Genomic DNA, 57,671 nt, shown 5'->3' with positions numbered 1-57,671 from the left:
CCACGACTGTCACAAATGCTTTCTGTTCTTCAAGGGTGCTTTTCATAAATTGCTTTTCATAGCGCTGCCGTTTGCCTTAGTGAGTGTTTAACATTGTTGATTTAAAATCAAAAGAGTCTTGCTGGTACGTCGCTTCTTTTTCCGCGCTGTTACTCCCACAATACGCGCCATTAACGTCAAATCTACTCGGTTAGCTTTGATGATGAAACTCTTTGGGAGAAAGCGTTAGATGAAGATTCTACTGATTAACGGGGGCAAGGCGTTTGCCCACTCTGGTGGTAAGCTCAATAATACCCTGCACGGCGTGGCAGTGAGTACGTTGCAGGAAATGGGGTATGAGGTGCGCGAGACGGTGGTTGATCAAGGCTACAATCTTGAGACCGAAGTGCAGAACTACCTATGGGCGGACACCATTGTGTATCAGATGCCGGGTTGGTGGATGGGAACGCCCTGGATCGTTAAGCGCTACATCGATGAGGTATTCACAGAAGGCCACGGTTCGCTCTACGCCAGCGATGGCCGCAGCCGCCAAGACCCGACCAAGCAGTACGGCAGTGGTGGCCTGCTACAGGGCCGTCGCTATATGCTATCGCTGACCTGGAACGCGCCTTTGGAAGCGTTCGATGAGCCTGACAACTTCTTCGAAGGGCGCGGTGTGGATGGTGTCTACTTCCCGTTCCACAAATCTCAGGAATTTATCGGCTTAGAAGCGCTGCCGACCTTTATCGCCAACGATGTAATGAAGATGCCGGATGTCGATCGCGATAAAGCGGCTTATCGTGCCCATCTTCGCAAAGTGCTTGGCTAAAGTACTTGGCTAAAGGATTTGGCTTAACGTAGTTAATTCGGACAAGCCCACCTCGCGAAGTGGGCTTTGCTTGGCTGATTTATCTGACCTAGCGATCCCGATCCAAGCTTTGCACCGTCAGATCCAGCGCCTTGTACATATCCAGGCGGGCGGACAGACCGATATCCGGGTGGTTCAGCTCGTTGGCCCGCTCCGATGGCAGTATCGGTGCGGTCAGATCATCCGCGTCTGTCGGCTCGAAATCGTACTCCTCCCCGATCGTCATGGCACTGCGGCGAAGTAGCATGCGTAACTGTGTCGGGGTAAGTTCGGGGTCAATTGACATCATTGCCGCTAATAGGCCAGCCACCAGCGGGGTCGCGTAGGACGTTCCGCAATGGGCTTCGCCTTGCTCACCCTCTACCAGGGAGGAGCCTCGTACACAGGCCGCTGCGGTTATATCCACCCGCATATCGATATTGGATGCATTCCGTTTGATCACATAGCGGGGATCTTCAACCTGCACATCCTCATCGCTGCGTTCATGCCCACCCACGACAAACAGTTGGTCGGTAATAAAAGAAGAGGGCAGGCGATAATCGTCACTTCCTGAAAATGACGACGCGTTGCCTGCTGAGTTCACGACGACTACGTCGGGGTGTTCGCGGCGCAGCCATAAGAAGAACTCTTCGAGCAGTTCTTCGTAACCGCTCATGGCGATGCCGGAACGCACCAGCGAATCGACCTCCTTCCCGTTAATGTCGATTGCCCCTACTCGGTGAATGCCCCAACTCCAGTTGAGTACGCGTACTCCGTCCTCTACCAGATTGACGGAAGCAGCAACATTAGCCGTTATGCCGGCATCTGAGTTGCGATCCACAATTACATCGAAGCCAGAGCCCACATCGTCCAGCCCGCGTAAAAAACCACTGTTGCCACCTTCGTTCCAGGCCGCGGAAAATACGCCAGCGACCGTTGTGCCATGCCCGTCGGGCTTAGCCGCATCGCGGGCGTACACGCAGGTTCTAGTGGAATCAGTGCGGCAGTCACCCAGGTAATCGGCAAAATCCGGGGCGTCAAAGTCCACCTCCCGCTCGATGACGCCAATACGGATGGGCTGCGTCTCGATATCCCCGCCGTGCCCCTGACGTGATAAGCGTCGCTGGTAATAGTTCACGGCATCCAGAAAACGATTCGACGCCCACTCCTGATTATCCGCAGCGGGCGGCTTTTCCGTTTCGCTCTCAATGCTCTCTTCTGCCCCCGACTCTTCGACCACCACCGCATCCACGCTCACTTCGCTGCCTAGCCTAAGTACCAGCGCGTCGCGCTCTTCCAGGTTGCGGGCGGGCAAGCGCAACTGATAGGTATTGAGCGGTGGGATCATACCGACGACTTCGGCGTCGTACTTCTCTGCCAAACGCTGGGCTTCCTCGGCACCGTCGTGGCTCTCTTCAATAATCAGGCTGATCAGATCCACGTAGGTGGTGATGCCATCCATGTTCTTCGCCACCTCTTGGTCGGTGGCGGCTACTACGTGGCTGCCGTTAAGGCTGAGCCAAACCGGGTTGCTGGACTGCTCACGCTGCTCAAACCACAGTGGGCCGCTTTGCGCATCAGCGCTGCTGATGCTTACACGCACCCGGTCGTTGTCGCGGGTGATCTCCTTTGGCTGAAGTGCTGTACCGTTCAGCTTTATCTGAAAGTCGTTGTTCTCAAGCCCACTGACGCTAAGACAGAACTCTTGTATATCCAGCGTCAGTAGATTGCCACAGCGCTGCAGTTGTTCGACTCGCAACGGCTGTTCAGCTTGCGCAGATTGCTCTGCAACCGCGACAGTTCCAATCAACATTAATGCCAGCGCTGAAACCAGCCGACCAGCGCCCAAATACGTTGCTGCCATATGACTACTCCAAACGCTATCCGATTGACTGCACGCAGCATAAACGCATTAACTGAACAGAACATGAACCCGTTTGGTACGAAAGGGGATCTATTGAGGCTTTAACGGCTAAAACGATAACGCAGTTTAGGCAGGGAGCGGGCAACAGGCGGCAGGCGGGTGGCCATAATCAGCGCAGCCATAGCGGCATACATTGCCCACTCCTGCATATCCGCGCGCACCACCCAGAAGAAGTGCAGCAGCACCAGCCCCAAAATGGCGTAAGAGAATTTGTGCAGCGACTTCCAGCGTTTGCCTAGGCGCTTCATCGACCACTTGTTAGACGTCGCCCCCAGCACGGAAAGGCCGATTAGCGCGATCATACCGACAATAATATACGGGCGCTTGACGATCTCACTACCCAGCAGTGCCCAGTTAAGCCCCAGAATAAACAACGCGTAACTGAGCATATGTAGGGTGGCGTAAGCCAGCGACCAAAGCCCTAACTGGCGCCGGATCAGCGCAAAGCCTTTCCAGCGGGTAAGCTTGGTCAGTGGGGTAAGGCTAAGGGTGAATAGCAGCAACCACAGCGCACCAATGCCGATATTCAATAGCAGGTAGCGCCCCGGTTCGGGGCCTGCGGCGTTATTCGCCACCTGCCAGCTCCAAAACAGTAGCGGTGCTAGCGCCGCCAGAAATACCGCGACGCGCCAGGCTAGCCATTTGTGCTGCGTTGCCATCAGTAGTTCTTCCTCAAATCTAACCCCGCATACATCTCGGCAACTTCGTCGGCGTAGCCGTTAAACATCAAGGTATCGATAGTGTTGGGGTTGAACAGGCTGTTGGGTAAACGCCGCTCGGTGGCTTGGCTCCAGCGGGGGTGGTCTACCTCTGGGTTAACGTTGGCATAAAAGCCGTACTCATCGGCGGCAATCTGCTGCCAGGAGTTGACCGGCTGCTCTTCTACCAGCGAGATGCGCACAATCGATTTGATACTCTTGAAGCCGTACTTCCAGGGCACTACCAGCCGTAGGGGCGCGCCATTTTGGTTAGGCAGTTCGCGGCCATACATGCCCATGGCCAGCAGCGTTAGCGGGTGCATGGCTTCGTCCAGGCGCAAGCCTTCCACGTAGGGCCAGTCGATGATTGAGAACGAGGAGCGCTGGCCACGCATCTGATCCGGGTCTACCAGGGTTTCAAAGCGTACGTACTTGGCTTTGCTGGTGGGGTCGGCGCGCTTGATGATTTCCGCCAGCGGAATGCCCAGCCAGGGGATGACCATCGACCACGCCTCGACGCAGCGCAGGCGGTAAATACGCTCTTCAAACTGCGAAGGCTTGGCGAAGTCCTCCAGGGCAAAACGCCCGCCGTTATTGACTTCGCCATCAACTACCACACTCCATGGCTCTGTTTGCAGGCTGCCCGCATGGCGGGCGGGGTCGCCCTTGTCAGTGCCGAACTCGAAAAAGTTGTTGTAGCCACTGGCGTCATCAAAGGGGGCAATTTTATCTTTGTCAGGATCGCTAGGGGTGACGGCTCGCCACTGGGTTTCGCTGATTTTCTCCTTTAACCACGCTGGTGAATCGCCTTCGGGTACATCGGAGTAGTTGTCGTTAGCGCGGACGTGTCCGGATAGGGCAAGCCCTGCACCTAGGCCTGCCACACCGCCCATAAAGCGCCGCCTGGAGAGGTAGATAGATTCCGGCGTGACATCGGATTCGTGTAAATCACTCGGTTTGGCAATCTTTATTAGCATTGGGTGTCTCCACTAAGGCCTTTGTGGGTAGCATACGAGGTGAGTGCAGCATTCGATATTAATGGGTGTAGTAAGTTCGCCAAAACTTACACAAAACCCTTACGATTTAAATTGAGCCTGTCGGGGTAGCTGGTCGCCCCTGTGGTGAACTGTTGATAAGGAGTTCGTGTTCAGATGATCGAAGCCCGGGGATTGACCCGTATTCCTCTGCGTAATGCCGTCTTTGTTGCCTGCCTGATTCTGCTGTTGGTTTCGCTGGTGGGGGTGGTGTTTTCTTTAGCATGGCTTTGGGGCGTGGCGATTTTTGGCATGCTCGCTGGGCTGGGGCTTTATGATCTACGCCAAACGCGGCGAACGGTGAGCCGTAACTATCCTGTTCTGGCCCATTTTCGCTATGTTCTAGAGTCTATTGGGCCGGAAATACGTCAGTATTTTATCCAGTCCGATCTTGACGAACGACCATTTTCCCGCGAGCAGCGCGCTGTGGTCTATCAGCGTTCTAAAAATGAGAGTGATAAAAAGCCTTTTGGCTCCCTGCTGGATATGTATCAGCCGGGGCATGAGTGGATCAACCACTCGCTACTTCCCCAGGCTATCGAAAACAGTGACTTCAGGATTCGGGTGGGCGGTAGCCGCTGCAGCCAACCCTACCTGGCGAGTGTTTTCAATATTTCGGCAATGAGTTTCGGTTCGCTTTCGGGCAACGCTATCGAGGCGCTGAATGCGGGCGCTGGTAAAGGTGGTTTCTATCACGATACTGGTGAAGGCTCTATTTCCGGCTATCACCGCAAGCATGGAGGTGATCTCGTCTGGGAAATAGGCTCTGGTTACTTTGGTTGCCGCAACGACGATGGCTCGTTTAATGCGGAGCGCTTTGCTGCCAATGCGGGTGACGATCAGGTGAAAATGATCGAAATCAAACTTTCCCAGGGCGCCAAACCGGGCCATGGCGGTATATTGCCAGCGGCTAAGGTAACTGCCGAAATTGCCGAAGCGCGAGAAGTCCCCATGGGCCAGGACGTGGTTTCACCCGCTGCCCATTCAGCTTTCTCGACGCCGCTGGAACTGATGGCATTCATTGCCCGCCTGCGTTCGCTTTCTGGGGGTAAACCGATCGGCTTCAAGTTGGCGATTGGCCACCCCTGGGAGTGGTTTGCGATCGTTAAGGCGATGCTAGAAACCGGCGAGCGGCCTGATTTTATAGTGGTGGACGGAGGCGAAGGAGGAACCGGTGCGGCACCGCTGGAGTTTATCAATCGCATAGGTGTGCCTTTAACGGAAGCCGTTACGCTGGTGCATAACACCCTGGTGGGGGCCGGGCTGCGCGAGGAGATTCGTATCGGCGCGGCGGGTAAGATTATGTCCGGTTTTCACATTGCACGAACCATGGCACTAGGGGCTGATTGGTGCAATTCGGCCAGGGGCTTTATGTTTTCATTGGGGTGTATTCAGGCGCTTAACTGCCACTCCGACAAGTGCCCCAGCGGCGTAGCTACTCAAGACCCCAACCGCAGCCGCCATTTGGGCATTGCCGATAAAACAGCGCGGGTCTACCACTTCCACCGCAATACCTTAAAAGCGCTGGCGGAAATGCTAGGTGCCGCAGGGCTTAGCCACCCTAGTGAGCTGGGGCCCGAGCACATTATCCGGCGTGTCTCGGAAAACGAGATTCAGTCCTACGATCAGATATTCACTTTCTTAAAACCCAATGAACTGCTCAATGCAAAGTGCGAGCACACGGTATTCAAGCACTATTGGGAAAATGCCCGAGCCGACTCCTTCCAGCCGCCTGCGCAGGTTGCTCGGTTGCGCTTTACTAAGCTGGAGTAATCGTGGCGCTTAGCCTAGATTGCTTTGTTTCCACTGCGCCGTTTAGAAGGGAGCCCCCATGGCATCTACCCGCCGTGAACTGATACCACTGATTGAGCAGGGCGTGATACCGCCTGAACAGGTGACGCGCGCAGTGCAAGCTTCTGGACTGCACCCTTCGCCTCGTGCTTGGGCGCTGTTTATTGATCGCTTACTGCTGTGGCTAGGTGGATTGGCGTTGGCCTTCGCGGTGCTGTTTTTCATCGCTTATAACTGGGCTGAGATGGGCCGTTGGCTGCGCTTTGGCGTGGTGCAGGCAGCGATGGTGCTGGCGGTAGGCATCGCCGTTTGGCCCAAGGCCAGCCCGATGGTTCAACGTGTGGCGCTAACCTCGGCCACTTTATTGGTGGGCGTGCTGTTGGCGTTGTTCGGGCAGGTGTACCAAACCGGTGCCGACCCCTGGCAGCTGTTTTTTACCTGGGCGCTGCTTGCTCTGCCCTGGGTCTGGGTGGCGCGCTTTGAGCTGCTCTGGGTGTTGTGGCTGGGGTTACTTAATTTGGTCGTCGGGCTCTATTTTCGTACCTGGGGCGGGCCGTTTGGCGTTTTGGTCAGTAGCGATGCCTCGCTTTGGGGGCTGTTTGGGCTCAATACCCTTGCCTTGGCGACATGGGAATGGGGTGCCCGTTGCCGGAACTGGTCACGGCAGTGGGCACTACGCTTGCTAGCGGTAGGCAGTGGGGTGCCTATGACGCTGTTAACGATGCGGTTGATAGTCGATGCAGGCCTCGTATGGTCGCCAGTGCTGGCGATTTATCCACTCTGGCTGGCGGTGCTGTATGGCGTTTATCGCTATTGGCGGCCTGACCTGTTTATGATCGCGGGCGGCTGTGTCTCGGCGTTAACGGTGACCACACTGCTGCTTGCCAGGCTGTTGCTCTGGGAAGGTGATTGGCAGGAGGGAAGTCTGCTGCTGATCACCATCGCGGTACTGGCGATGGGCGCTGGGGCCGTGGTATGGCTAAAGCGGCTACATCGGGAGATTTCCCAGTGATGAACAACGTTAATGATTTAAGCGTTAGGCTGAGCCAAGCGGGTATTCCGTTAAACGAGTCTACCTCCCCAGCGCAGTTGCAAACGCCTTGGTTTGTACGTGCGCTGCAGGCCTTTTCAGGCTGGTTAGCGGCGCTATTTCTGCTCGGCTTTATCGCCATGGGCGTGGTGTTCGTGGTGGAGAGCCCCGCCGCGTCGTTGGGCTTGGGGCTTGTGATGATCGGCGCGGCTTATGGGCTGTTTTGCAAAGCTCGCGGTGATGTGCTCGAACACTTGGCGCTTGCGGTTAGCTTAGCCGGGCAACTGCTAATAGCGTGGGCGCTGGTCGAGTTCTGGAATGCGTCCACTTATTTGTGGTGGTCGCTGCTGGCCTTACAGTGCGCACTGGCGCTGGTAATGCCAAGCCAGGTACATCGCACCTTTTCAGCCTTTGCCGCCAGCTTGGCGCTCTATATGGCTTTGGCAGTGAACGCTATGGCGCCAGCAGCGGGTGGATTGGTGCTGTTGGCACTGGCGCTGCTCTGGCTGAATGAGTTTCGCTGTCCTGGCCGTATTCGGGATGTGCAAGCATGGGGCTACGGCCTGTTGATAGGCCTCTTGGTGATGCAGGGATTAGCGCATAGCGGCCACTCCTTTGCCTTCTGGTTTGACGCACAGAGCACTAACGCTTTTGCATGGTCAGCACCCTGGTTGAACGCCGTGTTAGTGGCACTCTCTCTGGCGCTGCTGCTCTATACCATCCCTCATTCCAAAACCCATTGGGGGTTGTATCTCAGTCCTTTAGCGCTGCTGTTGGTCTCATTTTATGCACCGAGTGTGGGCCAAGGTTTGGTCGTCGTACTGTTAGGGTTCGCGATCGGGCATCGCCTAGTGCTGGGGCTTGGAGTGCTTTCTCTGCTGATGGGCATTGGCAGCTATTACTACTGGCTGGACGCAACACTGTTAACCAAGGCTCTAACGTTGCTGGTGTTGGGGGGAGGGCTGCTGGCGCTACGTTGGACGCTGCTCAAGTGGTTGAGCGTAGCGGAAAATAGTCCGTCGACCTCTGTGGAAGGACATGGGAAATGATGCTGAAAGCCAAGCGAAATCGCTGGATCATAGTGTTAACCACCGTCGTTGTGTTGGTGGCGGTGAACTGGGCAATTTGGCAGAAAGAGCGTCACTTAGCCGAAGGTGAAATTGTTTACTTGGAACTGGCGCCTGTCGACCCGCGCTCATTGATGCAGGGCGACTATATGGCGCTAAACTTTGCGCTGGGTAACCAAATTCAAAGCGCGCTTCATCAGAGTGAGCGTGATGAAGACTCGCTGAAAGCTCTTAACGGCTATGTAGTGGTGCGTTTGGATGAACAGCGTATCGCTCACTTTCAGCGCTTGGATGAAGGTACTTCTTTACGCGACGACGAACGGCGCCTTCGCTACCGGCTGCGCAATGGTCAGGTACGCTTTGCCACCGATGCGTTCTTCTTTCAGGAGGGGCACGGCGAGCGCTATGAGCCAGCGCGTTATGGTCAGTTGAAGGTGAATACCAATGGCGAGCCCTTGCTGGTGGCTTTATACAATGCGGAATTAACTAAGCTAGGCGAAAGCGTTAAGTAAGATTTACTTTATCTGGCGAACTGTTCTCACCCCACTTTTCACTATTGCATTCTGTCTTGCTTCATTCAGTAAGGTAGGCTGTACTTTGTTCCTCCACTGACATGGATAGTCCAGTAATGACGCTGGGCTGGCTCGGCAGGGCCGGTCGGTGGGTAGACAAACTGACCCACTTCAATGAATAAGGCATTTATGAAAGCAAACAGCTCGTGGCTCGCATGGGGTTTGTTGGTGATGGCGCTGACCTTTTCCAACCTATGCGCGGCACAAACTCAGGGAGGAGAGAGCGAAAGTGAGCGGTGGTTTACCATTGATGCGTTAAATACGGGACTTGGTGATCCTCCCGAAGAGGCAAACCGAGTAACGCCAAGAGAATCAATAAGGAGTTTTTTGCACCTCACGGGCCAGGAAGAGTATGAAGCCGCTGCCCATATGCTCAACCTTTCCGAGTTCTCAGAGGATGAGCAACGCGAGCAAGGGAGTGAACTCGCCCGGCAACTGGCAGAGATTTTTCAACGCGGCGAGTGGTTGAGCGTTTCCGATCTGCCCGGTCGCGAAGACGCGGTGATTGAAGATCCCGCAGGCCAAAACCCCCGCGTTGGCGAGACCCGTCGCAACGTTGAGGTCTCCTCTTTAAAAGCCGATGGCGAAACCTACGATATCCGCTTGGGTCGATACCGCGTGGGTGACCAGGAGCCAGTCTGGCTAATCATGCCTATCAGTGTGTCTTATATTCCGGCGCTGTATGAACAGTACGGCCCCTCAGCTCTGGAAAGCTATATTCCCGAACGCTTCCAGGCCTCGTTTGGCGTCCTGAGAATTTGGGAATGGATCGCGATTCCCTTGTTTGTGCTATTTATCGGGCTCGTAGGGTGGGGAGTTCACCGTCTGATCAGCTTGATGTCGAAATGGTTACCTTCAGGAGTGTCGAGCATTTTTGCCAGCCAAATCGGTATGCCTGGGGCGCTGATTGCAATGTCGCTGGTTACCCAGATGGTGCTGGATTATGTGGTGTCGTTTTCTGCGGTTGCCACCACAACCTTTCGGGTGCTGTTAATCAGTATTATGGCCTGGGGAGTCGGCACGATTGCGTTGCGCTTAGTGGATACCATTATGCTGCGTTTAACGCGGCGTATTGTGGGTGAAATCGATGATACCAAGCCCAGAGACGAGCGCAGACTACTGACGTCACTCTACGCGTTGCGCCGAGTCATTATTCTGATCACCGTTACCGGCGTATCCATCTACATACTGGGCCAGGTTCAGCTCTTCGAAACCCTTGGCTTATCGATTCTGGCGTCTGCCAGTGTATTGGCCGTATTAGTGGGCGTGGCGGGCCAAACGGTACTTGGCAATATCCTCGCTTCATTTCAGTTATCGTTTGCTAAACCCATTCGCATTGGCGATTTGGTGATCTTTGAAGACGAGTGGTGCTATGTCGAAGGTATCTTTTATACCTTTATCCGGTTGAGGTCATGGGATGAGCGGCGTTTGATTGTGCCCGTTACCTATTTTACTTCTAAGCCATTCGACAATTTGTCGGTAAAAAGTACCAAGATGTACCGGTCATTGACGCTGACGCTTCACTTAAGCGCCGATATAGGACTGTTAAGAGAGAAATTTATCGAGGTCGCCAAAGAAGAAGACAGCGTTATCGAACACCATAAGCTGCTCTGCTACGTAACGGCACAAACAGGAACGGCGCAAACCGTCACTTGTTACCTCATGACCTCAGACCCTTTGGCGGGTTGGACAGCGGAAATGAATGTGCGCGAGAAGCTGCTGGCGTTTATCCGCGATAACCATCCAGAGTGGTGGCCACGTGAAATTGTGGTTATCAGCCACAACGATATCGCCCGAGGGGCGCAAGGAAAAAGCTCGGAGGGAGTGGGTAGTGTTGAGGTCAAACCATTTGAATAAAGGGTGTTTGTGCAGCGGCAGATAACGCTTTCGCGTATTTTACCCATAAAGTAGTCTTGTTATGACAAGGGTAAGTGGAAAAAGGAGTGACTATGCACGCACTCGTTGAGCAAGCGACGGAACACTGGGTTTATCTTGCCCCTCTTCTTAGCGATCCACATTCCGAAGCTGAATACGATGCCCGGGTCGAGGCGCTTGATGAAATTCTTGATCTTGTCGGTGACGATGAGACACACCCACTTGTCGGCCTGGCGAATCGCTTGGGTGATATCATTGAGTCCTATGATGAAGCACATCGCCCGATGCCTGAGGTGTCTGGAAGTGAGGTACTTCGCTACCTTATGCAAGAGCATGGGATAGCGCAGAGCGAGCTACCTGAAGTTGGCGCTCAATCAGTGGTGTCTGAAGTTCTCAGTGGGCGCCGCAAGCTGAACTGGCGCCAAATCTGCGAGCTTTCGGAACGGTTTGGCATCGCTACCGACTCGTTTAAAGAACCCAGGGAAAAACTACGCGTTTTGACCTGATAAAGCCTTATGGCGCTTAGACTACCTCTAGCGGTATATCGACGCCGAACTGCTGCAACATACGTCGGAATGTCTCAACATCATAGGCCTCGCTTTCTGTCACCAGACCTTGAATTTGGCCTGTGCCCGGCGTGCCATCGCCTAATCCAGCGACAATCGATTCGGCGGGGTCGAGGAATCGGCAACTGGGTCTCGCCGCTTCGAAGAAGGAGCGAAGCCATGGTAAATGCGTGCTGGAAAGTGTCAGCGTGTCGATATCGGGGTGCTGCCGGAAGACGCCGTCGATAAAAGCAGTGACCGCTTTCTGCGTCGCTTTTGGGTCGAATAGAAAGGCGCCATTCTCGACAAGCTCCACCATGGACGAAGCATTGATCAGGCTGACATTCTCCGGGTGGGGTGCATGGCGAGCTATGAACTGCTTGAGCGGCGAGCTTTCGATGAGTGAATGCACCCCCATGATGCCGATCTTGCCGCTCGCCGACATAGCGAGTGCTTCTTCGATGGGCGGGTAGACGCCGAACAATGGCACCAAGGTGCTTTGGCGAACATCATCCAGCACCATGATAGACGGTGCGTTCGATGCGATGACGATGGCAGAGGGTGCATAGCCCTCAAGAAAACGCAGTGTGCGATGCATGACAGCGAGTAGCTCTTCACGCCCTTTGCTCCCATAAGGAAAGCTCGCCCGATCAGCGAAATAAACAATATCCTGTTTGGGAAGGCGTTTATGTATCTCGGCAACAATGGCATAGCTGCCAATGCCAGCGTCGAAAACAGCGATTGGCTGGTGCATAGTAATATCCTGGGTGTCGGCTAAAGTCTAATGATCCATAATATTCTAATGCGATGGAAGCGTCATTTTTAGCTACTATGCTAGTTAAACTTTATACGATGCTGGGGCACGGCACTAAATGAAACCATTCGCCTGGCCACCTAGATAAATAGGAAAATTGTGCTCAGTGTGTGAATAAAGAACTTTTTTGCTATCATTGATGAAAATCCATCTCTCTGAGGTGCGCCATGCCAGCTCTTACTCAAACAAAGCCCACCCCCGAAATGGTGCTAGCTAAAGCAGTTTTGCGTGCTGCTGAGCAATTGGGTTTATCGCAGTCTGATTTGGCAGAGGTGCTAGGCGTACACCGCACGACTATTACCCAACTTAAAAAAAGCCTGAAGCTTGACCCGAACTCTAAGCAGGGTGAACTAGCTCTGCTGCTTATCCGCTTGGCTCGAGCATTATTCGCTCTTACCGGAGGCGACCAAACATGGATTCAGCATTTTATGCGAACATCCAATCGTGTTACTGGTGGCATCCCGGCCGAGCAGGTAACACGTTTGGAGGGGCTGTTTGCGGTACTGAGATTCGTGGATGGTATGCGGGGTAAAGTGTGAGTGTGTGGGAAGCCTGTGGCGGCGCGCGAAATATTAAACCTATTTCCGGAACCCTTTATCGACTGGTGGAAAGTCAGGAGCAAGTCGCAACGCTTAGCTATGTCGACACGTTAGAAGAGCAGGAGATGCTTGAAGCACTGCTTGAAACTGCTAAACCGCCTTACCCTGAACAGGAGCGAGACCTGCACTATCTTCTAAAAACCCCTTTTCGGTATCCCCCTCTCAAATGGGGGTCACGTTTTGGCCGTGTGTTTGAGCCAAGCATTTTCTACGGTGGTAAGGGCATTGCTACCACTCTCGCTGAATCTGCCTACTACCGACTGGTTTTCTGGTACTCCATGGAAGGTGATCCCGTTACTGCCTCGCTGCGCTCAGAGCACACACTCTTTTCTGTAGACTATGCCGCTAAACGGGGAGTGAGGCTATACACAGGCTTCTTTGTCGACCACCTTGCGGTACTGAAACATCCAGTTGATTACGCCCCGTGTCAGCAATTGGGTAGCGCAATGCGTGGGGCAGGCGTTGAGGCGTTTGAGTATGCCTCCGCAAGAGATATTCAGGGTGGTGCGTGCGTGGGCTTGTTTACCCCTGATGCGCTTGCCCAGCATGAGCCAGCCGATATGCGCCCTTGGCTTTGCGTTACAAGTGCCGCTCAAGTGTCATTTAAACGCAAAGACGCATCAGGCGTTTATACCTACCACCTGGATGATTTTCTTCACCAAGGCGTGTTGCCTTTCCCTGCTTAGTGAACGGCTTTCCGAGCAGGGTTTGACAAAAAGTTAGTTTGGATGAATCAGAAAACAAGGAAGGAATGGTTGTCTAAATGCCTTTAAATATCGTGCAGCGTTTGCTACCCGGCTGGGGCGTTACTTATGGCCCGCCGGGCGATGGCTCTTTTCCAGCCGTCATGTTGTTGCATGGTTCTGAAGGCGCGTGGGCAGGGTGGAGCCATCGTGATGCGATGCTATTCGCCGCCCATGGCTTCTTGGCGTTCCCTTATGGCTATTCAAGCGGCGGTAATGCATGGAATGCGGGGCATATTATCGACCACCCACTGGATCGCAGCGTGGAGGCATTTAAAGCCCTACGAGAATTCCAGTTCGCTGATGAGCGAGTAGGGCTTTATGGTATTTCACGCGGCGCCGAGCATGCATTATTGCTCGGCTCACTGATGGCAAGAGATAAGATCGAAGGTATGCCTGATGCCATTGCCGCGCATAGCCCTCCAGATGTTGTATGCGGGGCCTTTGATGCACGTAGTTTTCGCGATGGAGGGGATCCAGGCTGGCAAGCCTGGGATGTCAGCAAACGCGCCTGGACATGGCGCGATAGTCACGAAGGCTTGCTACCGACCACGTCGATCGAAATCGAACGCTACCCAGGGCCGCTACTGCTTTCCCATGGCACCAAAGACCGAATGTGGTCGGTGGAAATGACCAAACGCCTGGAACAACGCCTGCGCGAGCATGGCCGCGCCCCGGAAGTGCACTACTACGAAGGTGAAGATCATATACCCAGTAGCTCTGGGCAGAATGCACACTGCCAACTACTGCTAGATTTTTTCTCAAAGCATTTGATAAAACCTTAAAAATAGAAGCGCGAACAGCCCCATAGTTGCTAGCGGTGCCATCACAAAACAGCCAACTACATTAATGTAGTCGGCTGTTTTGCTGTCCTGCTGTTTAAATTATGGCCTAACGGCGGTAACTTCGATCTCTACCAGCCAGCCGGGGTTGACCAGCGCATCGACGACCATGGCGGAGCGCACAGGGAGGTTAGGCTGCTCTTCGGTGCCAAAGAATTGTGTATATCCCGCCATGAAGCCTTTGAAATCGACGGTCTCACCCTCAGGGGCTACAAGAAACGCCTGCATTTTGACGATATCGCCGACACCTAAACCGAGACCTTCCAGGTTCGACTTAATGCGGTTCATAACCGTGACCGTTTGTTCTTCGGTTGTTCCAAACGCCTCCATACTATTTGGATCAGCATCTTCATTAATGATGCTAGGAACAGTGCCACTGAGATAAACCGTTGTACTATCGGAAGGGATTTCAACCGCCTGCAGTATAGGGAAATCTGAATTGGGAATGGGGTGGCGAATAATGTCTTCAGCAAGAGCCGAGCCCGCATAAGCAGAAAGAAGTGTTAGGCCAATAATCGTGCTTTTAAAACTCATCATATATTTCCTTTTGGGAGTAAGAACGCGTTTTGCGTTGCTTAAGGCTTAGCGAAAAGCCTTAGCGCATGTTCTTAACCAGTTCTGTACTGGCTTCGTTATCAGTGTAGTTATTACCAAAGTTGGTGCGGATAAAGTTCACCACCGAAGCAACTTGCTCGTCATCCAGTAAGCCGCCTAGCGGGGGCATGGCTTTATGTCCGTGAATAACAAGGCTGATAGGGTAAGCGGTCGCCATTAAGCTGGGATTGTTAGCAAGCGCTGGATATTCTCCTGCCCCTTTGGCGCCTTGCCCATTGGGCATGTGACAACCGGCGCAAACGCCCGCATAGATGGAAGCCCCGTCGGTTTGAGTTAACGTAGAAGGGTCATCGAACCAAGTGGTGATATCAATAGAGGTCTCCTGGGCGATGGCCGGCATTGAGAGAAAGAGTGCTGCCATTGATGTGAATAGCATTTTCATAATCACAGACTCCTCAAATCTCAGTAATGGTGGTATGTAGGCGTTCGACTGTATCCAGAGCGGAGAGTACGGCCCCTTCCATCCACGCAGGTAGATACGAAATATGCTCACCTGCCATTAGCGTTCGTCCATCCATTGCAGTGGCATCCTGGTAGTCCGCTTCACGGTCTTGCCACAGGCCATAGCAGCCTAAGGTCCATGGAACACGATGCCATGCGACTGAAGCGCCGGTTTTGAACTCATCGTAATATTGAGGGTGAATCTGCGAACCGTATTCCATCACTTTGTCGATACGTTCTTCGGGGGAGAGGGCGTTAAATTGATAGGCGTAGGCGCCCCAGGGGTAAGCCGCTAAAAGGACTCCTGGGCCATCGCTAAACATGTTGTAGGGGGGGTAAGAAATTAAAGTAATGGGAAGATTGGTATAGCTAATGCCGCCATAGATATGTTCGTCCTCTTCCCAGAAGCGCCGCTTAAACTCAATTCCAGCCTTGAAGGCTGATGCATAGGGCATTGAATCAATGATCTTGCTCATGCGAGGTGAAAAGTCATGGTCAATCTGGCTAAGCACGGAAAACGGAATGGTGCAGATACAGTAATCGGCCGTTTCTGTCTGCTCATTGCTACCACTATCGGCAGATATCCAAGAGGCGGTTACTTGGTCGCCTTCGTGGCGTATGCGAGTCACTTTCGCGTTGTAGGTAATCAGCTCGCCAACCTGTTCTTCAAACCCTTTTGCAATCATGTCCATTCCACCCACCGGCTGGAAAATGGTGGACTGCATGTGCAAATTATCGCCAGTGGTAAGGTTACGCCATAACGTTGAGTTTAGTATTTCTGAGAGTGAGTTGACCTGAGATGGCTCAGGCTTTCCATCAACACCGCCGCCTTCAGGGTGACTCCAACCTCGGAAAGTGGAGGACTCGCTGCCCGTTATATAATCTAGGTTGTCATTTAATGCGCCATAGCGTTTAAGTGCGGCAACGAGCTTTTCTGCATCTTCAACACTAACTGCCTCATCTAGCCCCTGTTGATTAACGACTTTGGCAAGTAGCTCTGCAACGTGACCTCTGAAATCGGTGGCCACTTCCTTGAAGCGTTGAGGCTGAGCATCAAAGGCTTCTGAGTCGTGTAAGTAAGCGTTGTAATTGACCTGAATAAAGGGTTCTAGTTTCACTCCAAAGCGTTTGCAGTAATCCAATACGGCGAAGTGATCCGAAGGGATTCGCCATGGGCCAGGATTTAAGTAGTTGCCTTCAGCAAAATCGATATGCTGGGTAAAACCGCCTAACTCGGTGTAGCTATCTCCACCGCGTAACGTCCAGCAGCGGCCACCTGCTTTATCGCGATACTCCAGCACTTTGACATTATAACCAGCGTTGCGCAGTTCAAAGGCTGCCGTCATACCGGCTAAGCCAGCCCCTAAGATTAATATATTGGTATTGTCAGGGGCTCCCTGTAGGTTTAAGCGCCCTCGCCAATTAGACTGAGATGCAAAGCCCATTGTGCTCATTGCGGAATACATGGCCGCAGCTCCCGCCACCGCGCCCACCATGCCTAAAAAAGATCGACGCGTTACACCTTCTGGATTGAATGACATTGCTACCTCACTATGAAGTCATAGGCAGGCAAGTAGAGTCCTTTCAGTAACGTGATGTCGTCCTACTGCAGCAGGCGCTGCGTTGAATTAATCTTCAGGGCTCTAATTATCCGGCCAATATACGTAATATCTGAACGTATGCAGGTGATGTGCCAAATTAAATTAACCCTTTGTTTTTATTATATAAGTAAAAGTTTATACATGATTTTAAGGAAACACGCACCGATAAAAACGTCCAACTTAGTGCGCATTTCTAGGGGGATCTCCTTTTTGGTGCGAAAGAGGGTGTATTGATAAGCGGATATCTGCTTTTGATTTCCCTTATATTCCGCATAATCTTCTAGATATTTTCTCCCCACCCAAAAAGCCCCTCTTGGTAGCTAAGAGGTGTGGCGGTGATGATGGCTGCTTGGGGCAGGTTGTCGATATGTGCTCTCGGCTGCAGCCAGGGCTGCTCGTCACTGGGTGGCAACCACTCAATACGGTCGCTAAATAGCGCATCATCAATCTCTAACACCAACGGTGCTTCTGCATAGACGAAGTATTTGTTGGCGATAAAAAGAACAGCTTCTTCAACATTCAAATGAACGCAGTCGAGCTTATGATCGTTTCCGCAGCGGGGTACATAGCCAAGTTGCTGAGTTTGATCCCAAATAGTTTTACTAACGACTCTGAATAAGCGCATAAGAGCTCCAGTGGTTTTTTTCCGACTAAGGTAGCCTAAAACCTAAAGTTAACTTGAGGTCAAGTGGCGCTGAAGATGTAATATCAGGTATGGAGTCATGCTGCTGATTGAGCAATGGCTAAGCTAAGCGGCCTGCTGATTTTAGAACTGATTTATTAAGAAGAGCGCGATACTGCACAGCGCACATTGAGTTTGGGCTTTGCTGTACAGTATCTCATTCCAACATCAGCTTTTAATGCTTCAGTTCTTCCTCTATCAGTTCTTTGGCCAAACGTTTCGCCCCTGCAAAGTCCGCTTTTCCAGAGCCAAGGTGAGGGATGGTCTCTACCGTAAACCAATGGCTGGGGATCATCATGGGTGGCGTACCGTTAGCGAGCATAGTGGCCTTGACGGTTTTGGCGTCTAACGCTGTTTCTGAAAGCAGCACAATGCGCTCGCCCTTGCGGCTATCGGGAATACTCACTGCCATCAGCGCGGTGTCTGTATCCTCCAGAGCCGCCTTAACCGCCGTTTCAACGGCACTGAGACTGATCATTTCACCGCCTATTTTGGCAAAGCGAGCGTAGCGGTCAAGCAGGGTTAAGAAGCCATCTTCATCGAGAAAGCCTTTATCCCCTGTTATGTACCAGCGGTGGCCATCGATCACGTGGAGTGCCTTGGCCGTGCGGTTGGGGTCATTGAGATAGCCCTGCATTATTTGCGGGCCGCTAATCAATATCATACCGGCCTCACCGGTCGGCAGCTCTTCAAAGCTGTCAGGGTCGACGATTTTGAAGCTGGTGCCGGGCAAAGGCATACCGACGGTGCCTGCTTTGCTGCCCCGCTGCACCTGTTGATAGTGAACGCCCATGGCGTCGGGCAGATTCACTGAGGCGACTGGGGCGATTTCCGTGGCACCGTAGCCTTCATAAATAGGCTTGTGGAATTTTAGCGCAAAGCTGCTACGCACGTTTTCGTCGAGCTTCTCAGCTCCGGCAACCACCACCCTCAAGCTCTCCAGCATTAACGGATGCACCTTTGAGCTGCGTATAAACAGTCTTAAAAAGCTGGAGGTGCCGAACATGATAGTGGCTTTGTGCTTGGCAATAGCGCCCGCAATGCCGGGGGCATCGGTGGGGTCGGCGTGGCACACCAACGGCAGCCCTTCAATCAGCGGTAGCAGCTGGGTGACCGTAAGGCCAAAGGCGTGAAACAGCGGCAGGGAGCCCATTACCACGTCGTTGCTCTGGGTGTTGAGCACGTCGGAGGTTTGCTTGATATTGGCCATCAGGTTGCGGTGACTGAGCATCACGCCCTTGGGTTCGCCTTCACTTCCGCTGGAGAACAGGATGGCGGCGGTGGCGTCGGCATCGTGGCCGTGGCAGAAACAACGTTGTATTAGCCAAGTCGGCAGTATTCTCACCGCAAGCCAGGTGCTCAAACGTTCGGCACGGCCAATCGAGGTTTGCAGATCTTCTAAAAAGACCACCTGCTGCTCGCTAAGCAATTGACTAACGTTGAGCCCGCGCTGCTCAAGCTTCTTCACAAAGCGCTGTGAGGTGAACACGGTGGTGATTTCCGCCTGGGAAAGGGCCGAGGAAAGTGCTTCCTGGTCGGCGGTATAATTCAGGTTCACCAGTGTTTTACCGGCCAGCAGCGTGGCCATATTGGCAATGACCCCGGCACTGCTGGTGGGCAGCAGCAGGCCAACGTTATGTCCTGGGTTGAGTTTGCGAATCCGTTTTGCCATCAGCAGGCTGGCGGTAAGCGCTTGGCTTGCGTTGAGTGGGCGGCCCAGCGTATCGGCCAGGGCAAGCTCGCTAGGGCGGCGCTTAACGCTTTGAATCCAGGCGTTAGGCAGGCTCGGGAGCTCGCCCATGGCCCGCTGCCAAGAGCGGGTAGCCTGCTCAAAAATACGTCGTTTTAGCACATCGGCGGGGGTGTCCTTGGGCAGCGGCTTGCCAAAGGCGACCACTACCGAGCGGTGCAGAGGCGCATTGCGCAGCTCTTTAAGCTTGCTGGAAGATCGGGAGAACTGGCTGCCCCACAGGCCTCGCAGGTAGAAGGGCACAATTTTGACGTCTGGATTTGCCATGTCACAGGCACGCTCGTAACCGCGGCGGAATTCGCCCAGTTGACCAGTGCGGCTGATCGCCCCTTCAGGAAACAGGCACACCACTTCGCCTGCGTTGAGCTGTTCAGCAACACCGGCTAGGGCCTTTTCGGCACCGCTGCCACGCTCGATGGGAATACAGCCCAAGGCTTTGAAGAACCAGCGCAGGTACCAACGCTGGTAAACCGATCTGAGCATCACGAAACGCACCGGTCGAGGGCTGGCGATCTGTACCATGGCCCAATCCACCCAACTGATATGGTTGCCCAATAGCAGCACGCCGCCCTGGGCGGGCAGGTTCTGTAAGCCATGGACGTCTACGCGATAGCGGCGTGTCAGCAGGAAGCTCAACAGAAAGCGCACCAAGCTTTGGGGCAGCTTAACAATGGTGTAACCACCGCCCACCATGGCCACGGTAGCGATCAGTAGCAGCAGGTAGTGGCTATTCACTCCCGCCAACGCGAACAGCGCCGTGAGCACCAAAAAGCCCATCATGGCGATGTTTTGAATCCAGTTGTTGGCGGCCAGTACGGTGCCTAGCTCGTTGTCGGCGGCGTGAAACTGAATCAGCGCATTGAGCGGCACGATGAACAGCCCACCCATGATGCCGATGAACACAAAGTTCAGCGCTTGGCCAACGGGTGTGGTCAACAGCGGCAAGCACCATAAACCCACGGCCACCCCAATAGCGCCTACGGGGATCAAGCCGGTTTCAATACGGTTGTGGGAAAGTTTGCTGGCGAATAGCGAGCCAAGCGCAATTCCGATGCCGCTAGCGGCGAGAATTCCCTGAAGCACTAAGGTGTTATCGATACTCAGGGCATCTTTGGCATAAGCAGGAAAGGCCGCCAGCAGCACTTGGCCCACTGACCAAAAGGTGGCAAGGCCGATAATGGAGAGCCTGATGACAGGCTGGCGAGCGATAATTCTCAGGTTGTCTTTCAAGGCAGCACCCTTGATGTAGCGCTGCCAGGTCAGCGGCGACTCTGATCGATTGGATGCATCAAGCGGAAGGCGGTAAAGCGTTACGACCTGGATGGCGCTATTGAGCACCAGCAGCCAGCCCAGAGGGGCTATTTGGCGCAACAGCTGTGCTGGGGTTTGATCATCAGGGGTAATCCAGGTTTCAAACAGTGCGGTAAACGCCACGGTGCCCGCTAGAATGGCGCCAATCGTAACGGCCTGGATCAGCCCGTTGGCTTCCGCCAAACGCGGCTTGCCGAATAGCCCTTTTACCAGGCCGTATTTGGCCGGTGAGTAAAAGGCCGATTGAATCGCCAGCAGCAGCGTCATGGAAAATGCCAACCAGAACCAGCCCTGGTAGTAAGCGGCGGTGATGCCCAGTGAGACCACGACGGCGGCCCAGGCCGATGTGCGCAGAACACGTACCTTGGGATAGCTGTCAGCCACATGGCCCGCCGGGCTGAACAGTAAAATAAACGGCAGCAGGATAAGTCCGTTGACCAGTGCGGTGAGTACGACCTGTGCTTCGCCATCGTAACTTTTGAAGATCGTGTTCTGAATGACGATCTTGTGGCCTAGATCCACAAAGGCATTGAGAAAAATAGCGATCAAATAGGGCAAAGCGCCCTTCAAGTGCAGTAGTCGGTGCATCGTTGTTTAGCCTTCTTAATCCCTGGAAGTCGTAGCACTTTCTCTGTGAGGCTTACTGGTTGCAACTCATTTGCACAAAGTTGTGTTATGGGTGCTGGTCGGTATCGTTATTTGCTACTTTTATGTTGTCTGTTCTTTCATTTCACTGATGAGATTTCAATGTCCCAAGCCGATTCGCTGATTGAAACGCTAAAGCGCCAGCTCCGCGCTCAGGGTAAAACCTATGCCGATGTTGCTCAGTGGTTGGCACTGAGCGAGGCCTCCGTGAAGCGCCTGTTCGCAGAGAAGCACTTTACGCTATCGCGGTTAGAGTGCATCTGCGACCAGCTAAATATCGAATTCGCTGAACTGGTGCAGACCATGCAAGCGGACGAGCAGCGTTTGCAGGAGCTAACCCATGGCCAAGAGCAGAGTATTGTGGATGACCGTGAGCTGTTTCTGGTGGCTGTCTGCGTCATCAATGGCTATAGCTTCGACGAAATTCATCACCAGTACCAGCTCAGTGAAGCAGAATGTATCCGGCAGTTACTGAAGCTTGAGCGGCTTAAGCTTGTAGAGCTACTTCCCGATAACCGGATCCGACGGCGGGTCGCTGCTAATTTCCGCTGGCGGGCGGATGGGCCGATACAGCGTTTCTTTCAACAGCATATCGCCAACGAGTTTTTCCGTTCCCGTTTTGATAGTGACAGCGAAAAACTCATTGTCCTTAACGGACTATTATCCCCTGCGGGAAATGCTGAATGGCAGCAGACCATGCAACGCTTGGCGAAAGAGTTTCATGCGCTATGCGAACGAGAGAGTGGGCTACCCATTCATCAGCGGTTTGGCACGACCTCGGTGCTGGCGGTACGGCAGTGGCAGTATGGGCTGTTCCAAGGCTATAAGCGTGAGGGTTAAGTAAGAAGGTAGATGAAATAAAGGTTGAGACTGCCACCGCTATAGTGATGTATCACGAAAGCTGGCAGCTTCGTGCTCAAGCCACTCCGTGAATCGAGCTACCGCCGGTGGCGCTTCTCCATTACTAGGTAGAATCAGTTCGTAGGCGAACGGAGAAACGAGTGGATAGTGTTCCGCGAAGGGGCGTACCAAAACACCGCTCGCTAGCCGGTCAGCCACCAATGGGTAGCTGGCGAGTACCACGCCTTGCCCGGCAATGGCCTGATCGAGAGCCAAGCTGTAAAGCGAGTATTGCCGCTGGTTGGGCATCTTGGTTAGCGCTACCCCAGCGCTTTTAAACCAATCGCTCCAGCTTGGAATGGGGTGGCCTGCGTGGCTGCACCAATCCACGGTGAGCAGTGTCTGTGCCAGCAAATCGTCGGGGGTTTGCATGTTTGCCTGCGCTAATAGAGAGGGCGAACAAACCGGAAATAACGTGTCTTCAAACAGGCGTAGGCTGGTGACACCGGGCCAAGGGCCCTGGCCATAGCGCAATGATAAGCGTGCCCTGTTGGGCAACCACAGCGGTGGCGTTAAGCGCGCCTCGGCATCCAGAGAGATTTCTATTTGCCGTTCATTAGCTTCAAAGCGGGGTAAGCGGGGGAGTAGCCAGAGTTGTAGAAAGGAGGGCGGTGCACTCAGTAACAATCGAAAAGCCTCTTCTGAGCGCTCGGTGACGTTCTGTATGCCGCTTGCGATGCGCAAAAGGCCTGCCTGCACATCTTCAGCCAGTACCCGGCCTGCTTCGGTAACGCATACCCCATTGGCATGACGCTCAAACAGCACCACGCCTAAGTGGCCTTCCAACTGTTTGACCTGTCGGCTAACGGCGCCAGGCGTCACCCCGAGGCGATAAGCGGCGGCTTTGAAGCTATTTTCTCGCACGGCCTCGGCAAACGCGCGCAATGCATTCAGCGGTAGCCTTTCTATTCTCATAGCGTGAGTTTTCCTAAGCCTAGGGCCGATAAGTAATCGTTTGTATGCAATGACGCTTACTGCTGCAATGGGCACCTATATGTTATAGGAGCCCGCAATGAGTAATCAAAGAATAGCCTCCACCAACCACACTGTCTGCATGGTTGGTCGATCGCAGCGAAAGTCAGTGGACGCAGCGGCAGCATCGTTGATGCTGCTATTTTGCCTAGTGTTGGGTTTTCAGCAGGTGGCGATCAAGGGTGTGGCTGAGGATATCTCACCCGTGGTGCAGATGGCCCTGCGCTCGGCTTTGGCGGTGTGTCTGGTCGGCGGGCTGGCTTATTGGCGCGGTATTCGCTGGGCGGATGTGGGGTATCATTGGGGCCCTGGGTTGCTGGTGGGCCTGGGATTTGCGGCTGAGTTCGCTTTTATCGCCTGGGGATTAACCTATACCTTGGCGTCCCACATGTCGGTGTTTCTGTATACTGCGCCCATCTTCGCTGCCCTGGGTTTGCATCTTTGGGTACCTGGCGAGCAGCTCTCCATTCGCCAGTGGTGGGGCGTTGGCTTGGCATTTCTGGGAATGGTGGTTGCCATGGCGCCAAGCGGTGCTTACAGCACCGAGATTCTTATTGGGGATACGCTGGGCTTGCTCGCTGGCCTCTCATGGGCGGCCACGACCGTCGTGATCCGCAAGACTTCGCTTTCTGAGGCGCCAGCAGAGCTCACTCTGAGCTATCAACTGAGCGTGACGGCGTTGTTGCTCCTGCCGGTGGCGGCTATATCCGGGCAGCTAATGAGCGCGCAGTTTACCCCAATGGCGTTAGCCAGCCTTGGTTTTCAGACGCTGATCATTTCGTTTGCTGCGCTGCTGTTATGGTTTACCTTGCTGCGCCGCTACCGCGCTTCGCAGTTAGGCGTGTTTTCTTTCTTGGCGCCGCTTTTCGGTATTCTGTTTGGTACACTGCTGCTCAATGAGCCGCTGAGTATTAATTTTATAATTGGCGGTGGCGTTATTTTAGTTGGCATCATTCTGGTGACTCGCTAAACGCATGCACCCATCTACCTTTGCGAAGACACCGATATGAGCATCACCCCTTTTCAAGCACTGGCGTGCCCGCTAGACGGAAAACCACTCAGTTGGTCGGATAGTGTTTGGCGATGCTCTGATGGTCACAGCTTTGATATTGCTAAGCAGGGCTACGTTAATTTACTACCTGTGCAGCAAAAGCGTTCCCACGATCCGGGTGATAGCAAGGCGATGGTAGCTGCTCGCCAGCGTTTTCTTAACGCGGGGTACTATCAACCCATTGCGGAGGCAGTCAGTCATGCTGTGTTGGGCCATGCCGAGGTTCAAAAGGCAGACAGACTGCCTTTTAGCTGCCTGGATGCGGGCTGCGGTGAAGGTTATTACCTTCGCCAATTAGCTGACGCGGCGACTAACGCGCAGCCACTTTCACTGATGGGGCTGGATATCTCTAAATGGGCGGTATTGGCCGCAGCAAAACAGGATGCTAAGCAGGCACCGCTAAGCAGCTGGGTCGTGGGGAGTAATGCACACTTGCCGGTGCAGACGGGAACGTTGGATAGCGTGCTGTGTATGTTTGGCTTTCCAGTGGTAAGCGAGTTTGCTCGTGTGTTGAAAACCGGTGGCGTACTACTGCAGGTTGAAGCGGGGCCTAATCACTTGAGGGAGCTGCGGGAGATTATCTACCCCACGTTAAAAGCTGAGCGTGTGAGTGAGACGGTAGTGCCCGATGGCTTTATTCACCATGGCAGCGAGAGGGTAAGCTACTCAATTGCACTAAACGGAAGTGAGGAAATTGCCGATCTGTTGGCGATGACGCCGCATCTTTACCGAACTAGCTCTGAGGGGCGTGATCGCGCAGCGGCACTTGAGGTGCTGGTGGTGACGGTGGATGTGCGAATAGTGATGTACATGCGAATATAGAAGGGTAGTGCAAACGCAGCTTCCCTTTAGTCTGCTCTAAACGCGCAGTTTTAATATGCCCAAACGCAACAAGGCCCGCATAAGCGGGCCTTGTTATCCGAACCTTAGAAGGTTCGAGCAAATTCTTAAGCGCTAGGGCTTAGGAAATTTGCTTGATGTTTGAAGCTTGGAGGCCTTTCTTACCCTGGGTAACGTCAAAAGAAACGTTAGCGCCTTCTTGCAGGGTTTTGAAGCCGTCTGCTTGAATTTCAGAGAAATGGGCAAACAGGTCATCGCCGCCGTCAGAAGGAGCAATAAAACCGAAGCCTTTAGTATCGTTGAACCACTTAACTGTGCCAGTAGACATAGTAAAAATCCTTTCGCGCAAAGCGCTTTGTAAAGTTCCTGGTATCACCCAGATTAATAGCGGATAAAACAAGGAATACAATTACAGTCTTGCCGAAAGATTTTGTACACGTCTATCTCGTACATTTCTAAATCTTTTTCGTACACTTCTGAAACCATGCTTGCTTGCTAACCAACTGGCGCTACATTGTCATGAATTGTAGCGCGTGTCAAAGCCTTTCTGGATTGTCTTGCCTATGGGGCGCAGTGAGAGCCTCTATTAGAGGTGGTCGCTGGAAAATAGTGAGAATGCCAGCGACCATCAGGGCACGTTTCCAGTAAATGGGAAGCTTGTTTTCTTACATGAATATCGCTCGTGCTAATGTTTACGTTTGGCCAAAAGCTCGGACAGCACCTGACGCGCAGTTAGTGACTCGCCGTAGGCCGTACGACGATATCGCTGGTATCCACGTCATCGGGCTGGTTGATGGCATGCGCAATGGCGGAGGCGATCGCTTCGGGCTTGAGGGCAATTTGGCGGAAAAGGTCGATTGCCTTTGCGGTTTCAGAGTCGGTGATGGTATTGGCCAGCTCTGATTCCACTACCCCGGGGTAGACACAGGTCACGCGTATCTTGTCGGTTTCCTGACGTAGCCCATCGGAAATAGCGCGCACCGCATATTTAGTGGCGCAATAGACTGCTGCGGTGGGCATAACAGTGAGGCCACCGATGGAGGAGATGTTGATCACCTGGCCACTTTCCTGGGCCTGCATAGTAGGCAGAACAGCGGCGATACCATTGAGTACGCCGCGAATGTTGACATCGATCATGCGGTTCCACTCATCTACTTTGAGCGCTGCCAAAGGCGATAGGGGCATGACGCCCGCGTTGTTGACGATGACATCTATGCGGCCGTGGGTTTTGATCGCGAAATCCGCAAACGCCTGCATGTCTTTAAGGTCGGTGACATCCAGCGCCTGGAAATCCACGCTGCCGCCCTCTTCGCGAAGGGAGTGGGTCAATGCTTCCAACCGATCAGTTCGGCGTGCGCCAATAATCAAACGGTGCCCTTGACCTGCAAGCCAGCGAGCAGTGGCTTCACCGATGCCGCTGCTGGCACCGGTCAGTAAAACGACTTTGGAAGATGGGGTTGTTAAAGCAGTCATTGGATAATCCTAAGGGTGGTGGGTACCCAGAGAAGATTAAGCTGCTGCGGCTGGCATCTGTATAGGCGATCCTATTGCATGCTTGCCTAATCCTATTTGTTTGTTAAAGGTGGGCGGCGAGGCAAGCAACACAGCATGTATATTGCTCTTATGGTTGATTCAGGTGCGGCACGCATGACCAAGGTGGTTAACATGACACTGAAGAGCGATTCTGTGGTTTACAGCAATATCGTCGAATGCTTATACCAACTCGCACCACACGAGGGGTATACCCAGTCGCTATTGGACGGCGTACGCTTTATGCGTTCCAATCGCCCGCTTAAAAACACCTCTGTGCTCTACGAGCCGAGTATCGTCATCATCTGCCAAGGCCGAAAGCGTGGCTATTTGGGAGATGAGGTGTATATCTACGATGCGCAGCGCTATTTGGTGCTATCAGTACCCTTGCCGTTTACTTCGGAAACAGAAGCCAGCCCTGACGAGCCAATGCTGGGTATTGCTATCCGCCTGGATGCGGTGGTAATCGCCGAATTGGTGACGATGTTGGAGGCGTCAGGCGAGTATGGGTTTGAGGCGCCGCGCGGCATGCTTTCAAGCCCGCTGGAAGAGCCGCTGGCAGATGCGACATTACGTTTATTGAATGCGCTTACCTCACCAACGGATGCGCATATTCTTGCCCCTTTTATTGTCAGGGAGATCTGCTATCGGGTATTGACGGGAGAGCAGGGCGGCAGTGTTCGAACAGCGCTCTCCCATTATGGGCAATTTGGTAAAATTGCTAAGGCGCTCAACCGTATTCATGCTAACTATGCCGATGCGCTGGAAGTAGCAAGCCTGGCGAATGAAGCTGGCATGAGTGCGCCAGCCTTTCACGTACACTTCAAGGCGGTCACCCAGACCTCACCTATCCAGTACATTAAATCCACCCGCTTGCACCATGCTCGGCTGTTAATGATACGTGATGGGTTGACGGCTGCCGCGGCCGCTAGCCGAGTGGGCTATGAAAGCCCCTCCCAGTTTAGTCGTGAATTCAAGCGCTTCTTTGGCCGCCCACCAGCTGAGGAGGTGCGTACCATGAAGGCAAGCCTTGATTTATTGCCGCCTACTCACCTGGTAGATATCGCTGTGCCACACTAATAGAGTGTGATGTACGCTTATCAAATTAGACCTACCAACTTCTTCAAATCTGTAGGGACGCAAATGACTCGTATATGGAAGGCCTATGCTCAGGCATCGTTGATTTTACGCGTCACTGTTGCGCTTGTTCTGGGCGTTGTCGTTGGGCTTATTGGTGGTGAGACAGTGGCTGCCTGGCTAGCGCCGCTGGGTGACCTGCTGCTACGGCTGCTTACTTTTCTGATTGTCCCCATTGTACTGTTTACGCTGATGGTGGGGGTGAATCAGTCCCGGGAGGGAAGAGCTGGCCGCGTGGGCGGCAAGGTGTTTGGTTATTACCTTACCTCTTCAGCGCTGGCGATCATGGTGGGCTTAGCGGTTGCCACGTTGTTTAGTCCCGGCAGCGGTATGACGTTGGATGAGAGTGCCAGTTTCTCGGTGCCCGAGAATCCAGGCGTTGTCGATACGCTGCTGAATATAGTGCCGGATAATATTATTGGTGCGTTTGCCGAACCCAACATGTTGGGCATTATTTTTACGGCGCTGGTGTTTGGCATCGCGCTGCTAAAAATGCGCCAGTCGGAGCGCCAGCATGCCATGGGGGAACGCCTTTATGGGGTGATTGAAGCGCTAAACGAGGTCACTCTAAAAGTGATGTCGGGGGTATTGCACTACGTGCCCATCGGCGTGTTTGCGATTGTCGCCGAAACGGTGAGTCAGCAGGGGTTGGCAACGCTGCTCTCATTGGGCGATATGGTGATTGTGCTTTATATCGCCCTGGCAACCCAGCTGCTGATTTATTGCGGCATCATGCGGCTGTTTGGCGTGAAGCTGCGCACCTTTTTTCGCGAAGCCCGTACGCCAATGGCCACGGCGTTTGCTACCCAGAGTAGCTCGGGTACGTTACCGCTAACGGTTAATGCTGCCCACCGCTTAGGAATTCCCAAAAGCATCTATGGTTTTAGTCTGCCGTTAGGGGCTACTTTAAATATGGATGGAGCGGCGATTCGTATCGCCATCTCGGCGGTGTTTGCCGCCAACGTGATTGGTGCACCGCTGGATTTCATCAGCATGGTGCAAATAGTGTTGATCGGCACGCTAGTGTCGGTGGGCACGGCAGGGGTGCCGGGGGCCGGTATCATAATGATTGCCACGGTGTTTGCTCAGGTGGGCCTGCCAATTGAAACCGTCGCGTTGCTCACCGCTATCGATGCACTGGTGGGAATGGGGTGTACTGCGCTGAACGTGACAGGCGACTTGGTCGGCACCTCCGTGATAGCCCGTAGTGAAGGCGAGGAGTTGCAAGAGGAGCCCGTCGAAGACGCGGGCTTGGCAGTAAGAGGGTAGTGCGTTTATCTCCCCCCTGAGAACGACTTAGGGGGGAGATCGCGTTAACCAATCATAAAGCCGCGACCCACGGGGTCTCTCTCATCAATCAGCCATTTGGCATAACCGATCAGTTCAGCGGTACCTTGCACGCTTGGACGAATGGCAGAATAACCACCAATTTCGGTTTTACCCAATATTTTGCCCGTGAAACGGCCGCTTCCTAGCAGGCCTTCCGAGTAGATTTCCTTGTTCTCTTCCAGTTCATTTCGTGCGTGAAACATGGCCATCATGGCGCTGGTTCCAGTGCCACCAGGCGAGCGATCCAGCTTGCCGCCTGAGAACACATGGACGTTGCGGTAAAGTGAATCTGGCTGCGTTCCCTCATGCCAGAACGTAACGAAATTTAGACCATTGATGTGAGCATGTACGGGGTGACGAATCGTCATGCGTTTATTCAATTCTGCCTTGACCGCCTCTCCCGCCATCGAAAAATAACTGCCATTTTCGGGGCAGATGGGTTGCTTGTCAGATGGAATGCGAATGATAGCGAAGAAGTTGCCACCAAATACCAGGTCAGCCTTTAGTGTACCCAGCCCCGGAACGTCAACAGGAATGTCCTGCTCCATCACGAAGGCGGGCACATTTTCAAAGCGAGTCCAATGCACTTTGTAGGCATCGGCTTTGACCTCCGAGACGACGGTGCCAGCGGTAGTTTCAAAACGGATGCGTGTCATGCCGTCTTCTTGTGCTGGGGGCGCCAAGCGGTGAGAAACCATCGCCATGGAAAGGGCTATGGTGCCGTGACCACACATGTCGACGAACTGTTCGCCATCCATCCATAGCATGCCAGCGTCATGATGCTCATCGGAAGGTGGGGTTAGAAAAACACCAAACATGTGCTGATGGCCGCGGGGCTCACGCATCAGGCTAGTGCGGACATGGTCGTGATGCTCTTTCAAATAAGCGCGTTTGGATAGAATGTTGCTGCCATACGGGTAGGGAATGCCAGCATGCACGATGCAGGTTGGCTCGCCTTCCGTATGGGTATAGATAACGTCAAGGAACTGTTGGTTTTTCATGGTTGCTTCTTCCTGTGGGCTGTGCGGTTGGGTTATTCGTGTTGGGTTAAAGACCAAACCAGCGGGGTACGCTCATGACCATGCCAGCAGGCCAGACAATCACGGCGAGCAGCACTGCCAACATCACGGCAATGAACGGTAGGTTGGCGTAGGTAATGCGGATGATATCGACACGTGAAATCACGCTCGTAATAAACAAGGCGGCCCCGACCGGTGGCGTCTGCTGGCCAATACCCCAGCAAAGAATGACCACCATGGCGAACTGGAGAGGGTCTATGCCTAGCAACTGAACACTGGGCAGGAACAGTGGCACCACTATGAACATCATCGCGATGCCATCGAGGAAGGTACCGGCAATAATCAAGACGATGCTCAAAATCAGCAGGAAGCCGATGGGGCCCATATCCAGAGCTGCGATCGGCCCGAGAACTAGCTGCCCGAGACTTTGGTAAGTGAAGGTGTAGCCGAGTGTATGTGCCGCTGCCGTCACAAACATGACCGCACCGGTCAACACGGCACTCTCAACCAGGGCACGATAAAGCGCACGTAGTGAAAGCGAACGATAAAGCACCATGCCAGCGAAGATGCCATAAGCGACTGCCACGGCGGAGGCTTCGGTCGGTGTGAAAATGCCGCCGAGGATACCGCCGAGGATGATGACTGGCATTAGCAGGGCCGGGAATGCACTGACCAAGCTACTGCCCAGTTGCCTGATCGAAAATGCAGCTTCGATAGGATATTGGCGTTTCACCGATATCCACCACGCCATAAGCATGAGTCCTATGGCAATGAGTAGCCCTGAGACTAGACCGGCAGCAAATAACGCCCCTGTCGAAAGTCCCATATAGGCACTCAATAACACCATGGGCACGCTGGGAGGAATGATGATGCCAATAGTGGAGGAGGAGGCAGTCACGGCGGCAGTAAAGGGGGCGGAGTAACCCCGTTTGACCATCTGGGGGATCATCACACCGCCCACGGCGGCCGTATCTGACATGGAGGTGCCGCTCATGCCTGCAAAGAACATGGAGGTCAAGATATTGACCGCCGCCAGCCCACCCCGTATGGCCCCCACCATGGAACGAGCCAGATCGACAAGCCGTGCTGAAATACCGCTGTGGTTCATTATCTGGCCCGCTAGAATGAACAGCGGAACAGCCAATAGCGGAAAGGACTCGGTACCTCGGTATAGGCGCTGTACCAGCACGAGCATATCGACACCGGAAAAAGCGAGTACGCCGATAGAAACAAGTGTCAAAGCGAAGGCGATTGGCATGGCCAGCCCAATCAGAGCCAGAAGTGCAAGTAGTATGACGAGTAGAATCATAGCTCTGACTCCTCCAGAGCGGCTCTTCGAGCAGCTTCATAGGGCGGTATCTTTGCCTTGGCGGCAACGACACACTGGCGAACCAATTCCAGCAACATGCCCGCGCCGGAGATAGGCACGGCGGAGTAGAAAAGCCACTGAGGTGCACCTAGCATCAGCGTTGTACGGTTGGAAAAGGTGAGTGTTTGTTCCAAGCCCCACACGATCATGATGACGCAGACCAGCCCTATCAGTGTCTGGTTGATAAAGAACAATACCCATTGACCGCGATAGGGAAGTAAGGCAGCGATAACATCAATACGTAGATGAGCGCCTTGCCTAAGTGCCAGATAACCGCAGAAAAAGGTAATGTAGACCAGCAGACCCACTAAGACTTCGGCGCTCCACGATAGCGAGGCATTCAGGATGTAGCGCGCAGCCACTGCCGCTATTGCCAGGAGAGTAATGGCAGCCAACAGCAGTGCCGCGACCGCTTCAAAAAAACGATCCAGCATGGTAGTGCTCCCGGGAGTAGCGACGGGCAGGAAGTGCCCGCCGGGAAGTGTGCTCTGTCGTTAGGGGAGGTCGGCGATGCGTTGCACCATGTCACGTGCCTCTTGTGACAGTCCTTCGGTAAAGGAGTCCCATAGAGGTTGAGAGGCTGCTATGAAGGCGTCAGTGTCTACCTCGTTCACTTCCATGCCGTTCTCTTTTACAAGCTCCACGACGCTCTGATCCGCTTGTTCTCCAAAGTTAACTGTTGCCTCGAAGGCCTGTTCGCCACCCTCGAGTAGAGCTTGCTGAACGCTGGCATCAAGATCCTGGAAACGTGACTCGTTCATCAGCAGGAAGCCGACGGTGTAAACATGCCCAGAGAGTGAAAGGTAATCCTGTACTTCGTAAAAGCGGCTGGCCTCTACTTCGACGAGAGGATTTTCTTGGCCATCGAAGACACCGGTCTGAAGGGCGGAGTAAAGTTCTGGATAAGGCAGCGGGGAAGCGTTAGCGCCATAGGCATTAAACATTTCGACACGCTGGCGGCTGCCAGGGGTACGGATTCTTAACCCGTCAAGATCCTCAGGTTTTTCAATGGCATGACTATTGTTGGTAATATGACGGAAACCTCCTTCATAAAAACCGATAACACGGTAGCCTTGCTTTTGAAGCTTGTCTTTTAACTCTTGACCGATTTCACCGCTCAGGACATTGCTCACATGCTCCCTGTCTCGAAATAGATAGGGAAGTGAAAGAATACCCATATCTTCATCAATGGTAGTAATCGGCGTTTCAATAGTGGCGATATCTAACAAGCGTGTATCTATTGCTTCTATATTGCTGACTTGATCGCCAAGTGAACCAGAATGAAAAAGTTTTATGTCGGCACTGTTATTGGTCGCTTCTGCCACGTGTGCGGCTAGGGCATTCAACCCCGCCATCTGGATGCCTTGCTGGCTTCCAATGGTCGCCGCTCGAAGCTCTAGCTCGGCGGCTGCTACCTGGCCTGCCAAACCGAGCCCTAGGGCGAAGGAAGCAATATATCGTACGGAGGAAAGTGCTTTCATGGTGACGCTCCGGAGGTTGTTTTTGCGGGAGTCATGTCACGGACCTTTACGATCACGTGTCTCTAGAGTAGGTCTGCGCCACCATGATTTATAGAATAAAAGAGACAGAAAATTGAATTTTTTAGACGGATTGCGCACGTAGTAACTGTTTGAAAATCATGACAGCAGGCGGCTAACGAAGAGCTACAAACGTTTTTCCTGACGGCGTGACTGGCCTGGGCTACAAGCGAAATGCGTATGAAAGTCTCGGGCGAGATGAGCGGCATCGGAGAAACCGCAGTCAGCGGCAATATCGGCAATTGAGCTGTCGGTATGGTGGAGTAGCCAGTCTGCATAGCGCAGGCGCATGATTTTGAAGTAGCGCATAGGTGTGATTCCCAGTTCTTGACGAAAGAGTCGATCAAGCTGTCGGGGGCTTAAATTGATCCGCTTGGCCAGGTCACAAGCACTTAGACGGGTATTCAGCGATTGCTCCATGGTGAGTACGGCTACCCGGACTCGCTCATCGCGAATTTCATGGATGGCTTCAAAAAAGTGTGTTTGTGGAGAGTTGGACGTACGCATGCCGTTTAAGATCATGTGACGAACCGCCTGCTGGGCCTTCTCGGGGCCACATGTGCGATGAATCAGGTGCAGGGCCATATCCGTTGCACCTGACGAGCCTGCACAAGTGATTACCCTGGCGGATTCCAGAAATATTCGATCGGGAGTGGCATCGATTTTGGGAAACTGTTGGCGAAAATCATTGATTACGTTCCAGTGCACACATACCCGTTGGCCTCTCAGCAGGCCTGCACGGGCAATGGCAAATGTGCCAGTACATACACCGACAAGTTTCACTCCTTTGCTATGCGCTTCCTTGAGATATTGACTCAGTGCCTGATCTTCGTGGGGATTGAGATAGTCATTACCACCACAAACGGCAATATGAGTGAATTCACCCGGTTCACGATATGGTGTTTGTGGGTGGGCCTCCAAGCCGCAGCTGGAGGTGATTGGGCCGGGCCCCATGATCTGCCAGCTACAGTGGATTTGCCTGCTTCGGCCACCCTTGTCGGCAGCCAAGCGCAATGAATCGATGAACCCTGCAAAGGCATTCATGGTAAATAGCGGGAGTAGGATAAATCCGACGCGCAGAGGCGGTTGATGGCCCAATGGCATAGGGGCGAGGCTCTTGATGGTGAGTGGGCACGACTCCTTAGAGTATGCCCTGAGCCAGCCTAAGGTGCCATGGCCGGACTTTACGCATATCCATACGCATAGTAGTCATCGATAACGATCCCATTTGAACCCAAACAGGCGCCCCTACATAGAGACGCCTGTTTAGTTAAAGCAATCTACTGCTCTCGGGTATCAGTGCTTCAATATCACATAAAACGCATGAATAATGCCCGGTACGAAGCCAAATAGCGTTAGAATAATATTCAGCCAGAAATGCCCTTTAAAACCGACCTCAAAAAATACGCCGAGTGGGGGAAGTATTACGGCAAAAATCATCTTGATTGGATCAGTCGCTGTAAACGCCATGAAGCCTCCTTTGCTTTCATTGGTGTAACTTGTACAAGTGTAGGCACGATCAACTTATTTATCCATGCCTTGGCTAATTTCCTATGACTGGCCAAGTAGGCAATCGTTCAATTCCGCCATTTATTTCCGCTCTACGCTGTTTGGGAGGGACTCCGTGTTCATCAAAGTGCCATTAAAAGTAACCACCACGTCTTTTTGTTTATTAAGCTGTCTTGGCGCAGGCCAAAGCTGGGCGCAAGAGAGCCCGACAACTGACAACACGCTGGCCACACTTCAAGTGACGGCGCCACGACTATCGCGAGAGCTTTACGCCACGCCCGCTGCGGTTTCAACGCTCGACCGTGAGGCGATTGCTCAGGGGCAGCAGCGCACACGGCTGGATGAGGCGTTAGTGCGCGTGCCTGGCATGTTTTTGCAAAACCGCGATAACTTTGCCCAAGGCCAGCGAATCTCCATTCGCGGCTTCGGCGCTCGGGCGCCGTTTGGCGTTCGCGGTATTACCGTGATGGTGGATGGCATTCCGTATACGTTACCCGATGGTCAGGCACAGTTAGATGCCATTGATCTGGACAGCGCTGAGCGCATTGAAGTTATCCGCGGGCCCTCTTCGGTACTTTACGGCAACGCAGCGGGTGGGGTAATTGATGTGACCACCGCCGATGGTCGCGATAACCCTGGCTCAAGCGTGCGCACCGAGGTGGGCAGTGATGGCTACCGTAAGGCAGTCGTACAAACCGGTGGAGCCCAGGGTGATTGGTCGCACCACGTCAGCTTCTCGGCACTCAATGTGGATGGTTATCGGGAGCAGAGCTCTACGGAGAAATACCTGCTGAATGCCAAACTGCGCCGAGAGTTAGGCAGTGATCGGGCGTTAACCGCGATTATCAACCTGCTTGACAATCCCCGTTCCGAAGACCCTGGCGCGCTGAACGCGCGTGAAGTGGCCAGTGGTCGTGATCAAGCAGCGCCGAACTCATTGGCATTGGATGCAGGGCAGAACGTAGATCAGCAGCTTCTTGGCTTACAGTACGAAGATTTATCCGCCGGCCCTGGTGAGTTCTATTTAAAAGGCTTTGTTGCGCAGCGTGATTTTGAGCAGCAGCTACCCTACGTGGGCGATAGCCGTATCGGCTACCAGCGTGATTATCTGGGCGCGAGTGCTGAGTATCATCATGAAGTCAGCTTGGGCAGCCTGCCGCTGAGCTATATCACCGGTGTCGATGTGGCGCGTCAAGACGACGAGCGCTTTCGTAATGCGGTAAATGGCCAAGGTGTGGTCGGCGAGCAGTTGGCGGAAGAGACCCAAACGGCGACCTCCGCTGGGGTATTTGCCCAGGGCGATTTAGCGCTGACCGAGCAGGTAACGCTCTCGCTTGGCGCACGCTTTGACCGAGTGGAGCTAGAAGTAGATGATCGCTATCAGGACGATGGCGATCAAAGCGGTGACCAGACCTTCAATGAGTGGAGCGGTTCGGCGGGGTTAAGTTACCGTTATCGTCCGCAGCATCAAGCCTATATCAATACCGGTACGGCGTTTGAAACGCCTACGTTCTCCGAGTTTGCCAATCCGGCGGGCGGTGGTTTTAACCCGTCGGTGTCGCCGCAAAAAGCCTGGAATCGTGAAGTGGGGCTGCGGGGCTACGTTGAACCACTGGCCATGGATTACGATCTGGCGCTATTTTCGGTGCGCGTGCGTGACGAGCTCGTGCCGTATGATGACGGCGGTCGCACCTTCTACCAAAACGCAGGCGACACCGACCGCGACGGTATCGAGCTGGCGCTGGGCTGGCAGTTGGCCGACCAATGGCGGTTGAATAGCGCCGTTACGCTGGCGAGCTATGAGTTTGATCAATTTGCTACACCAACTGAAAGCTTTGGCGGGAATCGCATTCCTGGCCTGCCCGAGCAAACCTGGGTCAATCAACTCACTTGGCAGGGTCTGGATGAGCGCTTTGCCACGCTGGAAACCCAGTACGTGGGCGATATGGTGGCGGACAACGCCAATGAGACAGAAGTCGATAGCTACTGGCTAGTGAACCTGCGGGTGGGTGATGGTTGGCAGTTGGGAAGCGATACACGGCTAAATGCGTATGTGGGCGTGCGCAATCTCTTAGATGAAGAGCACTACGCCAACGTGCGCTTGAACGGCACCTTTGGTCGCTTCTATGAACCTGCTCCGGGGCGCAGTGTGTATGGCGGTTTAGAAGTACGCTTTTAAGTCGAAATACTGCAAGTAAATAAAAACGGGCGGCGCTCATTCATTATTGCTGAGGCCGCCCGTTCTCGTGGGTGATAACGCTAAGTTAGCCGTTTACTCAGGCAGAGCGTAACCAATCACGTAATCGCCCATCTTGGTGCCAAAGGTGCCGTGTCCACCCGCCGTGACGACCACATACTGACGGCCATCCTGGCCGGTGTAGGTCATCGGCGTGGCTTGGCCACCTGCTGGCAGGCGTGCTTTAAACAGCTCTTCGCCAGTAGTGATGTCGTAGCCGCGCAGGTACTGATCCAGCGTGCCGCTTAAGAACGACACCCCGCCAGCCGTCGTCAGCGGGCCGCCTAGTGCAGGAACGCCGACGTTCAAGCCAATCGGTAGATCAAACGGCATGCTGTCGCGTGTGGTGCCATTGCGGTGCTTCCACACCACCTCGTTACTTTGCAGATCGATACCGGCTACATCGCCCCAGGAGGGCGCTTGGCAGGGCAGGCCGAGCACTGAAAGCAGCGGGCCAAGCTCAACGGCATAAGGTGCGCCTTCATTGGCTTGTAAACCCTGTTCGCTGGCAGAGCCTTGGCCTTCTTCTACCTCTTCACGAGGAATTAACGTAGACACAAACGCCAGGTATTTAGCGCCAGTGAAGAGCGCTTGGCGCTCGGGATCAACGGCCACACCACCCCAGTTCATTACACCGACATTACCTGGATAAACAATACTGCCTTCCAGCGAAGGTGGCGTGTATTGGCCCTCGTAGCGCAAAGAGTTGAACTGAATACGGCACATCATTTGATCAAACGGTGAAGCGCCCCACATGTCGCGCTCGGTGAGCGGCGGTGGCAGCAGGTTAAGCGCTGAACGCGGCTGAGTCTCGGCGGTCCAGTCGCCTTCCACGGCGCCCTGAGGTGCAGGAACCTCTTCAATGGGCACAATCGGTTCACCGGTTTCACGGTTCAATACATATAGGCTGCCCTGCTTGGTCGGCTGAATAACCGCGGGCTGGGTGCCATCACTAGTGGCCAGGTCAATCAGTACCGGTTGCGCAGGTGAGTCCATATCCCATAGGTCGTGGTGTACGAACTGGTAAACCCACTCAACCTGACCATCTTCCAGGTTGAGTGCCACTAGACCCGCGCTGTAGGTTTCATCGTTCTCGGTGCGGTCAGCGCCATACTGGTCAGGCGTGGCGTTACCCATTGGCAGGTAAACCAGGCCTAGCTCTTCATCAACGCTGATCGGTGCCCATACGTTGGGGGAGCCGCGGGTGTAGGTTTCGCCTTCTGGTAGCGGGTCGGTGTCGTCGGGATTACCGCTATCCCAGTTCCATACCAGCTCGCCGGTATGCACATCAAAGGCACGAATAACGCCTGAGGGCTCGTCAATGGAACTGTTGTCGGTGACGTGGCCGCCCAGAATAACCAGATTTTCGGTTACCGTCGCAGGGGAGGTGGAGTAGTAACCGCCCGGTGAGAAATCGCCAATATTGTTGGTGAGATCGATTTCTCCGTTATTACCAAAACTGGCACACCGCTCACCCGTATCCGCATTCAGCGCAATCAAGCGTGCATCCGCCGTGGGTAGGTAGAGCCTGCGTGGGCACATGACGTCGGTCTCGCTGAGCATGGGTTGCTGCGGGGCGCCGTTTTCTTCTTCAACACCAAACAGCAGTGACAAGAAGGAGAGATCCAGACTGAAAATATCGCTGTCATCGAAGATATCAAAAGAGAGTGCCGTTGCACTGTTCGGGGCAGCGTCACTGTTCGTCACTTCTGTGCTATCGGTTGCAGAGTCATTAGTGTCAGTAGAATAGTTTGCGGCGTCATAGTAGGCGAGGCCGCGGCAGGTCATATGTGCCCAGCCAGAAAAGTCATCCGCCCCCATGGTGCTGATCTCGGGGTCAAATGCCCAGAGGGTTTCACCGGTCTCGGGTGACAGCGCCATTGCCCGGCTGTGAGAGGTACAGATATACAGGCTGTCATTCACTTTCAGCGGGGTATTTTGATTGGTGATCTCCGGGGGCGCATTGGGGCCCGCTTTGTCACCGGTTTGAATCCGCCATACCTCTTCAAGCTCGCCGATGTTTTCCGGCGTAATTTGATCAAGGGAAGAGTAGTGGGTGCCTGCATTGGTGCCGCCATAGGCGGGCCAATCATCGCCCGCCACTTGGGCAGGGTTTACGCTATCGGTCGTTGATTGGTTGTTAGCGGCTAGCGACCCTTCGATAGTACCGGGATCGTTAAACTGGCTGGCAATGGCCACGATAACAGCGGCAGTAATGCTGCCAACAAGCGCCAGACTGCCGCCTTTTGAGTGTAGTGGCTTACGCCACCAGGGCAGGAGCAGCAGAATACCTATTAAACAGAGAATGGCAACGCGAGGCACTAACTGCCACCAGTCGAGACCAACCTCCCACAGAGCCCACACTAATGTGGCAAAAAGAATCAGCGCGTAGAGCCACAGAGCGGCGCCTTTGCGCAGGGCAAATAGAATGCCGCAAGCAATAATGCTAAGCCCGGCAATTAGGTAGTAGGCGCTGCCGCCTACGCTGACGAGCTTGCTGCCGCCAAAAGCAAGCACCAAGCCGATAATAAATAGTAGCAGGCCAACTATAATAGCTGGCCATTTACTGTGAGCGCGCGTGCTTTCTTCCATGAGATTTCCCCTAGTGAAACGTACTTAATACGTTAATGCATGCCGCTTAAACCCTAAATTCAAGCAATAAGTGCCAAGCGGCGAACCCGCAACGCGCTTTAACCCATCGGCGGCGCCGATGGGTTAAAACACACCGCTATGGTGGATGATTTTAATAATCAATTCGCTATTGGTCTAACGATTTGATGTTTTTTTCTAAGGCGGGTGCCCTACCGCCAGGGTAGTTAATGTCGCGGTAGGGTTAGCCAGAAGGCGTGAGGTTTATAGCTTGACCAGCATTTTACCGGTATTGCCGCCGTCAAACAGGGCCAGGAATGCATCGGGGGTGTTCTCCAGGCCTTCTTTCACTGTCTCTTTATATACCAGCTTACCTTCCGCTACTTGGGGGGCTACTTCGTTCAGGAAATAGGGGTAGCTAGCCCAATGGTCAGCCACAATAAAGCCCTGCATTTTGGCCTTGCGCACTACTAACTGAGAGAGATTGCTCGGGCCGGGGGTAGGCTCTTTTGCATTGTAGCTGTCGATCATGCCGCATACGGCAATCCGCGCACCTTCATTTAGCTGGTTCAATGCTGCTTCTAGGCAGATACCGCCGACGTTTTCGAAATACACATCAATGCCGTTGGGGCTGGCGAGCTTAATGGCGTCGCTTAACTCCTGTGCGGGACGGTCACGATAGCTAACCGGTTCAACGCCCAATGATTCAAGCCAGGCCAGCTTATGCGCAGCCCCGGCAATACCGACCACATGACAACCTTTGGCTTTGGCCAACTGTACTGCCAGGGAGCCTACGGCACCGCTAGCCGCGCTAACCAACACATTGTCACTCGGCTTGCATTCGGCAATCAGGTTGAGGCCAGTCCAGGCGGTCATGCCAGGCATACCGAGTACGCCCAGATAGGCTTGTTCGGGAACATCGATATCGGGTAGCGGCGTGACGCCCTGCGCAGGCAGTTGGGCAATATCCCGCCAACCGCCCATATGGCTCACTTTGTCGCCCACTTTTAAGCTTGAATCATTGGTCTCGATGACCTCGCCAATGGCACCGCCTTCCATCGGCTTGCCGAGTTCAAACGGCTCCACATAGGTGCGAATGCCGCTCATGCGACCACGCATATAGGGATCTACGGAAAGCCAGCGGTTGCGAATACGCACTTCACCTTCGGCTAGGTCGGGTAGGGTTTGTGTTTCCAGCTTGAAGAGCGTGCGATCGGGTAGGCCTTTGGGATAATCGGTAAGCGTATAGAATTGTGACTGCATGGATTTGTCTCCTGCGAATACTGAGCGTGTATCGAACTCCTTGCAGCATAGAGACCATTAGCCTGCTTGCAAGTTCGTTAATGTATCGGGAAGTAAGTCACAAGAGGTAAGCCATATAAAGAAACAAGGTGACCATTGCTGGTCACCCTGTCTGTTGACTACTTTAAGATAACGATGCTTCGTGTGCTGTCGCATTGATTAGGCTAATGGGTATCACACAACAACCAAGGATGTGTTATCCGTTAATCCAACAGCGTTACCATCACTGGAGCTGTACCGCGGCGAATCATGCCAAGCTTCGCTGCCGCGCGTTTAGATAAATCAATAATGCGTCCTTGAATGAAAGGGCCACGATCATTGATCAGTACTTCTACCTCTTGCCCCGTGTCCGGGCGTGTCACCAACACCTTGGTGCCAAACGGCAAACTCGGGTGGGCGGCGGTCAACGCCTGCTGGTCAAAGGGCTCTCCACTGGCAGTGGTCGCTCCTTGAAAGCGGTCACTGTAAAAGGAGGCGACGCCTTCCTGCGTTTCTGTTTCATGTGCAAAAGCACTATTAGCAGCGCTACTTACCACTATCGCTGCCAAACAAATCGTTCGGATCAGTCGTTTTTCGGCTCCCATGGGAGTACCTCGGTTTTGCTTGTTGCGAATCCCGCACTCTTGATGAGGTGCCTGAATAGGCTTTTCGATACTACCCTTGTCGCAACGAGTCAGCAAGCTTTGAGAAGATCGATGCAAATAGGTTCAATTTCAAGATTTTTAAATCTCTACTTATGTAGCCTTGGGTTTCAGTGACTTATCAACCCAGGTATGAAATGAATAGAGAAAGCACTTTGTGCAAAGCAGCATTCTTCATGAAACGCTCACTTTAATTGAGTAAGCATCTTATAATCACTGACACTTATCTAATTAATGATTGTCATTGCGACTCAACAAGGAACCGCTCATGGCTAGATCTTCTTCGTTTACGTTTGTATGGGTGGCGATCGGTGGCGCAGCCGTTGGTTTTCTCGCTGCTCAAATTATTCCCTTACCGGGGCAAACCGCCGATGAAGCGCCTGCCGAAACTGCTGAGACAACTGATCAGCCGTCCGTTGCTGAGGCTATTGTTGGCCTTGAAAAGCTCACGCTTGATGAGCGCATGCGTGGCGAAATAACCTCGGCCAGCGAGCTGAACGGTAACGATGGCAGCCGCTTCATGCGCTACGCCATCGCACTGGAAGAGGATGAGATTGTTGAGATTTCTCTCAATGGAGCCTTGCAAGGTGTTGTGGCGCTTTATGATGATCAGCTACAGCTGCTCGATAATGCCCCTATCGTTCGTCACCGTATAGAAGAGAGCGGCGACTATGTAGTGGTGGTTAGCGGTGCCGATGCCCACAGTTATGGCCCGTTTACCGTTGTCAGCCGAACCGTTGAGCTGACGGATGCTGACACAGTGGCAGTGGGCGAGCCCATCGATAGTTGGCTGCAAGGGGATGCCCGTGAAATCACCTTGAACATAGAAGAGGCAGGCCTCTACCAACTGGAAATGCGCTCTGATGACTTCGACGCTTACCTGGAGATTGAAGGGCCGAACGGTTACGCCCGCGAAGACGACGACAGCGCCGGTGATTTAGACGCGCGCATCGCTGATTTCCTTGAACCCGGTGAATATACGCTGACGGCACGTAGCGCCTACGATGATGGCAATGGCGTTTATACGCTTTCAGTAGAGCCTCACGAGTTACCGGGTGATGGTGAGCTGCGTAATGATGGAGCGCTCACTCCCGATGACTCTCTCAACGGCTGGTTTAGTGGCCAGGAGCTTAGTTACCAAGTAGAAGTAGAAGAAGCAGGCATGTACCAAATTGAGATGCGCTCCAGCGATATCGATTCCTACCTAGTGCTTGAAGGGCCTAACGGTTACTACCGCGAAGATGATGACAGTGCCGGCAATCTGGATGCTAGCATCGCTGATTTTCTTGCTCCCGGTGAGTATCAGCTAACGGCACGTACTGCCTATGGCGAGAGCAGTGGCATGTTTACGCTCTCCATGGCTCCGCGTGATATGCCAGATGTTAATCTGCGTAATGAAGGCACGCTTACCCCTGGTGAAGCGCTTAACGGTTGGTATAGCGGTGAACCGCTGACGTATCAGTTGGAAGTAGAAGAGAGCTCTTTAGTGACGTTGGAAATGCGCTCTGACGATTTTGATACCTTTATTGAGATCAGTGGTCAGGGTTTTGTCGCCAGCGATGACGACGGCGCGGGAGGTACCGACTCACGGCTTCAAGAGCAGTTGCTGCCCGGCACTTACACGGTAAGCGCACGCGGGTTTAGCGCTACCGGTAGCGGCTTATTTGAACTAAGCCTCGACATGGAGCCGACGGACATTCCCCCAGAGCTTTAATTGTTAGCGTTAATCGATAATACCCAGCGCCCCTGTTGCTTATCGTGATAGGGGCGTTGGTTTATTGGTCGATGGTGAGGAGTGAATTGTGAGGAGTAAATTGTCAGGTGTGAGGAGAAAATGGCAAGGGGTTAACGGCCAGCTTTGAGGCAGCCTGCCACTACCAGCACGGTCGCGGCGGGTAGGCGCCAGTCGAGCACGCTCATGCCTGCTAGCACTAGCAGTAGGGCGGCTAGAATCGGCACGCCATACGCCAAGCTGCCCACAAGGCTCGCGTGCCCCCAGCGCAATGCTTTATCCCAGGCCACCATGGCTACTCCGTAAGGCCCCAAGCCCAGTGCGATGCCCGCGAGTAACGCTTCACCGCTGGGGAGGGCGAGGGTGCCTTCCAGTATTAAGCTGGCTGCCACGGCAATAGCGCAGGCAATCAGCAGTAGCCGCGGCAGCAGGGGTGTTAAGGCCACTGGTGCAGCTTGGCTTAACCATGAATAGATCGCCCAGCAGCAGGCGGCCAGCAGTGCTAGCGCGTAGCCCGTGGTGGCACCACCCAGCCCTCCACTGATGGCTTGAGGAACCAGCAGTAGCGCAGCGCCTGAAAACGCAATCAGAGCGCCGACCACCCCTGCGATGCGTAGGCGGCCAAAACGGCTCCATTGGCTGAGCAGCACGAACAGCACAGGCCACGTGTAGGTAATTAGCGCCGCTTCGGCGGCGGGGGCTAGCCGCATACCAATAAAGTAGGTGCTGACGGCGCCAAAGATGAGCAGTGGGATACCCACCCAAACGCTGAGTTGCCAACCCACGCCGCTGGCAGCGACGTTTACGCGGCGGCTTAATGGTAGCGTCGCCAATGATCCCGCTAACAGGGTAACGGCAGTTAACTGCAAGGGCGGTGTCGCTTTGGCAAACTCAGCCAGCAGCGGTGCCGAACTCCAAAGCATCACGGCCACCAGCGCCGCACCAACACTGTACCAACGTGGGAATAACGCAGGGGAGTGAACGGGATGCATAAGAGTTCTCCTTGATTTGAGCATGTACCGAGCAGCATACTCATCATCAATGCATCACAATATCGATCTTTTGTGATCGTTTTCATCAAGCTTGGTGATATATGCGTGCCCCCACGTTAGACCTAACCCTGCTACGCACCCTGGTGGCGATTGCGGACACTGGGAGTGTGACCGCAGCTGCTAAACGGTTGGCGTATACCCAGTCCACTGTGAGCATGCAGCTCCAGCGGTTAGAAGCGCAGCTCTCGCTCACGCTGCACGAGCGGGAAGGGCGGCGAATACGCTTTACCTCAGAAGGTGAACGCTTGCTTAACCACGCCCGACGGCTATTAGCACTTAACGATGACGCGTGGAGCGATATGCAGGCGCGCCAGGTGACAGGCGATCTTACCCTCGGCATTCCTGAAGATTACGCTTCGTTGCTGCCTTCGGTGTTTGCCTACTTTCATCAGCTCTACCCCGCCGTGGGGTTAAAGGTGATCTGCGGCACTAGCGCGCATCTCGTTGAGCAGGTTAAAGCTAAAGAGCTGGATCTCGCTCTGGTGACCCGGCAGCGCAACTCGCCGGGCGGCGATGTGATTCGCCGGGAACCGCTGTTGTGGGCAGTCGGTATGAACCAGCAGCCGCTGCTAAGCGACCCGTTGCCGTTGGCGCTCTACTCACCGGGAGCTGACGTATTCCGTGAAGTGGCCGAGCAGGCGCTGCAATCGGCGGAGCGCAGCTGGCGCGTGGCCTATACCAGCCAATCCATGGCAGGGCTGGCGCCAATTGTGACCGCTGGGCTGGCCATCGTGGTGGTGACTCGCAGCATGCTAACCCCTGCACTGAGACCGCTGGATGAGAGCAGTGGGCTGCCTGCGCTGCCGATGATTGAGTTGGCGCTGCACCGGGCGCCGCACCGACCTTCGGAGCCTGCGCGCCGTTTGGCAGAGTTAATACGCGATCAGCTGGCAGTGCCCGAACAAGCGTTATAAAGTGGCTTTTGAGACCAAGTAGAGCCTAGGTAATGCTTAGCGTTGATGGCCGTGTAGTGCTTTAATCAGCGTAAGGGAGCGTTACTGACTAGAATGAAGAGCAAATGAATTGGCTGTTAGGAGCACTGCATGCACGAACTGGATCACTATATCTACCCGCATAGGGTGTTGCACTGGCTGGTGGCTGGCGCGGTGCTGCTCTCCTTGGCCAGCGGTTTAACGTTAGGCTTTTTGGGCTATGAACGCACCCTCGCTCTAGTCGGCAATATGTTGACGAACTTGCTGTATACCAGCCATAAGACGCTGGGTGTGCTGATCCTGTTGCTAATGACGCTACGTATTATTACCCGCCTGGCCTTTGTGGTGCCTGACCATGAACCGCCTCTAAATGCCTTCGAGAGGGTGGTGAGTACCAGCGTTCACCATTTGCTCTACTTGGCGTTGGTCGTTATGCCTTTATTGGGCTGGGCGGCTACCGCAAGCGGCGGCTTTCCCGTGGAGTTTTTCCACTGGCATTTACCCGGTCTGATTGGCGAGCGCGAGCAACTATCTGAACAACTCTTTATGTGGCATGGGCGCCTGGGGTGGGCCATTTTAGGTTTGGTGGTACTGCACGTTGCCGGTGCCATGTTCCATTGGAAAATCAAACGCGATAACGTTATGAAACGTATGAGCCTGTTTGATTAATGACCAAGGTTAATACCTAACTCGCCGAGCCGTAGCGATAGAACTCTACCGCTTGGCGTGATTTGACAGCGTACATATGGCTATCGGCTTCACGCAGTAAACTCTCAAGAGTGGCGCCCTCTGTTCCCTGGCAAGTGCTTACCCCAATGCTCACGCTAACACTAACTCGCTCGCCGCAGGGGAGTTTTATGGGTGAGCGAATGGCTTCGTCGATACGTGCCTGTATATTCTCAAGCGTATCGTGAGGTTCGATGTTCTCCATGATAATAATAAACTCATCACCACCAAAGCGTGCACAGTGGTCACCGGTACGCGCCATATGGGCAATACGTTTGGCAATTTGTTGTAAGACAAAATCACCTGCCTCATGGCCGTAGCAGTCGTTAATGGGTTTGAAACGATCCAGATCAAGCATCAGGAGCGCCAAGCGATGGCCGTTTTGACGATTACGCTCCAGAGCTTCTGCGGCGCAGCGCGCCAGGCCATGGCGATTTAATAAACCGGTCAGCATATCGCCGTTGGCTAAATGCTCTAGCGCTTTAGTTCGGGCAGCGACTTTTTGTTCCAGCACGGCTTCCTGCTTTTTTAGCGCAGCTAGCATAGCGGCTTGAGCGCGCTCTTTTTGCCGTTTAAGTTTGTTAAAGCGTGATGCCAGTGCAAACGAAAGCAGTAACATTTCTAGCGCCGAGCCAATTTGAATGCCGTGTAGGGTAATAAAATTAGCCGGCAGTATGCCCAGGTTGCGGAGTGTAAAGACACCTGCACCCAGCAGAAATATCGACCACGCAAACACGAAGAGTCTAGCGCTGGGTATGCGTCGAAAGCTGCAGTAGCTGCCGCATATCAGGAGCAGTAAAGCCGCCATAAACCCCGTCACATCCATTAGGTGGAGGGCCGCAGGAATGGGCAGCAGCAGCGAGGCAATGACGGCGAGCCAACAGTAGCTGCGAAAGGTGTTTAATACCTGGTGCCAGCGTGGGCAATACGTCTCTGTGTTTAGGAAGCTCTGCGCAAACAGTGTGGCCATGGTAGAGGCAAAGGTGAAACCGAGCGCCACCAAGCGAGACGTGTTCTCACCCAGAAAACTCCAAAACATGAGTGTGCCAATTCCGTTAAACGCCAGAATGGCAAGCCCAAAGCCAGCGACAAAAAGCGAGTAGTGAAGAAATATGCGCTCTTTTAAGCCAAAAAATAGCAGTAAGTTATATAACCCCATCGCCAGTAGCATGCCGAAGTAAGTCGCCAGCCAAAAATTATGGCGATCATTCTGGGTATAAAATCTCTCTGGCGTTAATAAGTTGTAGCTCAGCATCTTGCTGCCTGAGGCAGCCACATGGGTGTACAGCGTGACGGTTTCAAAGGCGGCCAGCTCCAATGGAAAAACTGCCTGACGGTGGGCAAGCGCACGCTGTTCAACGGGAACCGCGCTGCCGCTTCGTTGCACACTTCTTAGCTGTTGGCGAAGCGTATAAAGGGTAACGTAATCCAAGAACGGGTATTCAAACTCCACCATCCAACGCTGGGGTTCCGACGAATCATTGCGCACCTGAGTGCGCAGCCACACATCACCACGGGTATAGCCGAAATTTAAATCTTGGGCTTGGTGCGTGGGTGTAAAAGTACGCGATTGGGCGAGCAAATCGTTAAGCGTTACAGACTGTTCGTCGGCGTGCCAGAACTCGTTATAAGGGGCAAGTGAATAGCTCGCCTGGCTTGGCGATGCGGATAGGAGAGTATTTGCCTGCGCCCAGGGCATAAAACAAACCGCAAGCAGCAGTAATAAGCCGGTGTAAACACCCGCTGTTAAACGTTGTGCATGCATAGGGTATCGCTTTTTTCGTTTTTTTACCCCGTTCGCTGTTCCCTGGGTTCCCTTACCCGCCGGGGGCCGCTAATTCGTCGGCATAGCGCTCAGATGCGGTTTGCATGCCACCCCGCTCAAAAGCAGCTCAAATTTCCTTGTGCCGTACGATAAGCTCTTTGAGTGTAGTTGGCTTTGGTGAAAGGAAACGTTGAAAACTCTCATGCTTAAGTCATAGCACGACTTAAATGTTGAGTAAGTCGTTGAATGAGTTGCCCGCTGTGGCGCCAAAAATGCCAGTACAAGGGCACTGCTAAAAAATGACCGGGAGCAACACTGGCTAGTTGGCCACTGGCCATTAATTCGCCGACCTGCAACTGAGGCATCATGCCGTAACCGACCCCGGCTGTGGCTAAGCGCACAAACCCTTCTGAAGATGGGCAGAGGTGATAAGGAAAGTGGCCGTGATAGCCGCACTGAGCAAGAAAGCGATGCTGCAACTGATCGTGAGGGCCGAAGACGATGGCTGGCGCGGATTGAAAGCTCTCTTTGCAAGGGCCTTCTGGAAAGTAGCGTTCGATATAAGCCGGTGTCGCCAAAGGGTGGTAGCGCATTTCTCCCAGCGCAACACTGCGTGCACCGGCTATCGGTTGTGGTGTGGCGCACAGGCAGGCCGCTACATCGCCATCGCGCAAGCGCTTGAGTCCGACATCCTGGTCTTCAATCACCAAATCCAGCAGTAAACCCTCCTCTTGGCAGATCGTGGCAACGGCCTCGGCCCACCAAGTGACCAAGCTATCCGCATTGATAGCAATCCGCAGACGCGGCGCCTGGTCATCCAGCGTGGGTAGGGAGCCGCGGAGATCGCGCTCTAATAGCTGTACTTGCTGGTAATGGGTCAACAGCCGCTGGCCCGCAGGGGTCGGCGCTAGATGAGGAGAGCGTATAAGCACCGGCTGCCCAAGGCGAACCTCCAGTGCCTTAATGCGCTGGGAGACAGCTGACTGCGAAAGCCCCAGTACATCGCCTGCGCGCTCAAAACCGTCGCACTCCACCACGATTGCCAAGGCATGAAGCAGTTTATAATCCAGCATGTCGGTTTTCCCAAGGCAGCAAAAAGTGACACAGAGCAAAAAATGGTGATGAAACGGCGTAGTGCTCTCTATTTAAGATCAAATAGGATTGAATCTCATAGGTCAATGAATTACATTTCAGGCAGGGCTAGAGCACCAAAACCCTCTCGGGTTGCCTAGCACTTTATGTGAGTAGTTTCTGTAATGCCACAGCCTAAAGGACACTGTAATGCCCGCCATCATGCTCCGTCGCCCTCTTGCTGGCATCGTTGCGCTTAGCGCGCTGATGCCTTTTGCCCCAGTTGCTGTCGACACCGCTGCTGCTGACACCGTTAGCGCTGACGCCGTGGTTAAACACTACGCCGATCTGGCTCATGCCAATTACGCCGATGCACTGAATGCTGCCCAAGCATTGAACGAGCGTATCGACGAATTGCTCGCCAATCCCTCGGCCGAAACCCTGAGCGCAGCCAAGCAAGCCTGGCTGCAGGCGCGGGTGCCTTATCAGCAGAGCGAAGTGTTTCGTTTCGGTAATGCGGTGGTGGACGACTGGGAAGGGCAGCTCAACGCCTGGCCCCTGGACGAAGGCATGATCGATTATGTCGAAGGCGACGACTACCAGCATGAGCTGGGTAACGAAGGCGCCACTGCCAATATTATTGCCAACGAGCAAATCACTGTCGGCGGCGAAACTCTGGACGTTAGCGACATTACCCCAGCATTACTCGCCGACCTGAATGAAATTGGCGGCTCGGAGGCTAACGTCGCCAGCGGCTATCACGCCATTGAGTTTCTGCTCTGGGGACAGGATCTGCATGGCTTTGAGGAAGGCAACGGCGAACGACCGGTGAGTGATTACCAAACCGGCGATGACTGCACTCATGGCCACTGCGATCGCCGCCGCAGCTATCTGGACGCGGTGTCCGACCTGCTCGTTGACGACCTTGAGTGGATGGTGGCCCAGTGGGCGCCGGAAACTGAAGGCAACTATCGCCAGGAACTGCTGGCGGAGAGCGATCAGGAAGGCCTGCGCCGCATGCTGTTTGGCATGGGCTCGCTGTCGCTTGGCGAGCTGGCGGGTGAGCGGATGAAGGTAGCGCTGGAAGCCAACTCTTTTGAGGATGAACACGACTGCTTCAGTGACAATACCCACAACTCTCACTACTACAACGGCCAGGGTGTTCAAAATATCTACACCGGCAGCTATCAGCGCCTTGATGGCAGTGTGGTAGAGGGGCCTTCGCTGCAAGACTTACTGTCTCAAGCAGATAGCGAGCTAGCCGACATCCTTGGTGCGCAGCTTGAAGCCACCATGGCGCGGCTTGATGCTATCAAGCAGGCGGCTGAAGCGGAAAGCTCCCCGATGGCATTCGATATGATGATTGCGCCGGGTAACGAGCAGGGCAGTGAATTGATCAACGAGGCGATTCTAACCCTGGTGGCGCAAACAGGGTCTATCGAACAGGCCGCAGGTGAACTGGGCGTGACCTCCCTACAGCCTGATGATGCCGGTCACCGGTTCTAGAGCGGACTAGCGTCTACCATGAGCCGCCGATAGTGTTGCTATCGCGCGGCTCTGTTGGTTTTGTCAGTATCTTCCTTCTCAAGGTATCACCATGTACCGCTTACCCCGGTTTATTGTCCTAGCCAAGTGGGTGCCCAGCACATTAGCCCACAGCAGTTTCTTACTGTTCTTGTTGGCCGTGCCCTTGCAGGCAGCCGAATCACCTATACAAAATGCGCCACCTAGCCAAGATTATCCCATTCAAACGACGCCCATGAGTGGTGGCAATGGCTCGGTGGAGCAGTTTGACCATAACGCCTATTCGCTGCCGTTGGGTAATATGTCGATGACCAAGCGGCTGGATTTCAGCGTCGGTAACAGCTTCTTTCGCAACCCTTGGGTGGCGGCGCCCGCCAGCACCGAGGCCCGGGATGGCCTGGGGCCGCTGCTCAATACCAATAGCTGCCAGGGGTGCCACCTTAAAGATGGTCGGGGGCACCCACCCACCGGCGACGAAAACCCCATCGCGCTGTTTCTGCGCCTCTCGCTACCCGCAAGCCAAGCGGATCCAGAAACACTGGAGCAGCGGGGCGCGCTTCCGGTACCTAACTACGGTTTGCAGCTCCAAACCGCGGCGATTAGCGGTGCCAAGCCCGAGGCCAAGCTGGTGATTGAGTATCGTCCTCGGGAAGTGAGTTTCACCGATGGCACCAGCGTCACCTTGCAGGAGCCGCTCTACTCGATTGCCGAGCCCGCTTACGGAGAGCTGCCGGAGTCACTGCAAACCTCGCCACGGTTGGCACCGCCAATGATTGGCCTGGGCCTGCTAGAAGCGATTCCTGAAGCTGACCTTATCGCTGCCGCAGACCCTGCAGACGACGATGGCGACGGAATTTCCGGCCGCTACAACCAAGTGTGGGATGTGCGCAGTGGCACCACGGTGCTAGGGCGTTTCGGCTGGAAAGCCGGAGAGCCCAGCATTGAGCAGCAGGGCCTGCATGCCTTCGCCGGGGATATGGGGCTGACCTCCAGTCTGGTGCCACAAACCGACTGCATGGAGAGCCAGGGGTGCGATGATTTTCCTAACGGTGGCACGCCTGAGGTCAGCGATGACGTGGCCGACTTCGTGACCTTCTACGCCTCCAGCTTGGCGGTACCGATGCGACGCAATATGGATGACTCAGCGGTGAAACAGGGCGCTGAGAGATTTAACGCGCTCGGCTGCGCGAGCTGCCATACGCCGCGCCATCGCACCGCTGCGGATACTGCCCGTCCGGCGCTAGCCAATCAGGAAATATGGCCCTATAGCGACCTACTGCTCCACGATCTGGGCGATGCCCTGGCTGATCATCGCAGCGAGTTCCAGGCCGATGGCCGAGAATGGCGCACCCCGCCGCTGTGGGGCATCGGCTTGGCGCAAACGGTTAACCCCCGGGCTGGTTTTCTCCACGATGGTCGCGCCCGCACTCTGGAAGAGGCGATACTCTGGCACGGTGGTGAGGCAGAAAGCGCTACCCAGGGCTATCGCGCATTGCCCGCTGACCAGCGAGCGGAACTTATACGTTTCCTTGAATCCCTGTAAGTCATTACTGTTAAGGAGTTAACGTGATCGCATCTCTTCGCCACCTGAGTTTGCTGGCTTGCGCGCTACTCGCGACGCCGCTCTCTTTTGCTACGGACACCCCTGTGCCGCGGGAAATGTGGCACGGCGCGGTGGAACTTCAGTATGCTGAGCTGAGCGCCGCCTCCGAGCGCCTGGAAGCTAGCGCCGCACGCTTTTGCCAGAGCCCAGACGAAGCTCTCAGACAGCGGCTGGAAAATGACTGGCTGAGCGCCTATCAAGCTTGGCAGGCGGTGCGTTTTATTCAGTTCGGCCCGGTCGAGCAGAATAGCCGAGGCTGGCAACTGCAATTCTGGCCAGACCGTAAAAACCTGGTGGGCAGTAAGGTGCGCGGCTGGCTGAAGGCAGCCGAAGCCCCGGATGCCCAAGATATCGCCAGTGACAGCGTGGCGATCCAAGGCTTTCCCGCCCTTGAATACTTGCTTTATGACGACGCCATGGACGAACAGGCACTGAGCGACACTGGAGCCTGCTCGCTGATGCAGGCCATCACCACGCATCTTGCGGATACCACAAGCGCGCTGCATCGCGACTGGCAGGCCTTTGGTGAGCACTATCTTGATACTGCCGACTACACCGAAACAACACTGGCCAGCGCCATCCAGGCCCTCGAAATACTCGAAGATAAACGGCTCGGTGAGCCCATGGGCCTTAAAGGCGCGCCCGCCAACGGCTACTTGGCGGAAGCGTGGCGTAGTGGACAAACGGTTCGATTGGTAGAGAGCAGCCTGGAGGGTCTGCGTACCGGCTTTTTGCCGGGGCTCACCGCGCTGTTGCGCGAGTCCGATGCGCTGCCGCTCGCCGAGGCGTTTCGTGATCAGTTGGATAAGACACTCGTTCAGGCCAGCGAACTGCCACCGGGCTTGGTGCCTTCCCTTGAAGACGAAGAAGCGTTTCGCGGTCTGCAGTCGCTCTACCTCGACATCAGCCAGCTACGCCATTTACTGGGTAACGAGATCGCTGGTGAACTGGGGCTGGTACGAGGCTTTAACTCCAGCGATGGGGATTGAACCATGCAGCGACGCCAAGTACTCAAAGTAGGGTTGGGCAGCATCGCCATGGCGCTGACCCCGCTGAGCTGGGCGCTGCCCGCGCGGGAGGAAGCCGCTTGGCTGTTCAGCGCGGTAGACGACCCCAGCGGAGGGCATTACATCGCCGGGGTGGCATTGGATGGTCAGACCCGCTTTATGATCGAAGTACCCGAGCGCTGCCATGGAGGCTGTCTGCGGCCCGACTCTCGCCAGGCGGTATTGTTTGCTCGCCGCCCTGGCACACGGATGCATGTGATCGATGGGGACAGCCGCCAATTAGCCCACACCATTGCGGCCGGGGAGGGCTACCACTTCTACGGGCATGGCGTTTTCGACCTGAGCGGGCGCTATCTGTATGTCACCGCCAATCGTTTGGGGGACAGCGCCGGGCTAGTGCGCGTTTACGACGCTGCCAACGACTACGCCCATGTGCGCGATATGCCGCTGGGTGGTATCGGGCCTCATGAGCTTAGGCTGATGCCGGATGGTGACACACTGGTGATTGGCTTGGGAGGCATCCGAACCCATCCTGACTACGGCCGGGTTAAACTCAATCTTGATACCATGGCACCAGCGCTGATGCTGCTGGATCGCCACAGCGGCGAGATACTGGCACGTCACGAACCTTCGCACCACCAGCTCAGTTGCCGTCATCTGGATGTGGCGGCGGACGGTGCAGTGATCGCTGGCTACCAGTTTGAGGGGCCTGAGTGGGAGACCCATCCGCTGATCTGCCGTCTGGATGCCCAAGGGCACTTCTCTGAGCTGGCGCTGGCCGATGAGGTCACCGCCAGTCTGAAGCACTACACTGCCAGCGTGGCGTTTAGCCGTGTTTCTGGCAATGTCCTGGTGACTGCCCCTCGCGGCAACCGGGTACTGCTGCTGGATGCCGCACAAGGCAAACTTGTTGCCAGCCTAGCGCTGCCCGACGCCGCCGGCGCCCGCTGCGACGGCAACGGCGGCTTTCTGGTCTCCTCCGGCCAGGGCGGGCTTTACCGAGTAACACCTGGCTCGGCAACACCCCAACTGGTCGCCAGTCTGGAACTCCGCTGGGATAACCATCTGACATAGCCCTTCGGAATCGCCCTTAGGAATAGCTCTTAGGAATAGCTCTTAGGAATAGCGTTCCGGTTCAGACTACTCTTTGTCAGGCCTCTGTCGCTGCTCGTTTGCCACCCAATATGAATGACGTCTTCTTGGTGAGAGGCGCTGCTGTTAGACTTCAGCGCTCTTTACAGGAAGGCAAGGAGCCCCATGGAACTGCTGCGCTTAGTATTTCATCACTACCGCTGGCCCTTTTTAGGCGCCATTGCTTTGAGTCTATTGAGCGCTGGCTTAGGGGTCGGGGTGATTGCGTTTATCAATCAGCGGCTTATCGAAGTAGGCAGTATGGCGGCGCTGCCGCAATTTCTCGGTCTGCTGGTGGTGCTCCTGGCGGTCACACTCAGTACGCAATTAGCGCTGACCGTGCTGGGGCACCACTTTGTGTTTGACCTACGCTCGCGGCTGGTGAAGCGGATTCTCGACACCGATATTGAGCGTTTGGAGCAGCTGGGCAACGCCACCTTGCTGGCCAGTCTGTCCAGCGATGTGCGCAACATCACCATTGGCTTTGTGCGTCTGCCGGAACTGATTCAGGGCGTGGTGCTAACGCTCGCCTCGGTGGCCTACTTGGCATGGCTTTCGCCGCAAATGGTGGTGATCACCGTGCTGTGGATCGCGTTCACCATGGGCGTGGGTTGGGTGCTGGTGTCGCGGGTGTATCGCCATTTTCGCCTCGTGCGTGAAAGCGAAGACAGTCTGTATAAAGATTTCCAGGCGGCCATTGAAGGGCGCAAAGAACTGGCGCTCAACCGCGACCGTGCCCGGCGCTTTTATGATGAGCGCTATACCGCCAATGCCCGCGACTACCGTCATCACATCATCCACGCCGATACCTACCATTTAAGCGCTAACAACTGGTCTAACATTATGATGTTGGGTGCCATCGGGGTGGTGTTTTTCCTCTCTAATGGGTTGGGGTGGGCGAATACCACGGTGGCTTCCACCTTCGCGTTGACGCTGCTGTTCCTGCGTACGCCGCTGATTCAGGCGGTGGGCGCCTGGCCAACACTGATCAGCGCCCAGGTCGCGTTTGATAAATTGAGCAGCCTGGAGCTAGCCGAGTACCAATCAAGCTTTGCCGTCGACGATACGCTGGCCGATTGGCAGCGTCTGGAGCTGGAGGAAGTCACTTATCATTACCCGGACACTGCCCAGGGTGAGGGCTTCCAGGTGGGGCCTCTTAATATGACCCTAGAGCGTGGTGAGCAGGTGTTTCTGATCGGCGGCAACGGCAGCGGTAAGTCGACTCTGGCAAGGCTGCTCTCGGGGTTATACCGCCCCCAAAGCGGCACTATTAAGATTGATGGCGAGGTGGTCACTGCTGCTCAGTGGGAAGCGTTCCGCGCTCGCTTTGCCAGCGTGTTTACCGATTTCCATCAGTTTGATCAGACCATGGGCCCTGAAGGCCTGCCTGCTGACCCAGAGGTCGTTGATACCTGGCTTGAGCGATTGCAGATGCAGCACAAATTGCAGTGGGAGGGTGATCGTGTCATTAACACCCAGCTCTCCCAAGGGCAGCGTAAGCGCCTGGCACTGCTACTAGCGATTGCCGAAAAGCGCGATATCTTGCTGCTCGACGAGTGGGCGGCGGATCAAGACCCGCAGTTCCGCCGGCTGTTCTACCGCGAGCTGTTACCGCACTTGAAAGCAATGGGTAAAACCGTGTTTGCTATCAGCCATGACGACAGCTACTTCGTTCACGCTGATCGGTTGCTGGAGATGTCGAAGGGCCAGCTAAGCGAGCTGAAAGGCGAACAGCGTGCACGAGCGAGTGAGGACGCTGTTGCGCAAATTAATATCTAAACCGTGTTAAAAATAGCTAACGTTTTAACGGGCGACCTGTTTGGCGCGCTTTCGCGCTTCCAGGTCGCAGCCCTCTAGCGGGCAGGTGCCGCAGGTATCAAACTCATCCAGTAAATAGCGCAGGCAGCAAAGCTTGCGCACCCGCTTAACTTCCTCACTCCCCTTGGGCGTAAAGTAACGCACCGGCTGAAACAGCGGGTTGCGCTTGCCGTTGGGCAGGTTGCGCGCTTCCAGCAACGCCTTGGCGGCCTCAAACGCCTGCCTATTGGCAAGTGGGTGCTCGCCCAGCGCGTTGACGTAAAAGTCCAGATAGCCACCGGCATTGCTCCAGAACACCCGCTGTGCAGCGCCGGAGATAGCCGCTAATTGCTCAATCAACGGTGCCCAGTGCTGCTCAATCAGGGTAGCAAAACGCTCAAACGGATCTTGTGTGGTTATCGGCGTACCTTCGTGGGGCAACCACAGCCGCGAGGTGGCGCCCTTGTCGTTAAAGATAACCTGCATGTCGTCCAGCCCCACCGGCAGGTCACGGTTAAGCAGCAGGTTGGCAGTCAGTGTGGGAACGGTTAGCGCACTTAAGTGCCATTTCGACCAGATCGATACCACTGCCCGCTGGTCTCCGTCTGGGTACTGTTCAGCGAAACGGGAGAGATCTTCTTTGAGCCAATCGGCATTCCGCCAACGGGCTGTTTTGAACGCTTCCAGCGGTGGCGTTCCACCTATTAACGGCGGCGTAAAGTTCGCCAACGGCCCGGTGTAGCAGGACGCTAACGAAGGCTCGAACAGTTGCGGCTGACGCAGAGCAGAGGGCATCGCGGGCTCCATCACAGGGCTTTAACACAAGGTTTTGACACAGCACACAGGTAAAATATGGCATTCAGCTTAATCGATAATGCGTATCAGTTGAAGCGTTTGATTGCGAATGAGTGCTTTTAAAAGTGTCTGACCTCGGAGAATAGCGCTATTGAGCCACGGCGATATTGTGCTCTCCGTTGGGGTGCTTCATGACCTGCATCGGTAAGCCATAAATAGCCTCTAAGGTGCTGCCGCACATCAAATTATCCGGGCTGCCATGGGCCAACAAGCGACCGCTGTGCAGCGCCATTAGCTCGTCGCAGTAGCGCGAGGCCATGTTGATATCGTGCAGTACAATAATCACCCCAAGATTTAGCTCATCGCACAGCTTACGGATCAGCGCCAGCACTTCGATTTGGTGGGCGATATCCAGCGCCGCTAACGGCTCATCCAACAGCAGGAATCGGCTGCCCTGGGCGAGTAGCATCGCCAGCCATACCCTTTGGCGTTCACCACCAGAGAGCGTGTCGACCAAGCGGTCGGCAAAGGCCTCTGTGTGGGTCAGGGCAATGGCGCGATCAATGGCATCTTTGTCTTTCTGGGTGTGGCGGCCCAGCAGTCCGTGCCATGGGTAGCGGCCAAAGGCGACTAGCTCGCGTCCGGTAAGACTTTCTGCACTTGGTAAATGCTGGGGCAGGTAAGCCACCTGACGAGCGAACTCACGATTTCCCCAGTCACTCAGCGGGCGCTGATCAAAGTGAATCTCCCCCTGGCTTACCGGCTGCTGCTGGGCCATGAGCTTGATCAGCGTCGACTTGCCCGAGCCGTTATGACCAATCAGGCCATAAACCTTGCTCTCATGAAAGCTGTGGTCAATGGGATTTAAAATCTGCTTACCATTGATTTCAAAGGTGGCGCCTTTGACCTCGAACATGAATGACTCCTGGCGATAGGGTTGATGATAATGCCTCCATTCTAGTGCTAATGGTTCTCATTTTTAACAAAAAAATGAAAAGATTTACGTGATAGATGGCAAACGCCGCTTGGGGAAAGCAGGCAAGGGGTAGGTCTCAGGTGGTTAGAGATGACGTTGATCGTTTATCAGCAAGACGCTAAACACGCTAGCAGTTGTCCATGCCTCTCGGGGTGCGCCGCAAGTAAACTGTTCCATTGAGCGGGATTCGGCT

General features: G+C 54.4%; 52 protein-coding genes (2 of these 52 cut by a window edge). 24 read left to right on the top strand and 28 right to left on the bottom strand.

The annotated features are described in order from the left end of the window. Nucleotides 1-46, bottom strand: the 5' portion of a protein-coding gene (locus HZS52_RS23740) for a LysR family transcriptional regulator (protein ID WP_190373865.1). The gene continues 857 nt to the left of window position 1, outside the view; only the first 46 of its 903 coding nucleotides appear in the window; the start codon lies at nt 44-46; its stop codon lies beyond the left edge, outside the window. A gap of 183 nt (nt 47-229) precedes the next feature. On the opposite strand from HZS52_RS23740, the gene HZS52_RS23735 reads away from it, so the two are divergent. Then, nucleotides 230-808, top strand: a complete 579-nt coding sequence (locus tag HZS52_RS23735; protein ID WP_022519621.1) for an NAD(P)H-dependent oxidoreductase — start codon at nt 230-232, stop codon at nt 806-808. Nucleotides 809-896: 88 nt separating this feature from the next. Here the strand turns inward: HZS52_RS23735 and HZS52_RS23730 are convergent, their stop codons facing one another. From HZS52_RS23730 to msrP, 3 genes are all read right to left on the bottom strand, one after another. Further along, complete coding sequence (locus HZS52_RS23730; RefSeq protein ID WP_190373864.1) at nt 897-2,690, bottom strand: S8/S53 family peptidase; 1,794 nt, start codon at nt 2,688-2,690, stop codon at nt 897-899. A gap of 101 nt (nt 2,691-2,791) precedes the next feature. Beyond that, nucleotides 2,792-3,409: a protein-methionine-sulfoxide reductase heme-binding subunit MsrQ gene (gene msrQ / locus HZS52_RS23725; protein WP_138799695.1), complete on the bottom strand. Its 618-nt coding sequence runs from the start codon at nt 3,407-3,409 to the stop codon at nt 2,792-2,794. Further along, nucleotides 3,409-4,425 (bottom strand): protein-methionine-sulfoxide reductase catalytic subunit MsrP, encoded by a 1,017-nt coding sequence (gene msrP / locus HZS52_RS23720; protein ID WP_190373863.1) that lies wholly within the window; start codon nt 4,423-4,425, stop codon nt 3,409-3,411. The genes msrQ and msrP overlap by 1 nt, the downstream gene beginning before the upstream one ends. Nucleotides 4,426-4,599: 174 nt before the next feature. Here msrP and HZS52_RS23715 point away from each other — a divergent pair, with 174 nt between their 5' ends. The 6 genes from HZS52_RS23715 to HZS52_RS23690 all read left to right on the top strand — a co-directional run bounded on the left by HZS52_RS23715 (nt 4,600) and on the right by HZS52_RS23690 (nt 11,323). After that, nucleotides 4,600-6,255 carry an FMN-binding glutamate synthase family protein gene (locus tag HZS52_RS23715; protein WP_190373862.1) on the top strand — a complete coding sequence of 552 codons (1,656 nt, stop codon included), beginning with the start codon at nt 4,600-4,602 and terminating at the stop codon, nt 6,253-6,255. 58 nt (nt 6,256-6,313) lie between these two features. Further along, nucleotides 6,314-7,285 (top strand): DUF2157 domain-containing protein, encoded by a 972-nt coding sequence (locus HZS52_RS23710; protein WP_190373861.1) that lies wholly within the window; start codon nt 6,314-6,316, stop codon nt 7,283-7,285. Further along, nucleotides 7,285-8,352: a DUF4401 domain-containing protein gene (locus tag HZS52_RS23705; RefSeq protein ID WP_223828011.1), complete on the top strand. Its 1,068-nt coding sequence runs from the start codon at nt 7,285-7,287 to the stop codon at nt 8,350-8,352. Before HZS52_RS23710 ends, HZS52_RS23705 begins: the two co-directional genes overlap by 1 nt. Next, nucleotides 8,349-8,882, top strand: coding sequence for a GDYXXLXY domain-containing protein (locus tag HZS52_RS23700; RefSeq protein WP_190373860.1), 534 nt, complete (start codon nt 8,349-8,351; stop codon nt 8,880-8,882). The genes HZS52_RS23705 and HZS52_RS23700 overlap by 4 nt, the downstream gene beginning before the upstream one ends. Before the next feature lie 189 nt (nt 8,883-9,071). Further along, entirely contained in the window at nt 9,072-10,799 is a 1,728-nt protein-coding gene (locus HZS52_RS23695; protein ID WP_190373859.1) for a mechanosensitive ion channel family protein, read from the top strand. 92 nt (nt 10,800-10,891) lie between these two features. After that, nucleotides 10,892-11,323: a helix-turn-helix domain-containing protein gene (locus tag HZS52_RS23690; RefSeq protein WP_022519612.1), complete on the top strand. Its 432-nt coding sequence runs from the start codon at nt 10,892-10,894 to the stop codon at nt 11,321-11,323. A 16-nt stretch (nt 11,324-11,339) separates the two neighbouring features. Here the strand turns inward: HZS52_RS23690 and HZS52_RS23685 are convergent, their stop codons facing one another. Next, a complete protein-coding gene (locus tag HZS52_RS23685) occupies nt 11,340-12,116 on the bottom strand; it encodes a glutamate racemase (RefSeq protein ID WP_027957215.1) in 777 nt (258 codons plus the stop codon). A gap of 227 nt (nt 12,117-12,343) precedes the next feature. Between HZS52_RS23685 and HZS52_RS23680 the strand changes: the two genes are divergently transcribed. From HZS52_RS23680 to HZS52_RS23670, 3 genes are all read left to right on the top strand, one after another. Then, nucleotides 12,344-12,715: an antitoxin Xre-like helix-turn-helix domain-containing protein gene (locus HZS52_RS23680; RefSeq protein WP_022519610.1), complete on the top strand. Its 372-nt coding sequence runs from the start codon at nt 12,344-12,346 to the stop codon at nt 12,713-12,715. After that, nucleotides 12,712-13,461: an RES family NAD+ phosphorylase gene (locus HZS52_RS23675; protein ID WP_190373858.1), complete on the top strand. Its 750-nt coding sequence runs from the start codon at nt 12,712-12,714 to the stop codon at nt 13,459-13,461. Before HZS52_RS23680 ends, HZS52_RS23675 begins: the two co-directional genes overlap by 4 nt. Nucleotides 13,462-13,538: 77 nt before the next feature. Further along, nucleotides 13,539-14,303: an alpha/beta hydrolase family protein gene (locus HZS52_RS23670; RefSeq protein ID WP_138799701.1), complete on the top strand. Its 765-nt coding sequence runs from the start codon at nt 13,539-13,541 to the stop codon at nt 14,301-14,303. 99 nt (nt 14,304-14,402) lie between these two features. On the opposite strand, the gene HZS52_RS23665 is transcribed toward HZS52_RS23670, so the two are convergent. From HZS52_RS23665 to HZS52_RS23645, 5 genes are all read right to left on the bottom strand, one after another. After that, on the bottom strand, nt 14,403-14,894 hold the full coding sequence (locus HZS52_RS23665; protein WP_035538940.1) for a RidA family protein: 492 nt from the start codon (nt 14,892-14,894) through the stop codon (nt 14,403-14,405). Nucleotides 14,895-14,955: 61 nt separating this feature from the next. Continuing rightward, nucleotides 14,956-15,357, bottom strand: coding sequence for a c-type cytochrome (locus HZS52_RS23660; protein ID WP_138799702.1), 402 nt, complete (start codon nt 15,355-15,357; stop codon nt 14,956-14,958). A 13-nt stretch (nt 15,358-15,370) separates the two neighbouring features. Beyond that, nucleotides 15,371-16,957, bottom strand: a complete 1,587-nt coding sequence (locus HZS52_RS23655; protein WP_190373857.1) for a flavin monoamine oxidase family protein — start codon at nt 16,955-16,957, stop codon at nt 15,371-15,373. Between the two features lie 340 nt (nt 16,958-17,297). Next, a complete protein-coding gene (locus HZS52_RS23650) occupies nt 17,298-17,642 on the bottom strand; it encodes a DUF952 domain-containing protein (protein WP_138799703.1) in 345 nt (114 codons plus the stop codon). Nucleotides 17,643-17,874: 232 nt separating this feature from the next. Next, nucleotides 17,875-21,348, bottom strand: coding sequence for an acyl-[ACP]--phospholipid O-acyltransferase (locus tag HZS52_RS23645; protein ID WP_190373856.1), 3,474 nt, complete (start codon nt 21,346-21,348; stop codon nt 17,875-17,877). 159 nt (nt 21,349-21,507) lie between these two features. Between HZS52_RS23645 and HZS52_RS23640 the strand changes: the two genes are divergently transcribed. Then, complete coding sequence (locus tag HZS52_RS23640; protein ID WP_022523633.1) at nt 21,508-22,245, top strand: helix-turn-helix domain-containing protein; 738 nt, start codon at nt 21,508-21,510, stop codon at nt 22,243-22,245. 39 nt (nt 22,246-22,284) lie between these two features. Here the strand turns inward: HZS52_RS23640 and HZS52_RS23635 are convergent, their stop codons facing one another. Next, nucleotides 22,285-23,220, bottom strand: a complete 936-nt coding sequence (locus HZS52_RS23635; RefSeq protein ID WP_022523632.1) for a LysR substrate-binding domain-containing protein — start codon at nt 23,218-23,220, stop codon at nt 22,285-22,287. Between the two features lie 97 nt (nt 23,221-23,317). Between HZS52_RS23635 and HZS52_RS23630 the strand changes: the two genes are divergently transcribed. Then, nucleotides 23,318-24,247, top strand: coding sequence for a DMT family transporter (locus HZS52_RS23630; RefSeq protein WP_022523631.1), 930 nt, complete (start codon nt 23,318-23,320; stop codon nt 24,245-24,247). A 36-nt stretch (nt 24,248-24,283) separates the two neighbouring features. Continuing rightward, nucleotides 24,284-25,150 (top strand): putative RNA methyltransferase, encoded by an 867-nt coding sequence (locus HZS52_RS23625; RefSeq protein WP_022523630.1) that lies wholly within the window; start codon nt 24,284-24,286, stop codon nt 25,148-25,150. A 139-nt stretch (nt 25,151-25,289) separates the two neighbouring features. Here HZS52_RS23625 and HZS52_RS23620 read toward each other — a convergent pair whose 3' ends face one another. Together HZS52_RS23620 and HZS52_RS23615 are read right to left on the bottom strand one after the other, a co-directional pair. Continuing rightward, a complete protein-coding gene (locus tag HZS52_RS23620) occupies nt 25,290-25,496 on the bottom strand; it encodes a cold-shock protein (protein WP_007111402.1) in 207 nt (68 codons plus the stop codon). A gap of 404 nt (nt 25,497-25,900) precedes the next feature. Beyond that, a complete protein-coding gene (locus HZS52_RS23615; protein ID WP_022523629.1) occupies nt 25,901-26,641 on the bottom strand; it encodes an SDR family oxidoreductase in 741 nt (246 codons plus the stop codon). Nucleotides 26,642-26,833: 192 nt separating this feature from the next. Here HZS52_RS23615 and HZS52_RS23610 point away from each other — a divergent pair, with 192 nt between their 5' ends. Next, nucleotides 26,834-27,778, top strand: coding sequence for an AraC family transcriptional regulator (locus HZS52_RS23610; RefSeq protein ID WP_027957206.1), 945 nt, complete (start codon nt 26,834-26,836; stop codon nt 27,776-27,778). A gap of 63 nt (nt 27,779-27,841) precedes the next feature. Continuing rightward, nucleotides 27,842-29,104, top strand: coding sequence for a dicarboxylate/amino acid:cation symporter (locus HZS52_RS23605; protein ID WP_190373855.1), 1,263 nt, complete (start codon nt 27,842-27,844; stop codon nt 29,102-29,104). Nucleotides 29,105-29,148: 44 nt separating this feature from the next. Here the strand turns inward: HZS52_RS23605 and HZS52_RS23600 are convergent, their stop codons facing one another. The 6 genes from HZS52_RS23600 to HZS52_RS23575 form a co-directional block, all read right to left on the bottom strand. After that, nucleotides 29,149-30,165, bottom strand: coding sequence for a proline racemase family protein (locus tag HZS52_RS23600; protein WP_190373854.1), 1,017 nt, complete (start codon nt 30,163-30,165; stop codon nt 29,149-29,151). A 46-nt stretch (nt 30,166-30,211) separates the two neighbouring features. Beyond that, complete coding sequence (locus HZS52_RS23595; protein ID WP_027957204.1) at nt 30,212-31,492, bottom strand: TRAP transporter large permease; 1,281 nt, start codon at nt 31,490-31,492, stop codon at nt 30,212-30,214. Next, complete coding sequence (locus HZS52_RS23590; RefSeq protein ID WP_022523624.1) at nt 31,489-31,986, bottom strand: TRAP transporter small permease; 498 nt, start codon at nt 31,984-31,986, stop codon at nt 31,489-31,491. The genes HZS52_RS23595 and HZS52_RS23590 overlap by 4 nt, the downstream gene beginning before the upstream one ends. 60 nt (nt 31,987-32,046) lie before the next feature. Continuing rightward, nucleotides 32,047-33,033 carry a TRAP transporter substrate-binding protein gene (locus HZS52_RS23585; RefSeq protein WP_022523623.1) on the bottom strand — a complete coding sequence of 329 codons (987 nt, stop codon included), beginning with the start codon at nt 33,031-33,033 and terminating at the stop codon, nt 32,047-32,049. A 183-nt stretch (nt 33,034-33,216) separates the two neighbouring features. Continuing rightward, on the bottom strand, nt 33,217-34,194 hold the full coding sequence (locus HZS52_RS23580) for a GlxA family transcriptional regulator (protein ID WP_190373853.1): 978 nt from the start codon (nt 34,192-34,194) through the stop codon (nt 33,217-33,219). A 192-nt stretch (nt 34,195-34,386) separates the two neighbouring features. Then, on the bottom strand, nt 34,387-34,560 hold the full coding sequence (locus HZS52_RS23575) for a YqaE/Pmp3 family membrane protein (RefSeq protein ID WP_009722289.1): 174 nt from the start codon (nt 34,558-34,560) through the stop codon (nt 34,387-34,389). A gap of 154 nt (nt 34,561-34,714) precedes the next feature. Here HZS52_RS23575 and HZS52_RS23570 point away from each other — a divergent pair, with 154 nt between their 5' ends. Then, nucleotides 34,715-36,778: a TonB-dependent receptor family protein gene (locus tag HZS52_RS23570; protein WP_022523621.1), complete on the top strand. Its 2,064-nt coding sequence runs from the start codon at nt 34,715-34,717 to the stop codon at nt 36,776-36,778. Between the two features lie 93 nt (nt 36,779-36,871). Here the strand turns inward: HZS52_RS23570 and HZS52_RS23565 are convergent, their stop codons facing one another. From HZS52_RS23565 to HZS52_RS23555, 3 genes are all read right to left on the bottom strand, one after another. After that, the gene (locus HZS52_RS23565; RefSeq protein ID WP_022523620.1) at nt 36,872-39,427 is read right to left on the bottom strand and encodes a glucose/quinate/shikimate family membrane-bound PQQ-dependent dehydrogenase; all 2,556 of its coding nucleotides are present in this window, start codon (nt 39,425-39,427) and stop codon (nt 36,872-36,874) included. A gap of 261 nt (nt 39,428-39,688) precedes the next feature. Further along, nucleotides 39,689-40,687, bottom strand: a complete 999-nt coding sequence (locus tag HZS52_RS23560; protein WP_138799714.1) for an NADP-dependent oxidoreductase — start codon at nt 40,685-40,687, stop codon at nt 39,689-39,691. A gap of 242 nt (nt 40,688-40,929) precedes the next feature. Next, complete coding sequence (locus tag HZS52_RS23555; protein ID WP_027957199.1) at nt 40,930-41,310, bottom strand: septal ring lytic transglycosylase RlpA family protein; 381 nt, start codon at nt 41,308-41,310, stop codon at nt 40,930-40,932. A gap of 325 nt (nt 41,311-41,635) precedes the next feature. Here HZS52_RS23555 and HZS52_RS23550 point away from each other — a divergent pair, with 325 nt between their 5' ends. After that, nucleotides 41,636-43,081: a hypothetical protein gene (locus HZS52_RS23550; RefSeq protein WP_190373852.1), complete on the top strand. Its 1,446-nt coding sequence runs from the start codon at nt 41,636-41,638 to the stop codon at nt 43,079-43,081. 131 nt (nt 43,082-43,212) lie between these two features. Here the strand turns inward: HZS52_RS23550 and HZS52_RS23545 are convergent, their stop codons facing one another. Continuing rightward, nucleotides 43,213-44,091 carry a DMT family transporter gene (locus HZS52_RS23545; RefSeq protein WP_190373851.1) on the bottom strand — a complete coding sequence of 293 codons (879 nt, stop codon included), beginning with the start codon at nt 44,089-44,091 and terminating at the stop codon, nt 43,213-43,215. A 101-nt stretch (nt 44,092-44,192) separates the two neighbouring features. Between HZS52_RS23545 and HZS52_RS23540 the strand changes: the two genes are divergently transcribed. After that, nucleotides 44,193-45,065, top strand: a complete 873-nt coding sequence (locus tag HZS52_RS23540) for a LysR substrate-binding domain-containing protein (protein WP_138799717.1) — start codon at nt 44,193-44,195, stop codon at nt 45,063-45,065. Nucleotides 45,066-45,194: 129 nt separating this feature from the next. Further along, nucleotides 45,195-45,752, top strand: a complete 558-nt coding sequence (locus tag HZS52_RS23535; RefSeq protein ID WP_009286892.1) for a cytochrome b — start codon at nt 45,195-45,197, stop codon at nt 45,750-45,752. 16 nt (nt 45,753-45,768) lie between these two features. Here HZS52_RS23535 and HZS52_RS23530 read toward each other — a convergent pair whose 3' ends face one another. Further along, complete coding sequence (locus HZS52_RS23530; RefSeq protein ID WP_190373850.1) at nt 45,769-47,574, bottom strand: sensor domain-containing diguanylate cyclase; 1,806 nt, start codon at nt 47,572-47,574, stop codon at nt 45,769-45,771. Between the two features lie 206 nt (nt 47,575-47,780). Then, nucleotides 47,781-48,647, bottom strand: coding sequence for a LysR family transcriptional regulator ArgP (locus HZS52_RS23525; protein WP_027957195.1), 867 nt, complete (start codon nt 48,645-48,647; stop codon nt 47,781-47,783). Between the two features lie 208 nt (nt 48,648-48,855). Here HZS52_RS23525 and HZS52_RS23520 point away from each other — a divergent pair, with 208 nt between their 5' ends. From HZS52_RS23520 to HZS52_RS23500, 5 genes are all read left to right on the top strand, one after another. Beyond that, nucleotides 48,856-50,151 (top strand): imelysin family protein, encoded by a 1,296-nt coding sequence (locus HZS52_RS23520; RefSeq protein WP_190373849.1) that lies wholly within the window; start codon nt 48,856-48,858, stop codon nt 50,149-50,151. A gap of 91 nt (nt 50,152-50,242) precedes the next feature. Further along, nucleotides 50,243-51,712, top strand: a complete 1,470-nt coding sequence (locus HZS52_RS23515; RefSeq protein WP_141439812.1) for a di-heme oxidoreductase family protein — start codon at nt 50,243-50,245, stop codon at nt 51,710-51,712. Nucleotides 51,713-51,735: 23 nt separating this feature from the next. Next, a complete protein-coding gene (locus tag HZS52_RS23510) occupies nt 51,736-52,761 on the top strand; it encodes an imelysin family protein (RefSeq protein ID WP_190373848.1) in 1,026 nt (341 codons plus the stop codon). A gap of 3 nt (nt 52,762-52,764) precedes the next feature. Beyond that, nucleotides 52,765-53,853, top strand: a complete 1,089-nt coding sequence (locus HZS52_RS23505) for a DUF1513 domain-containing protein (protein WP_190373847.1) — start codon at nt 52,765-52,767, stop codon at nt 53,851-53,853. 183 nt (nt 53,854-54,036) lie between these two features. Then, entirely contained in the window at nt 54,037-55,689 is a 1,653-nt protein-coding gene (locus HZS52_RS23500; RefSeq protein WP_190373846.1) for a multidrug ABC transporter permease/ATP-binding protein, read from the top strand. A 24-nt stretch (nt 55,690-55,713) separates the two neighbouring features. On the opposite strand, the gene fhuF is transcribed toward HZS52_RS23500, so the two are convergent. The 3 genes from fhuF to HZS52_RS23485 all read right to left on the bottom strand — a co-directional run. Continuing rightward, a complete protein-coding gene (gene fhuF / locus HZS52_RS23495) occupies nt 55,714-56,502 on the bottom strand; it encodes a siderophore-iron reductase FhuF (protein ID WP_141439808.1) in 789 nt (262 codons plus the stop codon). A 148-nt stretch (nt 56,503-56,650) separates the two neighbouring features. Continuing rightward, nucleotides 56,651-57,418: an ATP-binding cassette domain-containing protein gene (locus tag HZS52_RS23490; RefSeq protein ID WP_190373845.1), complete on the bottom strand. Its 768-nt coding sequence runs from the start codon at nt 57,416-57,418 to the stop codon at nt 56,651-56,653. Nucleotides 57,419-57,585: 167 nt separating this feature from the next. After that, nucleotides 57,586-57,671: the 3' end of an inositol monophosphatase family protein gene (locus HZS52_RS23485; RefSeq protein ID WP_190373844.1), read on the bottom strand. Its footprint extends 712 nt past the window's final position; the window shows 86 of its 798 coding nt (coding positions 713-798); its start codon lies off the right edge, out of view — the gene reads right to left on this strand; it ends in the stop codon at nt 57,586-57,588.

Origin of the sequence: Vreelandella titanicae (genome assembly GCF_014697095.1) — a bacterium.
In the GTDB taxonomy this organism is placed as follows: Bacteria; Pseudomonadota; Gammaproteobacteria; order Pseudomonadales; family Halomonadaceae; genus Vreelandella; species Vreelandella titanicae.
The sequence above is the reverse complement of the archived record's forward strand: the minus strand, read 5'-3'. Positions and strand labels throughout refer to the sequence as shown.

Coding starts and splice junctions, on each gene's coding strand:
- HZS52_RS23735 (WP_022519621.1), top strand. CDS start 230: ATGAAGATTCTACTGATTAACGGGGGCAAGGCGTTTGCCCACTCTGGT.
- HZS52_RS23730 (WP_190373864.1), bottom strand. CDS start 2,690: ATGGCAGCAACGTATTTGGGCGCTGGTCGGCTGGTTTCAGCGCTGGCA.
- msrQ (WP_138799695.1), bottom strand. CDS start 3,409: ATGGCAACGCAGCACAAATGGCTAGCCTGGCGCGTCGCGGTATTTCTG.
- msrP (WP_190373863.1), bottom strand. CDS start 4,425: ATGCTAATAAAGATTGCCAAACCGAGTGATTTACACGAATCCGATGTC.
- HZS52_RS23715 (WP_190373862.1), top strand. CDS start 4,600: ATGATCGAAGCCCGGGGATTGACCCGTATTCCTCTGCGTAATGCCGTC.
- HZS52_RS23710 (WP_190373861.1), top strand. CDS start 6,314: ATGGCATCTACCCGCCGTGAACTGATACCACTGATTGAGCAGGGCGTG.
- HZS52_RS23705 (WP_223828011.1), top strand. CDS start 7,285: ATGAACAACGTTAATGATTTAAGCGTTAGGCTGAGCCAAGCGGGTATT.
- HZS52_RS23700 (WP_190373860.1), top strand. CDS start 8,349: ATGATGCTGAAAGCCAAGCGAAATCGCTGGATCATAGTGTTAACCACC.
- HZS52_RS23695 (WP_190373859.1), top strand. CDS start 9,072: ATGAAAGCAAACAGCTCGTGGCTCGCATGGGGTTTGTTGGTGATGGCG.
- HZS52_RS23690 (WP_022519612.1), top strand. CDS start 10,892: ATGCACGCACTCGTTGAGCAAGCGACGGAACACTGGGTTTATCTTGCC.
- HZS52_RS23685 (WP_027957215.1), bottom strand. CDS start 12,116: ATGCACCAGCCAATCGCTGTTTTCGACGCTGGCATTGGCAGCTATGCC.
- HZS52_RS23680 (WP_022519610.1), top strand. CDS start 12,344: ATGCCAGCTCTTACTCAAACAAAGCCCACCCCCGAAATGGTGCTAGCT.
- HZS52_RS23670 (WP_138799701.1), top strand. CDS start 13,539: ATGCCTTTAAATATCGTGCAGCGTTTGCTACCCGGCTGGGGCGTTACT.
- HZS52_RS23665 (WP_035538940.1), bottom strand. CDS start 14,894: ATGAGTTTTAAAAGCACGATTATTGGCCTAACACTTCTTTCTGCTTAT.
- HZS52_RS23660 (WP_138799702.1), bottom strand. CDS start 15,357: ATGAAAATGCTATTCACATCAATGGCAGCACTCTTTCTCTCAATGCCG.
- HZS52_RS23655 (WP_190373857.1), bottom strand. CDS start 16,957: ATGTCATTCAATCCAGAAGGTGTAACGCGTCGATCTTTTTTAGGCATG.
- HZS52_RS23650 (WP_138799703.1), bottom strand. CDS start 17,642: ATGCGCTTATTCAGAGTCGTTAGTAAAACTATTTGGGATCAAACTCAG.
- HZS52_RS23645 (WP_190373856.1), bottom strand. CDS start 21,348: ATGCACCGACTACTGCACTTGAAGGGCGCTTTGCCCTATTTGATCGCT.
- HZS52_RS23640 (WP_022523633.1), top strand. CDS start 21,508: ATGTCCCAAGCCGATTCGCTGATTGAAACGCTAAAGCGCCAGCTCCGC.
- HZS52_RS23635 (WP_022523632.1), bottom strand. CDS start 23,220: ATGAGAATAGAAAGGCTACCGCTGAATGCATTGCGCGCGTTTGCCGAG.
- HZS52_RS23630 (WP_022523631.1), top strand. CDS start 23,318: ATGAGTAATCAAAGAATAGCCTCCACCAACCACACTGTCTGCATGGTT.
- HZS52_RS23625 (WP_022523630.1), top strand. CDS start 24,284: ATGAGCATCACCCCTTTTCAAGCACTGGCGTGCCCGCTAGACGGAAAA.
- HZS52_RS23620 (WP_007111402.1), bottom strand. CDS start 25,496: ATGTCTACTGGCACAGTTAAGTGGTTCAACGATACTAAAGGCTTCGGT.
- HZS52_RS23615 (WP_022523629.1), bottom strand. CDS start 26,641: ATGACTGCTTTAACAACCCCATCTTCCAAAGTCGTTTTACTGACCGGT.
- HZS52_RS23610 (WP_027957206.1), top strand. CDS start 26,834: ATGACACTGAAGAGCGATTCTGTGGTTTACAGCAATATCGTCGAATGC.
- HZS52_RS23605 (WP_190373855.1), top strand. CDS start 27,842: ATGACTCGTATATGGAAGGCCTATGCTCAGGCATCGTTGATTTTACGC.
- HZS52_RS23600 (WP_190373854.1), bottom strand. CDS start 30,165: ATGAAAAACCAACAGTTCCTTGACGTTATCTATACCCATACGGAAGGC.
- HZS52_RS23595 (WP_027957204.1), bottom strand. CDS start 31,492: ATGATTCTACTCGTCATACTACTTGCACTTCTGGCTCTGATTGGGCTG.
- HZS52_RS23590 (WP_022523624.1), bottom strand. CDS start 31,986: ATGCTGGATCGTTTTTTTGAAGCGGTCGCGGCACTGCTGTTGGCTGCC.
- HZS52_RS23585 (WP_022523623.1), bottom strand. CDS start 33,033: ATGAAAGCACTTTCCTCCGTACGATATATTGCTTCCTTCGCCCTAGGG.
- HZS52_RS23580 (WP_190373853.1), bottom strand. CDS start 34,194: ATGCCATTGGGCCATCAACCGCCTCTGCGCGTCGGATTTATCCTACTC.
- HZS52_RS23575 (WP_009722289.1), bottom strand. CDS start 34,560: ATGGCGTTTACAGCGACTGATCCAATCAAGATGATTTTTGCCGTAATA.
- HZS52_RS23565 (WP_022523620.1), bottom strand. CDS start 39,427: ATGGAAGAAAGCACGCGCGCTCACAGTAAATGGCCAGCTATTATAGTT.
- HZS52_RS23560 (WP_138799714.1), bottom strand. CDS start 40,687: ATGCAGTCACAATTCTATACGCTTACCGATTATCCCAAAGGCCTACCC.
- HZS52_RS23555 (WP_027957199.1), bottom strand. CDS start 41,310: ATGGGAGCCGAAAAACGACTGATCCGAACGATTTGTTTGGCAGCGATA.
- HZS52_RS23550 (WP_190373852.1), top strand. CDS start 41,636: ATGGCTAGATCTTCTTCGTTTACGTTTGTATGGGTGGCGATCGGTGGC.
- HZS52_RS23545 (WP_190373851.1), bottom strand. CDS start 44,091: ATGCATCCCGTTCACTCCCCTGCGTTATTCCCACGTTGGTACAGTGTT.
- HZS52_RS23540 (WP_138799717.1), top strand. CDS start 44,193: ATGCGTGCCCCCACGTTAGACCTAACCCTGCTACGCACCCTGGTGGCG.
- HZS52_RS23535 (WP_009286892.1), top strand. CDS start 45,195: ATGCACGAACTGGATCACTATATCTACCCGCATAGGGTGTTGCACTGG.
- HZS52_RS23530 (WP_190373850.1), bottom strand. CDS start 47,574: ATGCATGCACAACGTTTAACAGCGGGTGTTTACACCGGCTTATTACTG.
- HZS52_RS23525 (WP_027957195.1), bottom strand. CDS start 48,647: ATGCTGGATTATAAACTGCTTCATGCCTTGGCAATCGTGGTGGAGTGC.
- HZS52_RS23520 (WP_190373849.1), top strand. CDS start 48,856: ATGCCCGCCATCATGCTCCGTCGCCCTCTTGCTGGCATCGTTGCGCTT.
- HZS52_RS23515 (WP_141439812.1), top strand. CDS start 50,243: ATGTACCGCTTACCCCGGTTTATTGTCCTAGCCAAGTGGGTGCCCAGC.
- HZS52_RS23505 (WP_190373847.1), top strand. CDS start 52,765: ATGCAGCGACGCCAAGTACTCAAAGTAGGGTTGGGCAGCATCGCCATG.
- HZS52_RS23500 (WP_190373846.1), top strand. CDS start 54,037: ATGGAACTGCTGCGCTTAGTATTTCATCACTACCGCTGGCCCTTTTTA.
- fhuF (WP_141439808.1), bottom strand. CDS start 56,502: ATGCCCTCTGCTCTGCGTCAGCCGCAACTGTTCGAGCCTTCGTTAGCG.
- HZS52_RS23490 (WP_190373845.1), bottom strand. CDS start 57,418: ATGTTCGAGGTCAAAGGCGCCACCTTTGAAATCAATGGTAAGCAGATT.